This window comes from Rhodococcus sp. BP-160 (genome assembly GCF_019836205.1).
Lineage (GTDB): Bacteria > Actinomycetota > Actinomycetes > Mycobacteriales > Mycobacteriaceae > Rhodococcoides.
The window spans coordinates 789,621-847,291 of record NZ_JABUEK010000003.1 but is presented as its reverse complement, the minus strand read 5'-3'; the positions used below and the strand labels follow the sequence as shown (position 1 = coordinate 847,291).

Genomic DNA, 57,671 nt, shown 5'->3' with positions numbered 1-57,671 from the left:
CGATGGAGGTCATCGCCGACGTCTGCGCCGCCCTCGACTTCAGCCACCGCAACGGCATCGTGCACCGCGACGTCAAACCGGCCAATGTGATGATCAACCGCGCCGGTGCGGTCAAGGTCATGGACTTCGGCATCGCGCGGGCCATCGCCGACAGTTCGTCTCCGATGACGCAGACCGCTGCCGTCATCGGTACCGCCCAGTACCTGTCGCCCGAGCAGGCTCGCGGCGAACAGGTCGATGCGCGATCCGACGTCTACTCGCTGGGCTGCGTGCTGTTCGAGATCCTGACGGGCGAGCCGCCGTTCACGGGTGACTCCCCGGTCGCGGTCGCGTACCAGCACGTCCGGGAGGATCCGCGACTGCCGTCGTCGGTGAATCCGGACATCCCGCGGGAGCTGGACTCGATCATTCTCAAGGCGATGAGCAAGAACCCGGCCAATCGGTACCAGAGCGCCGCGGACATGCGCACCGATCTCATCCGCGTCCTCGGTGGCCAGCGACCCAGTGCGCCGATGGTCATGAACGACGAGGATCGCACCACCATCCTCGGCTCGATGGACGCGCCGCGGCCCGGCGCTCGGCCGGCGTCCGACAACTCCGGCGAGCCTCGCCGGATCGCCCGCCACGCGCATCCCGACGCGGACGACGACGGAGACCGACCGCGCCGCAAGGGCGTGCGCGTCGCCGTCATGGCGCTCGCCGCCCTCGTGGTCGTCGGCATCGTCGGCGTCTTCCTGTGGAATCTCGGCCCCGGTGCGGAGGCCCGTTCGGTGACCGTCCCGGACGTGTCCGCGCAGACCGCCGACGCCGCCCGCACCACCCTCGAGAACGCGGGCTTCCGCGTCGACGTCCAGCAACGCTCCGACGCGACCGTGCCCGAGGGGTCCGTCATCGGCACGCGACCCGTGTCCGGCACGACGGTCGACGAGAACAGCACCCTCGTTCTCGAGGTGTCCACCGGTCCGGAGCAGATCCAGGTCCCTCAGTTGGCAGGACTGACGCAGAGCGCTGCGGAACAGGCACTGGTGCAGGCCGGTCTCGCTCTCGACCCGTCGATCGGCCGGGCCGCGTCGTCTCGCGCGGACGTCGACAAGGTCATCGGTCAGGAGCCGGCTCGCGGATCGTCGATGGCTCAGGGCTCGTCGGTACGCATCACGCTCGGATCGGGACCGCGTCAGGTGCGGGTACCCGACGTAGTCGGTCAGAACATCGAGGTCGCTCAGCCCAACATCGCGGGTGCCGGTTTCCTCGTCGACCGCCAGAACGTCGACTCGACGCTCCCGGCCGGTCAGGTGGTCGCCACGACGCCCGCGGGCGGCAGCAACGCCACCGACGGCGACACCGTGGTGGTGCGGGTGTCCAACGGATCGCAGTTCGAGATCCCGGACCTGGCAGGCCAGACCCCGGTCCAGGCCGTCGACCTCCTCCGCGCCGCCGGCTGGGAGGGCACCATCGCCGAGATCGACCAGGTCGACGTCCAGACGTCGGACCTCACGCAGGTCAACCGCGTTCAGCAGCAGGCGGTCGCGCCGGGGACGGCCATCGCCAAGACGGCGCGCGTCAACGTGACCGTCGGCAAGTTCGGGCTCTGACCCGACGCGGCGCCGTGCTCAGACGCGGGCGGCGCTCTCGAGCTCGGCCACCAGGCCCGGTTCGGGAGCCTCGCCGCACACGGCGAGCCAGTTCGCCAGCATGCGGTGACCACCCTGCGTCATGACCGACTCGGGGTGGAACTGCACGCCGTGGATCGGCAGCTCCCGGTGGCGCATCGCCATGACGATGCCGCTCTCGGTGCGCGCGGTCACCTCGAGGTCGTCCGGGATCGTGTCCTCCCGCACCGTCAACGAGTGGTAGCGCGTCGCGGTGAACGGATCCGGCAACCCTGCCAGCACGCCGTCTCCGGAGTGGTGGACGACGCTGGTCTTGCCGTGCAGAAGTTCCGGCGCGCGTTCGACCACGCCGCCGAAGGAGGCACCGATGGCCTGGTGTCCGAGGCACACGCCCAGCAGGGGCGTTCCCGACGAGGCGCAGGCCTGCACCATGTCCATGGTGACGCCGGCACGCTGCGGCGTGCCGGGTCCGGGACTGAGCAGCACTCCGTCCACCTCCGCCACTGCGGCCTCGACATCGAGCACCCCGGGGTCGTCGTTCCGCAGCACTCGGGCCCGTGTCCCCAGCTGGCCGAGGTACTGGACCAGGTTGAACACGAAGCTGTCGTAGTTGTCGACGACGAGGATGCGCATGTCACAAGACTAATGCCGCACGGGTGGGAGCTCGGCTGCAGGTTATCGTGGACGTGAGCAGTGAGCGTCCCCACCGTGGCTCACACCCGCCCGCCTGCAGTCCGGTACGAGAGTTCGAGGTCATCCATGCCCAAGTCGAAGGTCCGCAAGAAGCCCGACTACACGATCGATCCGGCGTCGCGGACGCCCGTCAAGGTCAAGGCCGCGCCGTCGAGCACGCTGTATCTGTCGGTCATGTTCGGTTTCATGGTGCTCGGTCTGGTGTATCTCATCGTGTACTACCTCGCCCAGGACAGCATCGGCTGGATGTCGGATCTGGGGGCCTACAACCTGCTGATCGGCTTCGGTTTCTGGATTGTCGGTCTCGTCATGACGATGAAATGGCGCTGACCGGGGCTTCCTCCGCCATGCGCGCCGAAATTACACGCGTGTTGTTCATCCACACTGTGGATAACTTCTGTGGATAACTTGTCCACAGGTGGCCGCGAGGCGCCGCAGTCCTGGTCCACACCCCTCGCCGCCGTGGCCGCGCTGGCGGTGGGAGCCGCTGCACTCGCCGCCGCTGCCGTCGCCACGACGGGTGATCCGGCCGGCCGCGCGCTCATCGGACTCGCCGCACTGGCAGCCCTGGCGCTGGCTGTGCTGGCCGCGGTCCAACGTCCGAAGTTGAGTGTCGACGGCGACGTCCTGCGCATCAGAACTCTGCGCGGAACCCGCGACTACGGGCGCGACGACGTGCTCTCACTGCGTCTGGTCCCGTACCCGCGGCTCGGTCGACGGGTTCCGATGCTGGAGATGGACGTGACCGACGGCGACGACGAGCGACTCGTCATCTTCGGTCGCTGGGACCTCGGGGCCGATCCGCGCGCCGTGTTCGACACCCTCGAGCTGCACGGGTGGGTCGACGCGGGCTGGTCGCAGCGGGACTAGCCCGCCACGAGAGTCGGAGCGAGCGTCGCGGCACGCAGACCGATCAGCGCCAGTGCGAGCAGCCCGACGCCGGCGATGCCGAACCATCCCAGTCGGCGTGACCGACGAGCGTCCGAACCGGTGACGAACAGCACCGCGGCCGTGGCGGCGGCACCGGCGGCGAGCCCGCCGAGGTGTCCCCACAGGGAGATACCGGGGATCGCGATGCTCAGCACCACGTTGAGCCCGATCACGACGAGCACCGGGGTGGGGCTGCGGCGCAGTCGGACGAGGATCACGGCCTGTGCACCGAGGAGGCCGAACACGGCGCCGGATGCTCCGACCGTCGCCACCAGGGGGCTGGACAGCCACATCACCGCCGCGGCGCCGCCCAGCAGCGCGACGACGTACACGGCGAGGTATCGCGAGCGTCCGAGCACCAGTTCGCAATCGCGCCCGATGACGTACAGGGCGAACATGTTCACGGCGAGGTGCACGATGCCGGAGTGCAGGAAACCACTGCCCAGGATGCGGACGACATCGCCGTCGGCCACCAGGAGCGGGACGAGCTGCCAGCTGCGGAACAGCGAGCTCGACTGGTTCGCCAGGCCGCCGGACTGAGCGGCCGTGAGGGCGAACACGAGGATGTTCAGTGCCATCAGCGCGTAGGTGACGACGGGGGTGGAGGCGGTCCTGCTGACACCGCCGGCCATCGTGCGGGCACGCGGGATCGACCCCGCAGCCTGTGCCACGCACTCGACACAGTGCTGACCCACCGCGGCCGGCCGCAGGCATTCCGGGCAGGCCGGTCGGTCGCACCGGGTGCAGGACAGGCCGGTGGGCCGATCGGGGTGGCGCACACAGGTAGGGAGGGGCGGCACCGGAGCGCCGCCCCATCCTGGTCCTGTCATGTCACACCGATCTCGCGACGGGGGACCGTGTCGGTCGAATCAGGCAATGGTGACGGATTCGATGACGACGTCGTTCACGGGGCGATCGCCGCGGCCGGTCGCGGTCGAGCCGATCTCGTCGACGACCTTCTGCGACGCGGGATCGATGACCTCGCCGAAGATGGTGTGACGACGGTTGAGATGCGGCGTCGGGCCGACGGTGATGAAGAACTGCGAACCGTTGGTGCCGGGGCCCGCGTTCGCCATGGCGAGCAGGTACGGACGGTCGAACGACAGCTCGGGGTGGAACTCGTCACCGAACTTGTATCCGGGACCACCCGTGCCGGTGCCGGTGGGGTCACCACCCTGGAGCATGAAGCCCGCGATGACGCGGTGGAAGATCGCGCCGTCGTAGAAAGGTCCCTCGGAGGAGCCCGACGCGTTCTTCGTGCTGTAGTCCTTGGTGCCCTGCGCGAGACCGACGAAGTTCTCGACCGTCTTCGGCGCGTGGTTGCCGAAGAGGGCGATCACGATGTCGCCGTGATTCGTGTGCAGGGTCGCGGTCTGAGTCTGTAGAGGTGAGGTCACAACACCATCGTGCCACCCGGGGAATGTGCAAGGGTGAACGGATGACGTCAACACCCGACAGTGCCACCGCCAAGAAGGCGCTCGGCATCGCCCGTGACACCGCCCTCACGCTCGCGAAGGGCCCCGCAGCAACAGGTTTCGTCGTCACTCGCAAGGGGGTGTCGGTCCTCCGGTCACGACGCGCCCAGCAGCGTGCCGCTCGTCCCGCACCCGTGCGTGCGGCGGCGCCCGTTCGACGCGGTCGGTTCGTGCCCGGCCGCCGCGCCGGCGTGATCGGACTGCTCGGCCTCCTCGGCGCCGGCGCTGTCGCGTTCTCCCGCTCGCGCCGCACCGAGCTGCCCCCTCCCGCCGCCGAGCCGCCGAGCCTGGGCACGCCGACGACCAACGGTCACCAGGCGCCCTGACACTGCTCCGCCGGTCAGAGCACCCCGAGCACGAACCGCGCCACGTCGGCCAGGTCCATGGTTCGTGGGCCGGGTGGGCTCGGCACTCCGGCCACCACCTCGGCCACGGCCCGTGCCGACACGCTGCCCGGTTCCAGGTAGTCGGCATGGCCCACGGTGCCCGCCGTGTCCAGCGCCTCGGTGTCGGGTCGCTCGCTGGGATCGGGCCCGAACCGTCCCAGGTCGGCGACGGGGTCCCACGCCGCCTCGGCGACGTGCACCGGGCCCGGCGCGGCGGCGGCGGCGCGGTCGCTCCATCCGGGCGAGCCCATCACCACCACGGCGTCGACGGGGCCACCGGCCTCGATGGCCTGCGCCGCGACGACGGTGCCGTAGGAGTGCGCCACCAGCGTCACCTCCGGAACATCACCACCGTGTCGACGATCGCCGAGCGCCTCGAGAACGCCGACGAGTGCCGGCGCGCCGGCCGCGGCCGGTGCGGTCGAGGCCACGCTGCGCCCGGGCTCGACGAGCTCCGTGTTCCATTGCGGCGCTTCGTATCCGAGCCACGACACACCTGCGGTGACGGAGCCGGGTGACAGCGCACCCGCCTCGGTGACGAGTGCCGCCGTCTCGCCGTCGTGTCGCGCGATCGACCCCGCCACCGTCGTCCCGGCGCCCGGAACCACCACCGCCACACGATCCGCACCGTCGAGGTCGCCGACGGACACCGCCGCCAGGGTGCGGCGCGCACCCGCCTCGTAGTGCACCAGACGGCGCTCGGGTCGCGCGAGCACCTCGATCAGCGCGTCGATGGCCGCCAGGCGCTGCCGCGTCTCGGCGAGTCCCGCGTCCACGTTCGAGAACGCGCCCCCGAACGCGGCGTCGTCGAGTCGCGCGGACAAGTCCCGTTCGGCGACGACGAGGCGCTCACGGTCCTCGGCCATCCGCGCCCGGTTGGCGGTGTCGAGCACCGCCACGGCCCTCGTGGGCGCCGACTCCGGCGGCGCGTCTCCGCCTGCCCTGGTCAGGTCCTCGGCGACCGTGCGATCCAGTTCGGCGAGGGCGCCCGTCCGATCCGCGGGATCCCATCGCGACAGGGCTGCACGGTCGTCACCCGCGCGGGCGAGGACGTCCGCGATCCGACCCAACACGTCCGCTCGCGTCGACAGCTCCGCCGCCGTACCCACGACGGCCGACCGAGCGGCGTCGGCCGCCGCTCCCTCCCACCCGGGCAGCCGCCCGATCGCGGTCGTGCGATCGACCAGCACGCGCAGGCGAGTCCCCGCGGACACCACCCTCGTGTGCATGCTCCACATGTCCGGTGCTGTCCAGACCACCGACTCGCTCACGCCGACCCCCGTCGTTCCCGGACGGCACGTGACGGCCGCCTCGAGCGGACAGTGGACCAGATGGAGACGGCGGGCCTGGCTGCGTCGTCCACAGCCCGGGGAACGAGCCGTCAGCGCCGCTCGGCAGGCACTCCGGTGTCCTCGATGACGGCCCTGGGCACCGGCGTGGACATCTGCTGGGCACCTCGGCTGCGCTTGGCCTTGTAGAGCTCGGCGTCGGCGGCCCGGTAGATCTCCGACCACTTGCGCACGGTGGGCATGCAGACCAGTCCGACGCTCCACTCGGCCGAGTGCGCTGCCCGCAGCCGCTCCAGAAGGGTCGCCGCCTCGCCCTCACCGGTTCCCGGCATGAACAGCACGAACTCGTCGCCGCCGAGACGGCCCAGGACGTCGCCCTTGCGCAGCTGACCGCGCCACGCTGCCGAGACCCGCTCGAGCAGTACGTCGCCGGCGATGTGCCCGTAGATGTCGTTCACGGTCTTGAAGTTGTCGAGATCGAGAACCGCCATGCTCACCGGCAGACCACGGGAGGCGAAGACCGGGAGCAGTTTCTCGACGCGGTCCTCGAGGCCCTGGCGGTTGAGGAGTCCGGTCAGGGCGTCCCGCGACGCCGAGTGCCGCATGCGCCGCGAGTGCGAGCCGAAGAACTCGGCGGCGGCCACGATGCCCAGCGCGGTGAGGACATAACCCACCATCGGCATGGTCGACGGCGACAGCGCGGCCGCCACGACCGATCCCACCGTCAGCACGCTCACCCACACCCAGCCGCCGCGCTCGCTCCAGTACCCCGCGAGCTGCATGCCCAGGAACATCGCCGCCTGGCTCAGCAGCAGGTACGCCACCGGTCCGTCCGACGTGAGGAACATCGCGCACAGCGACGCGACGGCGCCGCCCGTCACGATGCCCAGCGTGCGAGGCGAGGTCGGACGCGGGCCGAAGTGCAGGACGGCCGCACCGAGGAGTTGGAGACCTGCCGCGAGGACCATGACCACGGTTCCGGTGGTCGTGCCCGAGAACGCGACGGCACCGGCGATGAAGAGAACGGCGGTGGGACACAGATAGACCACCATCGCGGTGCTCGCTTCTGTTCCTCGTCCGGGGTTCACGCGTCAAGTATCGACGATGAGGCGCGCAGTGGTGGACGAAGCATCGCCGGTGGGCATGGTGACATGTCCAGAGACGAGAACACCCTGCTCCGACATGCGGAACAGGGTGTGGTCGTGACTGTGGAGCCTAGGAGATTCGAACTCCTGACATCTGCCTTGCAAAGGCAGCGCTCTACCAACTGAGCTAAGGCCCCGGATCGACATCCGGCAGACGATGCCACCGCGTACTCTCCACGCGGATCGCGCGAACAGTGACGGCAACGACGACCGACGTCACGAGGGCGGGGAGAAGAATCCTCACGGACATCCTTTCTCGCTCTCGTTCGTGGGCCTAGGAGGACTTGAACCTCCGACCTCTTCCTTATCAGGGAAGCGCTCTAACCGCCTGAGCTATAGGCCCGCACTCGGCCCGCAGAGCACGGTGGAACGTGCTGTGCTGACCGAGGAACGAGATTACCGCACACACGGCGCGAGACCAAAACGCCGGTGTGCGGTGGGTCAGTCCCGGTCCGCCAGCGTCACTTCGAGGCCGCCGACGAGGTCGGAGCACAGGTTGTAGATGAACGTGCCGATGGTCGTCAGTGCTGTGAACAGCACCACGTTGATGAGACCGATGACGGCGGCGTAGCCGAAGATCTGGCCGGCCGACACCAACCCGGACTCGCCGGACGTGGCGACGATGTCGGAGAACGCGTTGTTCAGTCGATCCCACACGCCCATGCCGTCGAGCACCATGTACAGCAGCCCGACGGCCACCATCCAGACGAAGAACAGCGACACGGAGATCACGAGCGACAGCTTCAACATCGACCACGGATCGATCTTGCGCACCTGGACGGTCGCGCGCAGCGGCTCACCGGACTCCGACGGTCGCGCCGTCATCATCGGGGTGGCGCGCTCGGTGCGCTGCTCCTCCTGCTGCGGGTGACGGACCGTCGAGAGGTCCGGCATGTCGGTGGGCAGGTCGTTCCGCGCGATGTTGCGCGTCGGCCCGTCGATCACCGCAGCCTTGGCCGTCGCCTCGGCGGGACGCCCCTGGCGGGGACGGTCCTGACCGTCCGTCGGACGTGCAGCGGGCTGCACGGTCGTCCGGGCCTGACCCTGGTCCGGACGAGCCTGCTCGGGAGCGCGGCCCGTCGGAGAGGGACGGCTCTGCAGGTTCGTCTGCGGCTGCCGCTGAGGTGGCTGCTGCTCCCGCACTGGAGCCTGCTGGGAGTCCGGTGTCCGAGCCGGACGGGGACCCTGATGGCCGGGGTCCTGCCGAGCAGGGTCCTGTCGAGCGGAGTCCTGCTGCACCCCGTCCTGGCGTGCGCCGTCCTGCTGGGCAGGCGGCCACGCCGCGGGCGGGCGAGGTGCCGGGGGTCCGCCGGCAGGCCGTGGGGCCTGACGGTCGGACGTGGTGCTCGGCGCGGGGCGTCCGTTTCCGGTGGACCCGGGCTGTTCGGGAGTACTCACTGCGCTCATGACTCCTTGGATCCGTCGGCCTCGGCGATCGCGAGGTCCTCCGGCTCGTCCGCGTTGCGTGCGATGGCCAGCAGGTTGTCGCCGTCGCCGAGGTTCATCAGCCGAACGCCCTTGGTCTGGCGTCCTGCCTTGCGAACCTGACGAGCCGCGGTGCGGATGACACCGCCGCTCGAGGTGATGGCGTAGAGCTCGTCGTCGTCCTCGACGATGAGCGCTCCCACCAGGGTGCCACGACGCGGGTCGTACTGAATGGTCAGCACGCCCTTGCCACCGCGGCCCTGCGGGGGGTAGTCCTCCATCGCGGTGCGCTTCGCGTAGCCACCGGACGTGGCGACCAGCAGGTACGTACCGTCCTTCACCACGTTCAGGGAGAGCAGTGCGTCCTCGCCGTTGAAGCGCATTCCCTGGACACCCGAAGTGGCGCGGCCCATCGGGCGCAGCACCTCGTCGGTGGCCGAGAAGCGGATCGACTGGCCCTGAGCGGACACGAGCAGCAGGTCGTCCGAATTGGTGCACAGCACGGCTCCGACCAACTCGTCGTCGCCGCGCAGGTTGACGGCCACGATGCCACCGGAACGGTTGGAGTCGAAGTCGGCCAACTTGGACTTCTTCACCAGACCGGCCTTCGTCGCGAGCACCAGGTACGGCGCGTCGTCGTAGGTCTTGATCTGAATGATCTGCGCGATCCGCTCGTCCGGCTGGAACGCCAACAGGTTGGCGACGTGCTGTCCGCGGGCCGTGCGGTTGGCCTCGGGGAGCTCGTACGCCTTGGCCCGGTAGACCCGGCCCTTCGTGGTGAAGAACAGGATCCAGTCGTGCGTCGAGCAGACGAAGAACTTGCTGACGATGTCGTCCTGCTTGAGACCCGCGCCCTGCACACCCTTGCCGCCGCGCTTCTGCGATCGGTAGAGGTCGGTCCGCGTGCGCTTGGCATACCCCGTCTCCGTGATGGTGACCACGACGTTCTCACGCGCGATCAGGTCCTCGTCGCTGACGTCGCCGTCGGCCGCGATGATCCGGGTACGACGATCGTCGCCGAACTTGTCGACGATCTCCTTCAGCTCCGAGCGCACGATCTCCCGCTGACGCTCCGGACGGTCCAGGATGTCCTGCAGGTCCGCGATCTCGATCTCGATCGCGGCGAGCTCGTCGACGATGCGCTGCCGTTCGAGGGCAGCGAGGCGACGCAGCTGCATCGCGAGGATGGCGTCCGCCTGGATCTGGTCGACGTCGAGCAGGTCCATCAGGCCCTGGCGTGCGACATCGGCGTCGGCGGACCGGCGGATCAACGCGATGACCTCGTCGAGGGCGTCGAGCGCCTTCACCAGTCCGCGCAGGATGTGGGCCCGCTCCTCGGCCTTCCGCAACCGGTACCGCGTACGACGGACGATCACGTCGAGCTGGTGGGTCACGTACAGCTTGATCATCTGGTCGATCCGCAGGGTGCGCGGAACGCCGTCGACGATCGAGAGCATGTTGGCTCCGAAGCTCGTCTGCAACTGGCTGTGCTTGTAGAGGTTGTTCAGCACCACCTTCGCGACCGCGTCGCGACGCAGCTTGATGACGATGCGCATACCGACGCGGTCGGAGGACTGGTCCTCGATGTCGGAGATGCCGGCGATCCGGCCGTCCTTGAGCTGCTCGGCGATCGAGGCGATCATGTTGTCCGGGTTCACCTGGAACGGCAGCTCGGTGACGACGATCTGCGTGCCGCCGCGCTCCCCCTCCTCGATGTCGACCACGCCGCGCATGCGGATCGATCCGCGACCGGTGCGGTACGCGTCCTCGATGCCCTGCGATCCGACGATGAGACCGTGAGTGGGGAAGTCGGGTCCCTTGATCCGCTCGATCATCGCCTCGAGGGCGACCTCTTCACTGGCCTCGTAGTTGTCCAACATCCAGTACACACCCTCGGCGAGTTCCCGAAGGTTGTGCGGCGGAACGTTGGTCGCCATGCCGACCGCGATTCCGCCACTGCCGTTGGCGAGCAGATTGGGGAAGCGGGCGGGCAGCACGGTCGGCTCGAGGGTGCGGCCGTCGTAGTTCGCGATGAAGTCGACGGTCTCCTCCTCGATGTCCGCGAGCATCTGCATCGCGAGAGGAGTGAGCCGACACTCGGTGTACCGCATGGCCGCCGGGCCGTCGTTGCCGCGGGAACCGAAGTTGCCCTGACCGTCGACGAGCGGGTACCGCATGGACCACGGCTGCGCCATGCGCACGAGGGTGTCGTAGATCGAGCTGTCGCCGTGGGGGTGGTAGTTACCCATGGTCTCGGCCACCGGTCGAGCCGACTTCACGTATCCGCGATCGGGTCGATATCCGTTGTCGAACATGGCGTACAGCACGCGGCGGTGCACGGGCTTGAGACCGTCGCGCACCTCCGGGAGTGCTCGACCGACGATGACGCTCATCGCGTAGTCGATGTAGCTGTTCTGCATCTCCTGCTGGATGTCGACCAGCTCGATGCGGTCGGACGTGGGTCCGTCGCCGCCGGTGGGGGGCAGGGTGGTGTCTGTCATTGCATTCTCCTAGCGCGGCGCTCGGGGCGCGGAGCGCCTATACGTCGAGGAAACGAACGTCCTTGGCATTACGGGTGATGAAGCTGCGGCGGGCCTCGACGTCCTCACCCATGAGGATGGAGAAGAGTTCGTCGGCGGCGGCAGCGTCGTCCAGAGTCACCTGACGCAGCACGCGCACGCTCGGATCCATCGTGGTCTCCCACAGTTCCTTCGCGTTCATCTCGCCCAGGCCTTTGTAGCGCTGGATGCCGTCGTCCTTGTTGATCTTCTTGCCCGACGCCAGGCCGGCCTCGATCAGTCCGTCGCGCTCCCGATCGGAGTAGGCGAACTCGGGATCCGCACCTCGCTGCCACTTGAGCTTGTACAGCGGCGGCATGGCCAGGTAGACGTAGCCGTGCTCCACGAGAGGCCGCATGAAGCGGAACAGCAAGGTGAGCAACAGAGTCGAGATGTGCTGGCCGTCGACGTCGGCGTCGGCCATCAGCACGATCTTGTGATAGCGCAGCTTCGCGATGTCGAACTCGTCGTGGATGCCGGTGCCGAACGCCGTGATGATCGACTGGACCTCGGTGTTCTTGAGGACACGGTCGATGCGGGCCTTCTCGACGTTGATGATCTTGCCGCGCAACGGAAGAATGGCCTGATACATCGAGTCGCGACCGGACTTGGCGGAGCCGCCGGCCGAGTCGCCCTCCACGATGTAGATCTCGCACTTCGACGGATCGTTGGAACGGCAGTCCGCGAGCTTGCCCGGCAGTCCACCGATGTCGGTGGCGCTCTTGCGCCGCACCAGATCTCGCGCACGACGAGCAGCCGTGCGCGCCTGCATCGAGGCGACGGCCTTGGAGATGATGAGCTTGGCCTCGGCGGGATTCGCCTCGAACCAATGCGTGAGGTGTTCGCCGGCGGCCTTCTGCACGAAGGACTTCACCTCGGTGTTGCCGAGCTTGGTCTTCGTCTGGCCCTCGAACTGCGGCTCACCGACCTTGACGGAGATGATGGCGGCGAGACCCTCGCGGATGTCGTCTCCGGTGAGGATGCCGTCCTTCTCCTTGACGAGCTTCTTCTCGTTGGCGTACTTCTTCACGACGTTGGTCAGCGCGGAGCGGAACCCCTCTTCGTGCGTACCGCCCTCGTGCGTGTTGATCGTGTTGGCGAACGTGTGCACGGACTCCGCGTACGTCGAGTTCCACTGCATCGCGATCTCGAGTTCGTGGCCCGGGCCCTTGGCCGAGAAACCGATGACCGACGGATGCTGCGGCGTCTTCGCACGGTTGATGTAGCGGACGTAGTCCTCGAGACCACCGGGGTAGTGGTAGGTCCGGGTCTTGATCTTGGCCGGTGCTCCCGACGGCTCCTCGGCGTCCGCCTTGGGCGTCTCCGCCAGCTCGCTCTCGGAGGCCTCGTCGGCAATGCGCTCGATGTCCGAGGCGCGCTCGTCGGTGAGGACGATGGTGAGTCCCTTGTTCAGGAACGCCATCTCCTGCAGGCGACGCGCGACCGTGTCGAACTTGAAGACGGTCTCCTCGAAGATGTCCGCGTCCGGCCAGAACGAGATCGCCGTACCCGTGCGCTTCGTCGGCTCGCCCTTGATCAGCTCGCCGGGGACGGATCGCGTGTAGGTCTGCTCCCAGTGGAAGCCGTCGTTGTCGACCTGCGCGAGCAGGGTCGTCGACAGAGCGTTGACCACGGAGATACCCACGCCGTGCAGGCCGCCGGACACCGCGTAGGAGTCGGAGTCGAACTTGCCGCCGGCGTGCAGCTGAGTCATGACGACCTCGATGGTCGGGATGCCCGAGGAGTGCATGCCGACGGGGATACCGCGACCGTCGTCGACGACCCGCACGCCGCCGTCGGCGAGAAGGGTGACCTCCACCGTGGTGGCATGACCTGCCATCGCCTCGTCGACGGAGTTGTCGACGACCTCCCAGATCAGGTGGTGCAGGCCGCGCTCTCCGGTGGAACCGATGTACATACCGGGTCGCTTGCGTACCGCCTCGAGTCCTTCGAGGACGGTGATCGACGACGCGTCGTATTCCTTCGGCTTGTCGCTCTTGCCTGCCTTGGGGTCAGCCACGGTCAGCTGTTCTCCTTCTCGACTACGCTCCCCCGACACTCACCTCGCTCGGTGAGGACGGCAGAGGACCTCGACCCGAAAAAATGCGCTCGGGGACGCATGCCCCTCGCGCTCGGTGGTCTTTACCGGTCCATCGTACCGGTAAAGCGTGGGTCGCGGCTCACGTCGACACCCGAAACGGCCCCTCATTGCGTCGGAGACGGACTTTTCTCGTGTTCCGTGGCTCATTTCGTGGGTACGAGGGCTCCGCGCGTCAGAGATCGAGCGTCAGCCGCTCGCCCGCGGAGCGCGACACACAGATCAGCATGTGATCCTCGCGCTCGTCGTCGGCGAGGCGCCGGTCCCGGTGCTCGGGAGCGCCTGCCAGAACCTTCACCTTGCACGTTCCGCAGAAGCCCTGGCGGCACGAGTACGGCACGCCCGGGACGACCTCGCGGATCACGTCGAGTGCCGTCCGGTCCGCCGCGACGTCGAGCACCGTCCCGGACGACGCGAGTTCGACACTGAACGGGGATCCGGCGACGACGGGCGGCGGCGAGAACCGCTCGTAGTGCAGACGCGTCGCCCCCGTCGCCGGGACACCCTCACGCACCAGAGCCAGCATCGGCGGCGGACCGCAGCAGTAGACGGATCCGCCGTCCGGCGCGTGGCGGAGAAGATCCGCTGCGGTGGGCAACCCGTCGACGTCGTCGGTCCGGACGGTCACACGCTCCTGGTCCCACGTCGACACCTCGTCGAGGAACGGCATCGACTGCCGTGAGCGTCCGCTGTAGACCAGATGCCAGTCCATGCCGAGGGCACGGGCCCGCCGCACCATCGGGATGATCGCGGTGATGCCGATACCGCCGGCCACGAACAACGCGGATCCGGACGCGTAGAACGGAAAAGCGTTGCGCGGGCCGGTGACCGAGAGTCTGTCTCCCACCTCGAGGGTGTGCATCTCGGCCGAACCGCCGCCGCCGTCCGGTACCAGTCGCACCGCGATCGAGTACGCGTCCTTCTCGAGCGGGTCACCGCACAGCGAGTACTGCCGGCGACGCCCCGAAGGGAGCACGAGGTCGAGGTGGCTGCCCGGATGCCACGGCGGGACGTCCCCGCCGTCGACTCGGCGAAGCGTCAGCCCGACCACGTTCTCGTCCCGGCACAGCGTGAAACGCTCGGAGACCGCCATCGTGTGCGTCCGCGTCTGGACCGGCGCCGCACGCGCCTTGTACTTCGAGTGATCCAGGATGGCGAACAGTTTGTCCAGCCCGTCCGTGATCTGCGCCAGCGACTCGTCCATGCCGCCCTTGCCGAGCAGATCCTCGGGAATCGTCCGGGACGCGCGGTACTCGCGCACGGCCGCCATGGCTCGTGCGAACGTGCGATCGCCCATCAGACCGTGGCGGCCCTCGCCGCCGGGGAGGTGGCGAGGTACGCGACTGCCAACGAGGTGGATCCCTCCTTGGACGGGTGGTAGTCCTTCCGCAGGTACCGCACGGACGCCTTGCCGACGGCCTTGGCGGTGGGGAACAACCCGCGCTGCGTGACGGCCCTGATCTGCTTCAGCGTGTAGCTGCGCTGATCGTCCGTCAGCGTCGGATCGTTCTTCATGAGGAAGCGGAGACCGCGGCCCCACATGACCACGACGGTCGGTGCGACGAGAAGGTAGGTACGCGTGCGGCGGAACCGTCGCGTGTCGAAGTACTGCAACACGTCGTAGGCCACGGCGCGGTGCTCCACCTCCTCGGCCCCGTGCCAGCGCACGAGGTCCAGCATGCGGGGATCCACGTCCGCCTCGTCCAGGCCTTTCTCCGTCAGCACCCACATGCCGAGGAACGACGTGAGGTGCTCGATGGCGGCGATCAGGGCCAGGCGCTCGACGAGGCTGTTCTTGGTGTTCGTCGACCTCTTGTCGAGAGCGACCCGGAAGACGTACTCCATCTGCTTCACGTACGGCGCCGGGTCCAGGCCCTGGTCGGCCAGGAACGTGTGGATGCCGGAGTGCGCCTGCGCGTGCATGGCCTCCTGGCCGATGAAGCCGATCACGTCGGCGCGCAGCTTCTCGTCGTGGATCAACGGCAGCGCCTCCTTGAACACGCGCACGAACCACTCCTCGCCCTCGGGGAGGAACAGGTGCATCACATTCATGAGGTGCGTGGCCAGGGGGTCACCGTCCATGTAGTGCATGCGCATGGACTCCCAGTCGAACGAGACGTTGCGCGCCTGCAGGACGACGGGTCCAGGATCGTCGTTCATCATCGGGTCCTTTCGTGGCTGATCATTCGATCATTCGCCGCAGAGCGCGAGTTCGGATCGGATCCACCGTGACGCTGTCCCCGATCACCACGTCCGGTCGTTTCCCCGTGAAACGCTACGCACCCTCGTGACATCGATCAATGGGTCCGGGGGTTCACCCGTAGGTGTCACGAGGTCCGCGACCCGACACGTGACGGTCGCCCTTCTTCCAACTGGGCGCAGCGGGACCGGTGATACGCAGCGACGTGACCACACCGTGGCCCACGGACGCGGCGATCTTCGCGAGGATCTGCGACTGCATCAACCGCAACTGGGTCGCCCACGCCGTGGACTCCGCCGACACCGCCAGCACGCCGTCCCGGACGGACACGGGCTCCGCGTGCGCCGCGATGTCCTCACCCACCACCTGGGGCCACCGGCCGAGCACCGTGCCCTCATCTACCTTCGCCGACCAGCCACGCGACGCGGCGAGTGTCTTCGCGAGCGACCCGAGTGCCTGCGGATCACGGTCGTCGGGTCTCGAGCCGGACCAGGTACGTGACCGTCGCGGCCGGCGTTGCGTCGACGCGCGACCCTGCCCCACGGCCTTGCCGTTGGCCTTGGCGGCTGCACGCGCGTTCTCCAGCGCGCGCCGCGCGATGTCCGCTCCGCGCAGCGGGGGCTCGGCTGAATCGCTGCCGGACGGCGTCTCGTCCGTCATGACTCCTCCTCCACGTGGCTCGTGTCGACATCAGTATCGGACGTGCCTCCGACAGAATCCGACCCGGACACCTCGGTCAGTTCCGATCTGCGTGCACCCTCGGTCTCGTGGGCACGGACGTCCATGCGGCGCGCTCGCAACTCGGGCGGAACGTCCTCGGGCACTGCCGCGGTCACCAACACCTGCTCCGCCGTCACTGCAACCCCCGCCAGGGCGGTCCGCCGCGCACGATCGAGTTCGGCGAAGACGTCGTCGAGGAGGAGCACGGGATCCGAACCCTCGGAACGCAGCAACTCGAAAGCGCCGAGCCGCAGGGACAGTGCGAAGGACCACGACTCGCCGTGACTCGCGAACCCCTTGGCAGGATCGGTTCCGAGTACGAGGTCCAGATCGTCACGATGCGGGCCGACGAGGGTGACCCCGCGTTCGATCTCCCGTGTCCGCATCACCGAGAGCTGTTGCAGGAAAGCTGCTTCGAGTACCTCGACGTCGTCCGGTTCCTCGGTTCGATCCAGCGCGAGCATCTCGGGGGGCATGGCGTCGGCGAGACTGCTCCGGTACGCGATGGCCGCAGGCCGCGACGACGGTGCGATCCGTCGGTAGGCGTCGACGACGAAGGGACCGACGTCGCGTACCGCGCGCAGCCGGTGCTCCACGATCTCGGCACCGAAGCCGGCGAGCTGCCCGTCCCACACGTCGAGCGTGGCCAACGCGTTCGCGCCGTCGCTCGACGACGATCCGCGTCGCAGAACCCCGCTCGCGCTCTTGAGGAGCGCGGACCTCTGCCGGAGAACGCGGTCGTAATCCGCACGGACAGCAGCCATTCGAGGAGACCGCGCGACGATCAGCTCATCGAGGTAGCGGCGCCGCTCGCTCGGATCGCCGCGCACCATCGCCAGATCCTCGGGTGCGAACAGCACCGTGTTCAGGATGCCCAGCACCTCCCGTGTCCGCCGCACCGGAGAAGTGTTGATGCGAGCGCGATTCGCCCGCCCGTCGTTGATCTCCACGTCGACGGTGAGCTCGCGACCGAGGTTGACGACGGACGCCCGCACGAGAGCGCGTTCCGCACCCGTCCGGATGAGCGGAGCATCGGCCGACACCCGGTGCGACGACAGCGTCGCGACGTACCCCAGTGCCTCGAGAATGTTGGTCTTCCCGTGGCCGTTGGGACCGACGAACACCGTCACCCCCGGCGCGAGATCCACCGAGAGTTGTTGCCAGGAACGAAAATCGACCAGGGTCGCCGAGCGGACGAACACTTACGCGCCGGTGCTCTCCGTGTTGGGGGCACGCTGCACCGCGTGTCCACCGAACTGGTTGCGCAGCGCGGACACCGCCTTCATGGCGGGCGAATCCACCTGTCGCGACGCGAATCTCGCGAACAGTGCCGCGGAGATGACGGGAGCCGGCACCGAGTGTCGGATCGCCTCCTCGACGGTCCAGCGTCCTTCACCGGAATCCTGTGTGTAGCCGGAGATGTCGGTGAATCCCGGATCTTCCTGCAGAGCCTTCACCAGGAGATCGAGCAACCACGACCGTACGACGGTGCCCTTGGTCCACGCACGCACCACACCGGTGACGTCCTCGATGAGATCCTCCGCGGCGAGGAGCTCGTACCCCTCGGCGTAGGCGTGCATGAGGCCGTACTCGATACCGTTGTGCACCATCTTCGCGTAGTGACCCGCGCCCACCGGGCCGGCGTGGACGAAGCCGTCCGCCCGCTCGCCCTCGGGACGCAACGCATCGAACACGGGCATGGCGCGCTCGACGTCCGCAGCAGCACCGCCGACCATGAGGCCGTACCCGTTCTCCAGGCCCCAGACGCCGCCCGAGACGCCGGCGTCGACATAGCCGATGCCCTTCGCGGACAACAGTTCCGCGTGCACCGCGTCATCGGTGAAGCGCGAGTTGCCGCCGTCGATCACGAGGTCGCCCTCGGACAGCACGCCGGCCAGAGTGGTGACGGTGTCGCGTGTGACGGGGCCGGACGGCACCATCACCCAGACGATGCGGGGAGCGGGGAGCGCGGCGGCGAGAGCCTCGAGCGACTCGACGTCGGTGACCTCCGGCCGCGGATCGTAACCGGTGACCTCGATGTCGTGGCGCCGCAGGCGCTCACGCATGTTGAAGCCCATCTTGCCGAGACCGACCAACCCGATGTTCATGCGTGGCTTCCTTTCGATGGACCTGCGCCGGTGCCTCGCGAGCGACTCAGCCCGGAAGGCGTACCGGCATGAGCAGGTACGTGTACGCACTCTTCGGTGCGCTGAACGTTCCGGTCTCGTCCGGCTCGAGCTCGTCCTCACCCGCCGGGCGCAGCACTGCGGGCCGGCTCGGTGTGGTGAACCCGAAGGACACCCGCTCGGAGTGCAGCGAGTTGAGACCGTCGATGAGATACCCGGGATTGAACGCGATCACCAGGGGCTCGCCCTGGAAGTTCGCCTCGATCGACTCCTCGGCCCGGCCTGCATCGTCGCCGCCGGCGGACAGAGTGACCGTGTCGGCCGAGAACTCGAGGCGGACCTGCGCCCCACGCTCGGCGAGCAGAGCGACACGCTTGATGGCCTCGAGGAGGGGAGCGATGGGCACGCTGGCGACCGCGGTGTGCTCGGACGGCAGCAACTGTCGGAACTTCGGGAACTCTGCGTCGAGCAGGCGGGTGGTGGTGCGGCGGCCGTCGCTGACGATGCCCAGGAGGCCGTCGTTGCCGATGTGCGATGCGGAGCCCAGAGCGAGCTCGACGCCCGACTCCGCGCCTCCGCCAATGCTTTTCGCGGACTCGGACAGGGTCTTGGCGGGGATGAGGACCGCGGCGGCCGTACCGGGTGCGGCCGGAGTCCAGTCGAGTTCGCGCACGGCGAGACGGAACCGGTCGGTAGCGGCGAGCACCACGGAGTCGCCGTCGATCTCCATGCGGATACCGGTGAGCATCGGGAGCGTGTCGTCACGGCCCGCGGCGATGGCCACCTGGCTGATGGCCTCGGCGAACACGTCGACCGGGACGGTGCCCGTCTGCGACGGCAGTTCGGGGAGTTGCGGGTAGTCCTCCACCGGCATCGTGGGAAGCGAGAACTTGGCACTGCCGCACGTGATGAGCACCTTGGTCCCGTCGACCGAGACGTCGACCGGCTTGTTCGGCAGCGAGCGCGTGATGTCGGCGAGCAGCTTGCCCGACACGAGCACCTGGCCTCCGCCGGCGACCTCCACGGGAACGCGTACCTGGGCCGACACCTCGTAGTCGAAGCCGGAGACCGTCAGTCCGGAGTCGTCGACCGACAGCAGCACACCGCCGAGGACGGGAACCGCGGGACGGGACGGGAGTGATCGCGCCACCCAGGCCACCGAATCGGAGAAATCTTCTCGAGCAACTCGAAACTTCACACTGCCAAGCTCCATCGCCCGGTTGATCCTCTCGCTGACCTGCTCCACACGAGTCGGTGGGCAAACCACACCGTATGCCCTCGAGCGCGTGCTGAAAAGTCGGGGTTCGTCTCGATCCGAGGCCTCGGAGGCGGTTGTGAATGGATCCGTCCCCACCCTGTTTTCAAAGAGATGTTCCTAGGAAGAAATACAAGCAGTAGTCATAGGTCCTGTGGAATCTGTGGACCGACCCTGTCCGGTGCTGGTGGCACGGCGTGGCGGCTCGAGGATGAACCCGGGCATCACGACGGGCTCGGTGCGGGTCACATGTGGACGGACGGTGGACTCGGTGCGAACTACAGATTTCATCCCCGGGGTATCCACGTTATTCACACAGTTGTCCACAGGTGTGTATCGAGCAGAATCGGCCCGGATCCCGGCCGAACTCGTCTCCGTTCGGGGCTCCGTAGCGACGAGAACGGCCGCCCGCATCGCCGCGGGGGCGAGTCGAACGGCCGTGGACACTCGGAGGGGTCAGCGCTTGGAGCGCTGCTTCACGCGAGCGGTGAGCTCCTGCACCTGGTTGTACGTACGGTGCCGCTCGGCCATCTCCTTGCGGATCTTCTTGTCGGCGTACATGACGGTGGTGTGGTCACGGCCGAACGTCTGACCGATCTTGGGCAGCGACAGATCGGTCAGCTCGCGGCACAGATACATCGCGATCTGTCGCGCTTGCGCCAGCGCGCGGGCCTTGCCGGGGCCGCACAGTTCCTCGATCGAGGTGTCGAAGTACTCCGCGGTGACGGCCATGATCGTCGCCGCCGTGATCTCCAGTCCCGTCGAGTCCGGCATCAGATCTCGGAGAACGGCCTCGGCGAGCGCGGTGTCCAGGTTGTGCCCGTTGAGCGACGCGAAGGCCGTGACTCGGATGAGCGCGCCCTCGAGCTCACGGATGTTCCGCTCGATCCGGCTCGCGATGAGTTCGAGCACCTCGTGGGGCACGTCGAGGCGGTCCATCTGCGCCTTCTTGCTCAGGATCGCGATACGCGTCTCGAGCTCGGGCGGTTGCACGTCGGTGATGAGGCCCCACTCGAAGCGGGTGCGCAGTCGTTCCTCGAGGGTCGCGAGCTGCTTGGGCGGCCGATCGGAGGAGACCACGATCTGCTTGTTCGCGTTGTGCAGCGTGTTGAAGGTGTGGAAGAACTCCTCCTGGATACCTTCCTTGCCCTCGATGAACTGGATGTCGTCGACCAGCAGGACGTCCGTCTCGCGGTAGCGGCGCTTGAACGCCACCTTGCGGTCGTCTCGAAGGCTGTTGATGAAGTCGTTCGTGAACTCCTCGGTGGACACGTACTTCACACGCATGCCGGGAAACAGACGTTGGGCGTAGTGGCCGGCGGCGTGCAGCAGGTGCGTCTTCCCCAGTCCGGACGCACCCCAGACGAACAGCGGGTTGTACGCCCGCGCCGGAGCCTCCGCGATGGCGACGGCGGCCGCGTGGGCGAACCGGTTGGAGGCGCCGATGACGAAGGTGTCGAACGTGTACTTCGCATTGAGGCTGGTGCTGCCCGTCGGAGTGGACGTCGAGCGCGGCGGCACCGTGTACGAGGTGGGCCACGAGTTCTGGACGCTGGTCAGAGCGTCCCGATCGTCGTCGACCTCCTCGTGATCGCCGTAGTCACTGCTCTCGGAGTCGGACGGCTCGCCCGCGGTGGACTCGGTGAGCAGGCGCCGGCGATACACGGGTGCACTGTGTGCGGTGTCGGGGCGACGTTCGGTGTCGACGGGCGTGGGAACGTCCGAGAGGTCGGCGTCGGCTCCGGGCGCCAGCCGGACACCGAGTCCCTCGACCGGGCGGTCGAGGTGGCGACCGAGGGCCGCGAGGATGGGTTCACGCAGACCGCGCTCGACCGCCTCCTGCGCGATCGGCGACGGAACCGAGAGCAGAGCGAAACCTTGCGCCAGAGTGATGGGGCGGACGAGAGCGAGCCACGCCTTCTGGGCGCGAGACAGGGAGGACCCCGAATTCGACTCCGCCGTGAGCTCGGCGACGACGCTCGGCCATACAGCGGCCAAGACGTCCGGATCGTCCTCCACGGTGCCTCCCCAGGGCCGTGGCGTGACCGCGGCCGTCGATGATGCTGCGGTGCCTCGAGGGCCCCGCCGACGACACGAATATGCCACCCGACCTGTGTTTCCACATAATTATCCACAGCTGTGGACAAACGACACCGGTGTAGCTCGACGGCATCTCGCACGGAGACGGGCCGGAGCAGCGGCGTTCTGACCTGCGGCGATGCAGGGCCTTGGTGAGAGATCCCCACCGACGGGGCGAGACGTCGTCACCCGCACAGCGAAGTTAGCAGGCTCGTCGGTGCACAACAAGACGAACGGTCCTCTCCTGTCTCCGCGAGGTCGTCGTCGTGCTCGAGGCGTGTCATCGTGACAGGACCACCGTCCCCGGGGTAGCGCGGTTTGACCTCGTTCGACGCCGTCAGTACCCTCGAACGGTCACCCGCGACATGCGTGGATCGGTCCTGCCGTTCTCCTGCGCGAGTGGCCACCGAACTCGAGTTCGCCGAACTCGCGACCATCAGCACACCACCGGCAGTCCTCGGGACTGCCGATATCTCGAGGAGTACCACCGTGGCCAAGGGCAAGCGGACGTTCCAGCCGAACAACCGTCGTCGTGCACGCGTGCACGGTTTCCGTCTGCGCATGCGCACGCGTGCCGGTCGCGCGATCGTGTCGGCTCGTCGCGGCAAGGGCCGCGCGTCGCTGACCGCCTGATTTCCCGGTAACCGGAACGCTCGGGTGTTACCTGAGCAGCATCGGCTGCACCAGTCGTCGGATTTCCAGGCGACGGTGCGCCGCGGCCGCCGTACAGGACGCCACGACATCGTCGTGCATCTGAGGTTCCGGGGGGACGAGAACGCTCTCGTCTCTTCCGGACACCCGCGTTTCGGGCTCGTGGTCAGTAAAGCAGTGGGGCCGGCGGTGACTCGACACAGAGTCGCACGCCGGCTTCGTCATATCTGCAGCTCGATGCTTCCTCTCGTCGAGTCGGATGTCGACGTGGTCGTGCGGGCACTGCCCGGCGCAGCGACCGCGGCGTCCTCCGAACTCGAACGCCAGCTGGCGTCGGGTCTGCGACGACTCGGAGCGATGCGCGCGATGAACTCCTCTCACCCAGTTCCCGCCGAGCGCCCCCGCGCCCTCGGCCGGTCCGAGACGTGATGACGGAGTCCGCGAATCCGGTCCCGGTCGAGCCTGCGTCCGACCGGAGCCTCCTGCGTCGGCTGATGTCTCTCCCGGCCCGATCGGTCATCCTTCTCATCGAGGGGTATCGGTCCTACATCTCCCCTCTTCGCCTTCCGACGTGTCGATTCACGCCGACGTGCAGTGAGTACGCCGTGGAGGCGCTCCGCACCCGTGGGTTCGTCGTCGGTGCCGTTCTGGCGGTCGTCCGCCTCCTGAAGTGCGCGCCCTGGCACCCTGGTGGGTGGGATCCCGTTCCACCCCCGCGTCGTCTCCGGGGTGGTGCCGACGCGGTGCCCACCGACACCGACCACGCTTGCCCGCAGTCTCGTGACCCCGTGAGGGTGAACCAACAGAGGAGTACATAGAGCCGTGCTCGACTTCATCTACTACCCGGTATCCGGAATTCTCTGGGTCTGGCACAAAGTGTTCGGCGCCGTGCTCGGCGCGGACAGCGGTTTCGCCTGGGCGCTGTCCGTGGTGTTCCTCGTGTTCACACTGCGTCTGATCCTCTACAAGCCCTTCGTCAAGCAGGTGCGGACGACGCGCCAGATGCAGGAACTTCAGCCGCAGATCAAGGCTCTGCAGAAGAAGTACGGCAAGGACCGTCAGAAGCTGGCCGTGGAGATGCAGAAGCTCCAGAAGGAGCACGGCTTCAACCCGATCATGGGTTGCCTCCCCGTGCTCGCACAGGCGCCGGTGTTCATCGGCCTGTTCCACGTGCTCCGGTCGTTCAACCGCACCGGCACCGGAATCGGGCAGCTGGGTCTGAGCCCGGAGGTCAACGCCGAGACTCCGAACTACTTCTTCAGCGTCGAGGACGTCCAGTCCTTCCTGTCGGCACGTCTGTTCGGTGCGCCCATCTCGGCGGCCATCACGTCACCCGAGTCGCAGCTGCGCGCGTTCGAGCCGTTCGGCGGCATCCCGTCGATCGGTCCGATCCTCGCCGTCTCGATCCCGCTGATGATCATCGCCAGCATCGCGACCCACCTGAACTCGCGCGCGTCGGTGGCGCGTCAGAGCGAGGCAGCTGCGGCCAACCCGCAGTCCGCGATCATGAACAAGCTCGCTCTGTACGTGTTCCCGCTCGGCGTGCTCGTCGGTGGCCCGTTCCTCCCCGTGGCCATCCTCCTGTACTGGGTGAGCAACAACGTGTGGACCTACGCGCAGCAGCACCTCGTCTTCGGTCGCATCGACAAGGAAGAGGCGGCGAAGAAGGAAGCCGCTCTGGAGCGCCGGAACGAGAACGCTCCGAAGCCCGGTGCGCGCCCTGACGCTCTGAAGAAGAAGCCGGCACCGGGAGCCAAGCCCACCCGCGCCGTCGCGGCAGAATCGACCACGGACACCGGTAGTGACACGGCATCATCGGAGTCGAACCCGACACCGGGCACCGCGGCCACCAACGGCGCCACCACTCCTCGGAAGAAGAAGACTCCTCCCGGCAAGGTGCGACCCAAGCAGCAGAAGCGCCGCTGATCCGGCCGTCGTGACCCTGCCGGTCCGCCCGCGGACCAGAACCACGTGAAGTGATACGAGTGCGAACGGAAATGGACGACAACGTGACCATCGATTCGAAGACGGACGAGCAGAGCACACCCGAGGTCGAGGCCTCGGCAGACGACACCGTGGTGGCCGCTGCTCCCGTGACCCCGGAATCAGACACAGAGGCGGACGAGCCCGAGGGTGACGCCGAGGACTACCTCGTCGAGGAGGGCGAGATCGCGGGCGACTACCTGGAGCAGTTGCTCGACGTCCTCGACTTCGACGGCGACATCGACCTCGACGTGGAGGGTGACCGTGCAGTCGTCAGCATCGACGGCGGCAAGGATCTCAACAAGCTGGTCGGTCGCAAGGGTGAGGTACTCGACGCACTGCAGGAACTGACGCGTCTCGCTGTGCAGCAGTCGACGGGCGACCGCAGCAAGCTGATGCTCGATGTGGCCGGATGGCGTGCGGGCCGCCGCGAGGAGTTGACGCGACTGGGAACCGAGGCCGCCGAGCGCGTCGCGGCGTCCGGTGACAGCGAACCTCTGGAGCCGATGACCCCGTTCGAGCGCAAGATCGTGCACGACGCTGTGGCGACGATCGCCGGTGTGACGAGTGAGAGTGACGGCGTCGAGCCGAATCGACACGTGGTCGTCGTCAAGGAGTGATCTGACGACGGAGTCGACAAGGGGCGCGGTCCACGGACCGCGCCCCTTTCTCGTGCCCGGGGTCGGACGACGTCTCGGCGGGTGAGGAATGTCTGCGGTCGTCACTAGACTGCCTCCAGCGCGTGGCGCCCGGCGTCAGCAGAATTACACGAGTGTGGTTCACGACCACTCAGGACGACGCGAGAGGATGTTTCACGTGGAACATGAGGAAGAGTCCGCGACTCCAGCGTGGGTCGACGATGCCATCGTTCGAGTGTTCGGTGACCGTGCCGACACGGCTCGGGCGTACTACGACTCCCTGAAGGGTGACGGTGTCGTCAGAGGATTGATCGGTCCGCGCGAGGTCCCTCGGCTGTGGGAGCGTCATCTCCTGAATTGCGCCGTGGTCGGAGAACTCATCCCCGAGGGCGCCAGCGTGGTCGACGTCGGCAGTGGTGCCGGGCTGCCAGGGATCCCTCTCGCGATCGCTCGACCGGATCTGTCCGTGTTCCTCGTCGAGCCGCTCCTACGGCGCACGGTGTATCTCGCAGAGATCGTGGAGCAACTCGGTCTCGACGTGACGGTGGTGCGCGGACGAGCCGAGCAGCCGGGCGTCATCAAAGAAGCCGGCGGTTGTGACATCGTCACGTCGCGTGCGGTTGCCCCGTTGGAGAAGTTGGCGCGCTGGTCCCTGCCCCTCGTGCACGAGGGCGGCGTGATGCTCGCCTTGAAGGGCAGCACGGCGCAGGAGGAGATCGATCGCGACTCCGGGACGCTCACGCGGATAGGCGCAAAGAACTTCCAGGTGTTGCAGTGTGGTGAGGGGGTCGTTCCCACACCGACTATCGTTGTACGCGCGGAGCGCGCTGTGCGTGGTAACCGCGTCCCCAAGTTCTCCGCCGGCTCACGCTGACGTCTGCGTGGATCGATCGTTGTCGAAGGAGCAAGTCATGTCGGGTGAATCCGAAGCCGCTGTTTCACGTGAAACACCCGCCGTCGACGTTTCACGTGAAACACGATCGGCATCGGAGTCTTACGGCTACTCCCCCATCACGTCGGACGACACGCCCATAGGCGCGGCGGCGCAGCGCGCGAGCCAGGTTCTGCACAAGAGCGGCGTCGCTCTGCCGCGTCCGCCGGTCCGGAGAGTGCTGACGATCGCCAACCAGAAGGGCGGCGTCGGCAAGACGACGACGGCGGTGAACATCGCCGCGGCACTCGCTGTGCAGGGACTGTCTGTTCTGGTCGTCGATCTGGATCCCCAGGGCAATGCGTCCACAGCTCTCGGCGCCGTCCACACGTCGGGCACCCCGTCCAGCTACGAGCTGCTCCTCGGTGAGATCACCGCCGTGGAGGCCATTCAACGCAGCCCGAAGAACGATCGCCTGATGTGCATCCCGGCGACGATCGATCTGGCAGGCGCCGAGATCGAGCTGGTCTCCATGGTGGCTCGCGAAGGTCGACTCAAGACTGCGTTGTCCAGCGCGGCGCTCGACGATCTGCAGATCGACTTCGTCCTCATCGACTGCCCGCCGTCGCTCGGACTCCTGACCGTCAACGCGATGGTCGCGGCAACGGAGGTGCTCATCCCCATCCAGTGCGAGTACTACGCACTGGAAGGCGTCGGTCAGCTGCTGCGCAACATCGAGTTGGTCCAGGCACACCTCAATCCGCGTCTGCACGTGTCCACCGTGATCCTCACGATGTACGACGGCCGAACCAAGCTCGCCGACCAGGTGGCCGACGAGGTGCGCAAGCACTTCGGTGATGCCGTACTCAAGTCGGTGATTCCTCGCAGCGTGAAGGTCTCCGAAGCTCCCGGTTACGGAATGACCGTGTTGGACTACGACCCGGGTTCACGTGGCGCCATGTCCTATCTCGACGCGGGGCGTGAGATGGCAGCGCGGAGCGCGAGCATGAACGCAGCAACGGAGGGAACGGCATGAGTTCGACCAAGAAGGGCGGTCTCGGCCGGGGTCTGGCGGCTCTCATTCCGACATCCCCCGGTCAGAGTTCCGGCCTGGGATCGGCGGCCGCCGACGTCGTCATCGGTGGCGAGTCCCGCACGGCGACGGCTCCGTCCCCCACCCCACCGTCCATCGTGGAGGACGACCTCTCGCCCGCCGGCGCGGTCTATCGGGAGATCGCACCCAGCAAGATCGAACCGAATCCGAAGCAGCCGCGCTCGGTGTTCGAGCAGGAAGCGCTCGACGAACTGGTGCACTCGATCCGCGAGTTCGGCCTCATGCAGCCGATCGTGGTCCGCCAGATCGGCGACGATCGCTACCAGTTGGTCATGGGTGAGCGCCGATGGCGGGCGAGCCAGGAAGCCGGACTCGACGCGATTCCGGCGATCGTGCGCGAGACAGCCGACGACACGCTCCTCCGCGACGCGCTCCTCGAGAACATTCATCGGGTCCAGCTGAACCCCCTCGAAGAGGCGGCTGCGTACCAGCAACTCCTCGAGGAGTTCGACGTGACGCACGATCAGCTCGCTGCGCGGCTCGGTCGATCACGCCCCGTCATCACGAACATGATCAGGCTTCTACGGCTCCCCATTCCCGTACAGAGGCGCGTGGCGGCGGGCGTTCTGTCCGCTGGTCACGCTCGAGCACTGTTGTCGCTCGAGGCGGGCGCCGCGGCACAGGAGGAGTTGGCGGCACGCATCGTGGCCGAGGGCATGTCGGTGCGAGCCACCGAAGAGGCGGTGACTCTCGCGAATCGGGAGGACCCGGCTGCGCCGGCCCCGGCTCCGAAACGCAAGCCGATCCAGATGCCGGGACTGCAGGACGTCGCGGAGCGGCTCTCCGAATCGTTCGACACCCGTGTCACCGTGAGCCTCGGCAAGCGTAAAGGCAAGATCGTGGTCGAGTTCGGCTCGGTGGACGACCTTCAGCGCATCGTGGAGATGATGGAACGCCAGAAGTCGTCGTGACCGCGTCGATCGCGGGTACGGCCACTCACGCTCCTTTCGTCACTGTGACGTAACTGCGTCATCGAAACCGAAAGTCAGTGCACTGCTTCGACTTTCGTCTGACGGGCGACGTGGTGTCCTCGGGAGAGGCCTATCGCTTATCCTGAAGGGGCACACACAGTCGCGGAGGCTCGTCGCCGCCGCGAGTCGGGGTACGGAGGCTGAGTCAACGCGTGTCGATCGTCGTCTCCACACTCACCCTCGGCGGATTCGATGCGCTGCCGGCACACGACCGCCAGTGCGTCTTCTGGACCATGGATCCCGCGGCCCCCTCCACGGCAACTCTCGTCGACACCGAATTCGAGAAGGAAGCGTGGCTGTCGATGGTCATGCTCGAGTGGGGTCCGTGCGGACAGGTCGCCACCGATGTCGCGGGCGCCGATGTACCGGCATCCTCCGACTCGGTGGGGTGCGCTCTGTACGCACCTCCCGGCGCCGTGCCCCGAGTCGCGCACTTCCCCACCGCACCGGTCAGTCCGGATGCAGTCCTGTTGACGTCGCTCTACTCACCGCTGTCCGCGGAGGACGGTGACGGAATTCGGGACACGCTCCTGCACGCAGTGGTGCGCGATCTCGTCAACCGTGGTGTGCGAGCTCTCGAGGCGTTCGGAGTCCGGCTCGAGGATTCCGAGGTCGACGAACGCCGGTCCCTCATCGACACCCCGCCGTGCGGGGAGGCGACCTGCATGATCGACGCCGACTTCCTCGAGAAGTACGGCTTCGAGGTCGTGGCTCCGCATCACCGGTTCCCGCGGCTCCGGTTGGAGCTCGATCGGGACCACGGGTGGAAGGAAGACGTGGAGGCTGCGCTCGAGCGGTTGCTGGAGGCTGCAGCACTCACCGTGGTGGAAGCCGATGCTCGCGTGCCCGTCGGGGCTCGCTGAGCGACGTCCGGCCGGCCGGACGGAGGAGTGTCAGGCGCCCTCGGCGACAGACAGCTCGTAGGCGAGCAGCTCGGCGAAGGTGAACGTTCCCGTCGGCTGATCGTCCTGGCCGAGGAGATACAGGCGCTTCACCGCGACGAGCACGGCCTCCGCGATGATGTCGCGCATCCGCGGATCGGCGAGTACTTCGACGTCCTCGTGGCTGGTGAGGTAACCCAGCTCGAGCTGCACGGTCGGCATGTTGGTCAGACGCAGCAGGTCCCACGTGCGACCGTGACTCCGGCAGTCCTGCAACGAGGTCCGTGCCACGATCTCACGCTGGATGTAGCTGGTGAGCACCTGACCGATGAGCGACGCGGAGCCGTGTGAATTGCCGAAGTGGAAGCTGGCCACACCGTGCGCCACCGGCGACGGGTAGCTGCTGCAGCGCAGCGAGATCATGAGGTCGGCGCCGATACCGTTGGCGGTCTCGGCACGCTCAGCCGTGCTGGGATCCGCGGACCGGGCACGCGACAGGTACGTCTCCATACCGGTCGCTGCCATGCGCCCCTCGAGCCGTCCGGCGAGATCCCACAGGATCGCCTCCTCGGTCAGCGGACCGTCGGGGGTCTGGACGACCATGCCGGAGTTCACGCCACCCAGTCCCGGGTCGATCACGATGCGTTTGCCCGTCAGCTGCGGTCCCGACCGACGGACGAGCTCCTCCTCGGAGATCGCGTGCGGCGATCCGCCGGTGACCCTGGTGCCGAGCAGGTCTAGGGCACGCAGGGTGGCGGGTCCACAGATGCCGTCGGGCGACAGTCCGATCTCGCTCTGGAAGGACGACAGACCCTCGTGCGTCTCGCCACCGAAGTAGCCGTCGACCCGTCCGTTGTAGAACCCGAGGTCCTGCAGGCGACGCTGCAGGGTGGCGACGTCGTCGCCGTACAGCGGAGCGGAGAGCTGGTAGATCAGGGTGCGGGCGCCGAGTCGGAAGGATGCCTCCTTCACCGAGCGGTACGTGGCGGTGTCGACCTCGCCGGTGACCAGGAGGCCGCGCTGCTGTTGGAACGCGCGGACGGCCTCGTCGAGAGCGGCGTCGAACAGGACGTCCGGCTCCGCCCAGGCAGTGTCGCCGTCCACCGCGGCCGAGGGAGGCAGGAAGCCGAGACCCGAGAGGATGTCCCGGACCTCCGCGACGGCTGGACCTCGATCGCCGTGGCGGAGTGGCTTCATACTGTCGTCGACCCTTCTTCGTGACCGGTCGCAACGGCGACCGGCGGTACACGTCCCCGGTGGGTGTTCCTGATGGACGATTGTCTCAGAAGATCATGCTCCTCCCACAATCGTCCCGGCCGCAGAACGCACACACGCCCGGCGTGTCATGGACAGGCCGGGCGTGTTTTGGTGCGGGAATGTCAGGTCAGGCGAGGACGCCGTCCAGGTCGCGCAGCAGCGCGGCCTTACCCTTGGCTCCGACGATGGTCTTCACGGGCTCACCGTTCTGGAACAGGATCATGGTGGGGATGGACATCACCTTGAAGTCACGCGCTGCCTGCGGATTCGCATCGATGTCGAGCTTGGCGACGGTGATCTTGTCCGCGTGCTCTCCGGCGATCTCCTCGAGCACCGGTGCGACCATCTTGCACGGTCCGCACCACGTCGCCCAGAAGTCGACCAGGACGGGCTTCTCGCTCTGCAGGACCTCGGTGGCGAAGGTGTCGTCACTGATGGTGACGGTGTTCTTGTCGGTCATGTTCTCGTGCCTCTCGTGTGCCGGACGTAGCGGGATGGACGGTGCTCAGACACTCACGACGTCGACGTCGCGGTCGGCGTTCTCGATCGTGTTCTCGGTGATGTCGCCCTGGTCGGCGAGCCAGCGCTCGGCGTCGATGGACGCGGCGCAGCCGGTACCGGCCGCGGTGATGGCCTGCTGGTAGACGTGATCCACCAGGTCGCCGGCCGCGAAGACACCGTCGATGGAGGTGGACGTGGTGGGCGCCTGAACCACCACGTAGCCCGCGTCGTCGAGCTCGACCTGTCCGCGGACGAGCTCGGAGCGGGGGTCGTGGCCGATGGCGACGAACACGCCGGTGACATCGAGGACGCGCTCCTCACCGGAGCGGGTGTCGCGGATCTTCAGACCCGTCACGCCGGACTCACCCTGTACCTCGACCACATCGGCGTTGGTGACGAACGTGATCTTCTCGTTCTCCTTGGCGCGCTCGAGCATGATGCGCGACGCACGGAACTCCTCGCGGCGGTGCACGATGGTGACCGAGCGCGCGAAACGGGTGAGGAAGGTGGCCTCCTCCATGGCGGAGTCGCCACCACCGATGACGGCGATGTCCTGGTCGCGGAAGAAGAAGCCGTCGCATGTCGCACACGCGGAGACGCCGCGGCCGAGCAGCGTCTGCTCTCCGGGAACACCGAGGTAGCGTGCGGCGGCACCCATGGCCAGGATGATCGCGCGGGCACGGTACTCGGTGCCGTCGACGGTCACGGTCTTGACGTCACCGGTCAGTGACAGCTCCTCGACGTCCTCGGTGCGGATGTCGGCGCCGAATCGCATGGCCTGCTCGCGCATCTGCTCCATGAGGTCGGGGCCCATGATGCCGTCACGGAAGCCGGGGAAGTTCTCCACCTCGGTCGTGGTCATCAGCGCGCCGCCGAACTGGGTGCCCTCGAACACCAGGGGCTTCAGCTCCGCGCGAGCGGCGTACACCGCAGCGGTGTAGCCGGCGGGACCGGACCCGACGATGATCAGGTCGTGGATGTCCGAAGTAGTCATCTTCGCCTTCCGAGATCGTGTGTGGAACCAGGGTCGGCGCTCCAGCGCTCGCCCTCTGATGCCCTCAACACTAGGTCAGGAGACGTTGTTCCCTCACTCGAGGCAGGCGGCCCGAGGCGACGGCACCGGGCGTGTCAGCCGATCTCCGCGCGCGAGACCGTGTCCGGATCGTCCGGACCGCAGGAGTCGCCCACAGCGACCGCGACGAGCGAACCGGGCGTGGTCCCGGCCGTGACGAGAAGGGTCGCCTCGATGCCGTCCAGGGTGACCGGGCCGGATCCGACCACCGTGGCCGACGCCGGGATGCCGTTGGCCTCGAGGCAACCGGCCAGCACGGCGGCATCGACGAAGCGGCCTCGATCGACCGACCCGACGACGGACAACACCGTGCGGTCGTCGAGTGGCCGGGCCGAGGCGATCACCTGATCACCGCCCCCGACCGTCTCGATGGACGCGAGTGCCAGGCCGGCACCGGCCCCCACCAGCGCGACGATCGCCGCGGCCGCCGCGATGATCGGGATCCGGGTGCGTCGGCCCGAGCGTCGTGCCGCCAACTCGTCCCGCGGTACTCCGGTGAGTGCGCCGTGCAGTCGCGCGGCGACGTCGGGCGGCATCGTGACACCGGCGGTGAGATCGGCGCCCCGTGCGCGCACCATGTCGACGACGGCGTCCAGGTCGGCCAGACGGGCCGCTGCCTCGGGATCGGTCTCGACGCGCTCGCGGATGCGGGCGGCCTCGTCCTCCGGGAGCAGGCCCGCGTGCAGGTCGGCGAGGAGGTCGGGAGTGAGGGGAGCGCGGTCGGTCACGGACACGTCACCGCCTCGTCTGTCGCCATGACAGATTGGACGCCCGCGGCGGGTCCCCGGTTCCCCTCACTCGTCCGAGTTCTGCACACGGACGGAGGCGAGGACGACGGCGAGCTTCTGACGGCCCCGGGCGCAACGGCTCTTGATCGTGCCGACGGGAACCCCGAGCGCCGCGGCGGCATCGGCGACGGAGTACCCCTCCATGTCGACGGCGACGATCGCGGCGCGCTGGTCGGGAGGGAGTGAGAACAGTGCCTTCTCGACGACGAGGGAGAGATCGACGTCGGCGTAGCGGTCGAAGGGATCACGTGGCTCGCGGGTCTCCTCCCCGAGCGGCACGGTGGGTCGGACGCGGTTGCGGCGGATGCGGTCGAGGCACGCGTTGACGACGATCCGGTGCAGCCAACTGCGGACGGCGGCGTCCGCACGGAACGAGGCGGCGGTGCGGTGCGCGGACAGCAGCGCCTCCTGGAGGGAGTCCGCCGCGTCCTCCGCGGAGTAGCTGGCCCTCCGTGCCGTGAGCCAGAGATGGTCCTGGTGGCGTCGTACGAGCACGGCGAAAGCCGTCGCGTCCCCCGCGATGTGCGCCGCGAGCAGCTCGCCGTCCGTGGCCTCACCACCCGCGACTCCCCCGATTTGTCGCACCCGCGGAGGCTAGCCCAGAAACGAACCGTCCGAGCTGGTCACGAAATCTGTTGTGACAGCGCACGACACGCGGCGATCAGGATGCTGCGGAGACCCCGATGTCCGCGATGGTGCTCTGGTTGCCGCCACCGGCTGTGCTGAGATCCGTGATCCAGAACAGCACGTACCGGACGGGGCCGTCGGGTGTGACGGCGATGTCGGTGAGGCCGTTGCCGAGCGTCGCGGACCCGATCACCTGGGTCTCGTCCAGGCTGGGTGTCGCGCTGGCGGCCGACCGGATCTCGACGACCGTGCCGGGCGACGGCGAGTTCACGTAGACGCTGGCTGGAGTGGTCTCCTGGTCGAGCGTAGCCATGATGCCGACGCCGGACTTGAGGGACGGGAACGGGTTGAAGTACGAGTCCGTCTCCCACACCGTCCCCGCGTCGTTGTCGGCCACGTTGTCGACGGTGCCCGGGTTGTCCGGGGTGCCCTGCGGTGAGAATACGTCGACGGACGACAGAGCGACGGGCACGGTGGTCGGCGCGGGTGCCGCCTCTCCGGGCGCGGCCGGAGCCGACGCGGACGTCGTGAGCCCGAAGTTCTGCTCGGTGAGAGGTTCGTCGGAACCGCCGCCGGCGAACAGGTTGGCGAGCCACCAGCCGACGAGGCCGAGCACCACGACAGTGAGGACTCCGAGGCCCACCAACGCGGCGACCATGACGTTGGAGCGGTCCGCGGGCGGCTCGTCGTCGGGGTCGGCGAGTGCGTGACCGGTCGATCCGGGCGGCCGCTGACCCAGCCGCAGTGCGGGGATCATCTCGGTCTTCTCGTTGACCACCGCGGCCTGGCCGAGGATGTGCTGCACGGTGGCGGCGGTCCGGATGCCGCTGTTCTGCTCTAGGGCACGCACGGCGACGGCGGAGATCTCGAACGGTACGTCGGGGCGGATCTCGCGGGGCTCGACGGCCGCACCGGACGCCGTGCGATCGGCGATGCGCATCCCGCCGACGGTCGCGGGGCCCGACGGGTCGCCCAGGGGCCACCGCGCGGTGATCAGGGCGTAGAGCATCGCGCCCAGTCCGCGTACGTCGGAGCCGGGATCGGCATCGCCGAAGGTGGCCGGGAACGCGAGAACGGCGTCACCCTTGATGCTGATGCGCACACGGTCCGGGTGGTCGATGGACAGTGCGCCGCCGCCGCGATGGGCGGCCTCGGCCGCAGCGGCCAGCGATTTGATGGCGTTGGCGGCGCCCAGGGGCGACGGTTCCGTGTCGGCCATCTCGCGCAGGGATCGTCCGCGAGTCCACTCCGCGACGACGATGCCGCCCGAGCTGCCGCGGACGACGTCGAGGACGCGGGCGAGGCCGGGCGAGTTGATCCGGCCCAGGCGCAGAGTCCGGGACAGCACGGCCTGCGGGCCGTCGGCGCGCTCGGGGGCGTCGCCGGTCGATCGTTGGTCGGCGTCGACGAACGTCAGGGCCACCTCGCGGTCGAGCTTGACGTCGTGGGCCTGCCAGAACTTGAGGCCGCGTGCGCCGCCGTGCGGTGCGAGAAGACGGTAGCGCCCGCCGGCGACCGACGCGCCGGGGATGAGCTTCGGTCCGCGCAACGGTGTGCGGGGCGACTCGGCGACGGGGACGGCCGGGGGCAGCGTGGGCGATCCGACCGGCATGACACCGGTGTCGACGAGTCCGGACTCCGTCTCGTCGGCCGTGCGCTCGGTCTCGGTGACGTCGCCCTGGTCGGACACGTCAGGGCCTGACTCGATCGGATCCGTGGTGGACGCGTCGGGCTGCCGGTCGGTGTTCTCGGACGACCCGGTGGCGGCATCGGAGTCGGCGACGCGACGGTCGTCGGTGGACACGCCACCGGGCTGAGCGGCGTCCTCGGCCTCGGACGGCGTACGCCCCCGTGCACCCTCGTCGTCGGTCACTGACACTCCTTCGTCACTACTGGTCGTGAACGCGCCGGTGTACGCGGGGATGATCGTCGTCTCCGACTCGTCTCCGGTGTACATCGGCGTGCGGGAACCGCCGTGTGCTCGCGGGTCCACTCGCCTGTCAGGGTACGGGAGCCGACCCGCGCCGGTGGCCCGACCGAACCCCTCGGTCGGCCGACCCACCGGGGGCATGTCGGGGCCGCCGATCGCGGGGATCAACTCGGTCTCCGCGTACATCGGATCGGTCCCGACATGCGCTGTCGTCACAGGTCCGGACGTCACGGCCGGGGCGCGGCCGAGGCGACGCGCCACCGCGACGGTGATGGATTCGATTTCCGGGATGCGTGCCCGGTACAGGCACAGACCGGTGATCAGCAGCATGACTGCGCCGTCGAAAGCGACGCGGAGCAGCGCGCCCGGTCCGGTCAGACGGTCGAGCCCGAGGGCCGTGTCGGCCGCGAACACCGCGAGCATGCCGATCGCGGTGGAGATCAGCGTCGCCGCGACCGTCCGCCGGACTCCCGCGAGTCGTAGTTCGCCGAGGCTGCGACGCAGCAGCATCCATCCGATGATCGCCCCGGTGATGTAGCCGAGACCGTTGGCCGCGCCGAGCAACAGGACCACGGATCGATCCGACGTCGCCAGGAACGGCGTCAGGGCGGACAGCGCGATCTTGACGCCGGTGATGCCGAGAACGATCCACGTGGGCGTCCACGCCTGCTCGCGGGCGTAGAAGACCCGCAGGTGGATCAGGACGAGCGAGTAGGGAACGAGGGTGAAGGCCGACCAGCTGACGGCTTCACCGAGTCGCTCGGCGTCGGCTGCGCCGAAGTTGCCGTAGCCGTACAGAGCCTCGCCGACCTGCGGGCCGGCCACGGTGAGGAAGCCGATGACCGGGATGAGCGCGAGCATGGTCATCCGGGTGGCCACCGACAGGTCGTCGACGACGGCCGGGGTGTCCTTGGCGGCGGCGTTGCGGCTGAGCCGGGGCATGATCGCCGTCAGCACCGTCACGCCGAGCACGCCGTACGGCAGCTGCAGCAGGATCCAGGCCTGGTTGTAGATGAGCGGGCCGGCGGGGTCGACGTGCGAGGAGATGCGCGTCGCGAACACCATGCCGGCCTGACTGATGACGACGTAGAGCACGATCGCGACGGCCATGCCGCCGAACTGACGCAGCCTGTCGTCGAGCCCCCACAGCGGGCGCAGATCGATCTTGTTTCGCCGCAGCGCGGGCACCAGACTCAGGGCCTGGACCACGACGCCGAGCGTGATGCCGACGCCCAGCACCAGCAGCTTCGGGTCGCTGATGCGCACCGGATCGAGGGAGATCTCGCCCGGTACGAGTAGGTAGATCACCAGGACGGCGAGCACCACCAGGTTGTTGAGCACGGGTGCCCAGGCACCGGGCTTGAAGTTCTGCCGAGTGTTCAGGATCGCCGTGAACAGTGCGGAGAGGCCGTAGAACAGGATCGCGGGCAACAGCAGGAGAAGGAGTGCGGTGGTGAGGCCCGTGTTCACCTGGCCGTCCTCCGACAGGAAGACGTAGCGCGTGAGCAGTGGCGCCGCGGCCGTCGCCAGCACCGCCGCGAGGATCAGCATGGTCAGCGCAGCCGTGAAGAGCCTGCGCACGAAAGCACGGCCGTTGTCGGCGTCCTCGCTCTCCGCCCGCACCAGCACCGGCACGACGATGGCCGTCAGCACGGCACCGAGGACGAGCTCGGCGATCATGTTGGGGATGACACTCGCGACGGTGTACGACGTGGCGACGGTGGTGCCCAGCACCGTCACCAGCAGCAGTTGCTTGGCGAATCCGGTGATGCGGCTGATCAACGTCGCGAACGCGATCGCACCCGTCGCGGAGAGCAGGCGGGAGGAGCTGGAGCCGGACGCCGGCTGCGGTGACGCCGCGGCCGGGGGGATGCGGGTCGGGGCGGCAGGACGGACCGGGGGCGCGACGCTCGTGGGCACCATCATCGGATCCTGAGCCGCGTCGGAGCTGCGCTGCTGCGCCCCATCGGAGCTGCGCTCCCAGGGCGCGCGAGGCGCCCGCGGTACGGCGTCCCGTCGCCCGTGAGGAATGCTCCCCGTCATCGAGAATCCTTACTGTTCGTCGGCGGGATCCGGTTGGCCCCGGAACCGGTGCCACAACCGTCGGCCCGCGAGCAGCAGCAGGAGCGCACCGGCGCCTGCTGTGATGATCGCCAAAGCACGACCGTACGCATTGGACCGCACATTGACGGTCGCAGCCTGCCCGAGTCGCGTCCCGTCGGTGGTGCTCAGGGAGAACTCCACCACCATCTTGCGCGAATCGCTCACTCGAGCGGGAATCTGCAGAGAACGACTTCCCCGTGGGGGCAGCTGCTGCGGGCCGATGTTCTCGATCTGCATCGCGTCGGGCGCGTCGACCGCCAGGTCGACGGTGATGCCGATGGGCAGATCGTTCCGCGCGACCAACAGCAGCGGGCTGGCCTCCGAGGCGAGGGTGAAGACACCGCCGGGCGCGAGGATCGTCACGGATCCGTACAGCCGGTCCAGGCCGGCGGCAACGTCGGCGGCACGGCGGCGCGCGGCCTGTTCCGACTCCCCGCGCTGCCCGCCCCGACGATCCGACGTGGTCATCGCCCGCAGGAGATCCTCCCGCAGCGGAGCGACGTACAGCGCGGGCGAGATCGCGGCACGCGAATCGTCGATCAGCGCGGCCGCCAGCGCACCGATGCGGGCGTTCTGGGCAGCCACGACATCGCGGACATCGGCCGGTGCGCCGTCCTCCACGGCCGCGTCCGGGTAGTCCGACTCGGCCGCCTCCAGCGGAGGCGGGACCGCCAGCAGGTCGGACAGGGAGCGCGGCGTCGCGAGTCCGCTACGGAACAGGCCCGCGATGGTGCCGAGCACCGCGGAGGCCTCGTCGCGGTCGGGAGTCCAGGTCTGTGGCGGCGCGACGGTGAGTGATCGTGGGCCGTCCGTGGCAGCGACCGTGTCCGGGGCTCCGGCGTTCAGCGCGTCGAAGTGCAACGCGCCGAGCGCGTCCTGCAATCGGGCCGTGCGCGAGTCCTCGGCGACGTCGTACACCTGCTCACGCGGTGTCACGGACGGGGTCGTCGGGTACTCGCCCACCGCGGACAGCGCGGTGGAGACCTCGGTGTCGTAGAGCGCGGCACGCAGCGGAGGGGTGCCCGCATCGGTCGCGAGGGTCACCGTGTCGGGCGTACTGACGGTCTGCACGGCGTCCTGTGCGAGCAGTGCGACCGTCCGGCCCGACGCCGCGACCATGCCCGCCCCCGCATCGTCGAGAGCACCCGCGTCCGGCCACAGGACGTCGCGGCGGGACGTGACTCCGAGGATCGAGTCGGCGACGTCCGCCGGAGTCGTGATCGCGGCAGAGGTCAGAACCGGGTCGGCCACGGCGGCGACGGCCGCGAGGTCGGTCTGGGCGAACGGCACCGCGGTGACACACATCGAGGACGCGAGGGTGCGGACGCGATCGAGCCACGACGCGGCGGCGACGGCGCCGCTGCCCTCGGAGGCAGGGCCGGTGGGATCGGCCGGGTCGTCGACCACGAGGTAACCCCGCGTCATGCTCGAGACGGTGACCAGCAGGTCGGGATCGACGGCGAGACACGTCGAGGACGCGAGTGCGCCCTCGGTGTCGACGGTCGGTCCGGTCGCGAACTCCAGTGCCGACACCAGTCCTTCGAGTCGACCGCCGGCGGAGAGCGAGGCGGCGAGGTCGTCGTCGTTCAGTCGCACCTCCTCGTCGACGGTGCCGGGCAGGCCCGCCGCCAGGTGTGGGCGGTCGGCCAGCGGCCAGAGCAGCGTCGTGGCGACGGGGCGTCCCGTGTCCGGTGGAAGCGGAACGGCATCGGGAGCGGCCGGATCGAGCACCGTGGTGTCGCGCGGCAGACCCGCGACGGGAAGCAGGAACGCGGCGTCGTCGAGCCGTGCCTCCTGCCCGTACTCGGGGTTGCCGTTGACGTTCACCATCATCGGATAGACACCCGGCCGATCCAGACCCAGTGACGGTCCGGTGGTCGAGCGCAGCGGCAGGGTCAGCTCGAACGGCAGCGTGTCGCCGCGTTGCAGCGCGGTGTCCGATCCGTCGCCGGTGAGCGACTCGAAGGGCCCGACCGTGTCGAAGCGGTCCTGATCCTCGGTGAGCGAGGTCCGGAGTTCGTCGGCCGTGCGTACCGCGGGTGCTCGCTGCAGCCGGACCGAGATGTCGCTGACCGCGCGGTCCCCGACGTTGGTCACCGTTCCCGTGACGGTGACGACCGGCGCACTGCTGGTGGAGACGGTGGTCGGCGTGACCTCGTCGACGGAGATCGACAGGAACGTGCCGTCGATCGAGGTGTCCGGTGGCGCCAGCGTGGCCGAGGGCGACGGTGTGCTCCGCGTCGTGGTGGGGTCGCTGGGCGGGGTGGAGGGTTGCGCTCCCGCGGGGACGGTCAGCCAGGCGAGCACGGCGAGGATCGCCATGACCACGGCGAGGCGCCGGGCCGTCGGTGCGGACCGGGTCATTCGGCGGCGGGAAGGTCGGAGACCGGTCGGGGGGAGGCGGGAAGGTCGGAGACCGGTCGGGGATTCTGCGTGTCGGCGGACTTCTCGCGCGCCATCGAGTCGATCATCTCGCCGGCTCGCTCGGCGAGCTTGCGCTCGTCGGCGTACGCGAGCCGGGAGTGCAGTTCGCTGAGCGGCACCCAGGCCACCTCGGTGACCTCGACGTCCTCGTCCGACAGTTCGCCGCCGAGGGATCGCAGCAGGTAGTGGTGGACGGTCTTGTGGACGCGTCGTCCCTCGGTCACGAACCAGTAGTCGATGCTTCCCAGGGGCGCGAGGACGGACCCGGTGATGCCGGTCTCCTCCTCCACCTCTCGCTCGGCCGTCTGCTCAGGCGTCTCGCCCTGCTCGATGTGACCCTTGGGCAGCGACCACAGCAGGCGGCCGCGTCGGTCGGTGCGACCGATGAGGGCGGCGCACAGTCCGTCGCGGGGTCCGTCGAGTCCGTCGACGACCAGGCCGCCGGCCGAGGTCTCTCGAACGGTGCGCAGTGTGGGTTTGTCGGCCCCTCGTGTTCCGGGGTCGGCGGCGGCACGAGGACGCCGTCGCACACCGCGACGTGTTCTCTTGGCTCGCTCGGCACCGGACACCCGATCGATACTAGTTCCGTCCGCCCTGCTCCCGGTGGGACGCACCGCGAAGTGCGCGCCTCGGTAGGGTGTGACGTCGTGCCTCCCCCGCCTGCCACCGATCCGGACCGCCGCGCACGGCTCCTCGCGTCGGGTGCCGTGGCCCTGCGCGCGCACGACGACATCCTCGGTCCACTGGGGTCGCTGTTCGCTGCGGCGGGCCACGAGTTGTACCTCGTCGGCGGGAGCGTCCGGGACGCTCTCCTGGGCCGCTTGAGCAGTGACCTCGACTTCACGACGAACGCTCTGCCCGAGCACGTGCAGGCGCTGCTGGCGGGCTGGGCCGACCATCAGTGGGACACCGGCATCGACTTCGGCACCGTCAGTGCGGTCAAGCACGGTCGGCAGATCGAGATCACGACGTTCCGGAGCGACAAGTACGACCGGGTGTCCCGGAATCCGATCGTGCAGTACGGCTCGACGCTCGAGGACGACCTGGTCCGGCGCGATTTCACGCTCAACGCCATGGCCGTGCGGATCGGGCCGGACGGGGCCGGTGAGTTCGTCGATCCCCTGGGTGGCCTGGACGCGCTGCTCGAGGGAGTCCTGGACACGCCGACCACCCCGGAGGCGTCCTTCGACGACGATCCGCTCCGGATGCTGCGCGCTGCGCGGTTCGTCGCCCAGCTCGGCTTCACGATGCTGCCGCGGGTCCGCGCGGCGATCGAGAACATGGCGGAGCAGATCGACCGGATCACGGTCGAACGCGTCACCGCCGAGCTGGACAAGCTGATTCTCGGCGAGTTCGCCGTCGACGGCATCGACGCCCTGTGCGAGACGGGGATCGCGGCACGCATCCTCCCGGAGGTGCCGGCGATGACGCTCGAGATCGACGAGCATCACCAGCACAAGGACGTCTATCAGCATTCCCTCACGGTTCTGCAGCAGGCGATCGACCTCGAGGACGGCGATCCGGACCTGGTGCTCCGATGGGCGGCGCTCCTCCACGACATCGGCAAGCCCGACACCAAACGCAACGAGCCCGGCGGCGGGGTGAGCTTCCACCACCACGAGGTGGTGGGCGCCAAGATGGTGCGTCGCCGCCTGCGCGCACTGAAGTTCCCGAAGAAGCTGACCGACGACATCGCGCAGCTGGTCTTTCTGCATCTGCGCTTCCACGGCTACGGCAAGGGTCAGTGGACCGACTCGGCCGTGCGTCGTTACGTCACCGACGCCGGCGATCTGCTGCCCCGGCTGCACAAGCTGGTCCGCGCCGACTGCACCACCCGTAACAAGCGCCGTGCAGCGTCCCTGCAGGCGACGTACGACGATCTCGAGCGGCGTATCGCGGCACTCGCCGAGCAGGAGGACCTGGCCAGGGTGCGTCCGGATCTGGACGGCAACGCCATCATGCAACTGCTCGGCATTCCGGCCGGCCCGCAGGTGGGAGAGGCGTGGAAGTTCCTGAAGGAGCTCCGCCTCGATCGCGGGCCGCTCAGTCGTGAGGATGCGGAGAAGGAGCTCCTGGCGTGGTGGGCCGCGAGGTCCTGACGCCGATCCGGAGCGCGATAGCCGCTGCCGCCGCGTAGGCGACGACGCCGGCGACCACGCAGACGATGGCTGCGGACGTGTCGACCGCGGTCGACCCCGGACCGATCACGAGGGCCGCGCCCGCCACGGCGCCGACGAACGCCACGTTGAACACGGTGTCCTGCACTCCGAAGACGCGTCCGCGAGTGTCGTCGTCGATGTCCGTCTGCATGGCCGCGTCGGCGGTCAGCTTGACCGTCTGACCTGCGAACCCCAGGAGGAAGGCCGCGAGGATCAGCAGGTCTGGCACCAGTGCGACGACGAGGGTGGCCTGGGTGAGCGTGGCCAGGACCAGCGCACCGACCACTGTGCGCGTGCGGCCGAGGCGCGGCAGGAGAACGGGCGTGCCGAGTGCGGCGAGGAACATGCCCGCCGCGGCGGCACCCACCGTCAACCCGAAGCCCGCCACACCGCCGGGCAGGACGGACGAGCGCGCGCCCTCGCGCAGCACCAGCGCCATGACGAGGGTGTCGATGCCGAAGGCAACCCGGTGGGCACCCACTCCCACCAGCGCGGCGGCGACGGACGGGGTACGGCGCACCGCGACGAAGCCGGACACCCAGTCGGCGAGAACGCGGCGGGTCGGGGCGGACACCGAGGCGGCGCCGGGACCCAGCCGTCCGGAAGCGAAGCCGCGCGCGAGGAGAGTCGCCGCGACGGCACCCACGGCGGACACGGCCGTCGCGAGGGCCGTGGCCCGATCCGACGGCCCGACGAGTCCGAGCACCAGGACCGCCACCGACGCGCCGACGGCGGAGACGACTGCGCCCACGGTGACCAGGGCGGCGTTGGTCGCGACGAGCGATCGCACCGGAACGACGTGCGGTAGCGACGCGGACAGGCCCGCCAGGACGAACCGGCTCACTCCGACGACGGCGAGGGCCGTGATCAGGACGGCCGTCGTCGAGGCGCCCGCGACGAGTTGCCCGGTGGCGCAAAGGATGAGGAGCGACTTCACGATGCCTGCGCGGGCGAGCACGGTCGCTCGATCGACGCGGTCGAGGATCCGCGCGGCGAACGGGCCGATCAGCGAGTACGGCAATAAGAGCACCGCGAAGCCGGCGGCGATCGCAGCGGGATCACCACCGCGCTGTGGGTCGAAGAGAATCGCGCCTCCGAGGGCGGCCTGGAACATGCCGTCGCCGAACTGAGAGGCGACACGCAGCGCGACCAGACGAGGCGCTCCGGGCTCGTGTCGGACGGATCGCAGCGCGTCGACGGCGCCGGTCCGCTCCGTTCGGGTCACGCGGGTGACACTAACCGCCGCCTCGGCGCGTCATCTCTCGCACTGTCGAGGCTGCCGGTGCCATGATGAGGAGGTGGCACACGCAGAAGAACCGGAGGACCGGACCGCATCGGCCGATCAGGTGGTGCGGCCGGGATCGCTGCTGGTCTCGTCCACGGAACTCGTCGAACCGACGTTCCGTCGCACCGTGGTCTACATCATCGAGCACAACGACGCCGGCAGCCTGGGCGTCGTCATCAATCGGCCGAGCGAGACCGCTGTGCACAACGTGCTCCCGCAGTGGTCGGATCTCGCTGCGTCCCCGAAAGCGCTCTACGTGGGCGGACCCGTCAAACGCGACTCCGCACTGTGTCTGGCCACGCTGCGGTCCGGCGTGGACGTCGACGACGTGCGGGGCATCCGTCGAGTGGACGGCCGTGTCGTGATGGTCGACCTGGACTCCGACCCGGCTGCGATCGCCCCGCTGGTGGAGGGCATGCGCATCTTCGCCGGCTACTCGGGATGGACGCTCGGACAGCTCGAGGGAGAACTCGAGCGGGACGACTGGATGGTGGTGTCCGCGCTGCCGTCCGACGTCGTGGGCCCGCCGCGCGTCGATCTGTGGGCGCAGGTGTTGCGCCGTCAGCCGCTGCCGCTGGCGATGCTGGCGACCCACCCGATCGACGTCGACCGGAACTGAGACCGGAGTTCTCGTCAGTGGGCGAAGTGCCGAGCGTGCGAGTGCCCGTCGCCGTCGGTGGAGAGCGACGCCAGGACGGCGTCGATCGCTTCGCACAGCATCCTACCCAGGTCTGCCGAGAAGCCCTCTCGCACAACAATTCTCAGGACCGAGACCGACTCGGCACGGGCCGGCATGGTGTACGCGGGAACCTGCCACCCGCGGGCGCGGAGTTCGTGAGAGACGTCGAAGACGGTGAAGCCGCAGTTCTCCCGCAGCGCGAATGCCACCACCGGGATGTCGGACCCGTCGGAGATGACGTCGACGTCGCCGTGCTCGCGCAGGTGGTCGGCGACACGGGTCGCGGTCGAGCGCAGCGAGGTCATGACATCCGTGTAGCCGGCGCGGCCGAGGCGGAGGAAGTTGTAGTACTGACCGATCACCTGATTGCCCGGGCGTGAGAAGTTCAGGGTGAACGTCGGCATGTCACCGCCGAGGTAGTTGACGCGGAACACGAGGTCCTCGGGGAGGTCCTCCTTCTCGCGCCACACGACGAATCCCAGGCCGGGGTAGGTCAGTCCGTACTTGTGACCACTGGCGTTGACGGACTTCACGCGCGGCAACCGGAAGTCCCACACCAGATCCGGGTTCAGGAACGGGACCACGAAACCGCCGCTGGCACCGTCCACGTGGATGGGAACGTCCGGCCCGCCGGCCGCGGCGATCTCGTCGAGCACGGCCGAGATCTCCTCGACCGGTTCGAGTTCGCCGGTGAACGTGGTCCCGAGAATCGCGAGCACGCCGATGGTGTTCTCGTCGACGGCGTCGCGCACCTGGTCGGCCGTGACGACGTAGCGGCCCGGCTCCATGTCGAGGTACTTCGGCTCCACGTCGAAGTAGCGACAGAACTTCTCCCAGACCACCTGGACGTTCGTCCCCAACACGAGGTTGGGCCGACCGGTGTCCGCACCGGCCGCGGTCCGACGTGCGCGCCACCGCCATTTCAGTGCCAGACCGGCGAGCATGACGGCCTCGGACGAACCGATGGTCGAGACGCCCGTCGCGCTGGACGGATCGGTCGGGTCGAGCCCGGGCGCGTTCCAGAGATCCGCCACCATGTTGACGCACCGCTCCTCGATCGCCGCGGTGGCCGGGTACTCGTCCTTGTCGATCATGTTCTTGTCGAACGTCTCGGCCATCAGCTTCTCGGCCTCGGGCTCCATCCACGTGGTGACGAACGTGGCGAGGTTGAGGCGGGAACTGCCGTCGAGCATCAGCTCGTCGTGGATGAAGCGGTAGGTGACGTCGGGATCCATGCGGTCGTCCGGCAGTCGCAGCGCCGGAACGGGATCGTTGGCCAAGCGCCCGGTGTAGGCAGGAGAGATCGTTCCGTCGCGCGGGATTCTCGTCACGACGCCACGCTACTGCGGTGACCGGGGCGGTGCCTGTGAACTTCCGGTGTCATTCCAGAAGTGATGCGGCCACTCGCAGATCGGCGACGAGTGCGTCGAACGCGGCATCGCGTTCGTCGTCCGGCGCTCGGAGGACGGCCGACGGGTGCGCGGTGGCAACAGCTCTCGCCTCGCCCACCTCGAGGACGCGCCCCCGGTCGACACCGATCCGGAACGAGGTCCCCAGCATCGCCTGCGCCGCCGTCGCGCCGAGGAGGACCACGACGGACGGGTCGACGGCGCGGATCTCCGCCTCGAGCCACGGGTGACACGCGACGACCTCCGAGCGCAGCGGCTTCTTGTGGATGCGCCGCGGGCCGCGGTCGGCACGCGTGAATTTGAAGTGCTTGACCGCGTTGGTGACGTAGGTCAGCTCCCGGTCGATGTCCGCCTGCGCCAGAGCACGATTCAGGAGCGCACCCGCCGGGCCGACGAAGGGCTGTGCCCGTCGATCCTCCTGATCCCCCGGTTGCTCGCCGATGAGCATCATGCGAGCGGACGGGGTGCCGGCTCCGAACACCGTGTTCTCCGCGGGCTCCCACAGGTCGCATCCCCGGCAACTGCGGGCGGCGTCGGCGAGAACGCGGAGATCGTCGGACTCGGGCACGAAGGTGCCTGCGCCGGGAAACTTCGGGGCCATGTCTTCGGTGGTACCCGCCACGGACCCGGTGACACCTGTTTGGCACCCCCCACGGCCGGGGCATGCCACGGCGATGACCGACCAGTACACGTTCACCGATCCCGTCACCCAGTACCGACAGGACGGGTACCCCGAGCAGCACCAGGATCCGCCGGGCCTCGCCGCGGAACTCGAGCCCAAGGCCGACCACGGTGAGGGCAGCTACCGCGGCACCGGCCGGCTGACCGGGCGCAAGGCACTGGTCACCGGTGCGGACAGCGGCATCGGCCGCGCCGTCGCCATCGCGCTGGCCCGCGAGGGCGCCGACGTCGTTCTCAACTACCTGCCGTCGGAGGAGAAGGACGCGCAGGAGGTGGCCGACCTGGTGCGCACCGCCGGGAGGACCGCGGTACTCGCTCCCGCCGACCTCACGGACGAGTCCGCGGCTCGCGGCATCGTGCGCACCACCGTCGAGAAGTTCGGTGGCATAGACCTTCTCGTGAACGTCGCCGGCAAGCAGCAGTACGTCGAGAAGCTCGAGGATCTGAGCCCGGAGCAGTTCGACGCCACGTTCAAGACCAACGTGTACGCGCTGTTCTGGATCATCCAGGAAGCGGTTCCGCACATGCCGGCAGGATCGACCATCGTCAACACCAGTTCGATCCAGGCGTACACGCCGTCACCGGGACTCGTGGACTACGCGACGACCAAGATGGCGATCAACACGATGAGCAAGGCGCTGGCGCAGCAACTCGCTCCTCGTGGGATCCGCGTCAACGTCGTTGCTCCCGGTCCGTTCTGGACGCCCCTGCAGGCGTCCGGCGGACAGCCCACGTCGGCGCTGCCCGAGTTCGGCCAGGAGACGCCGCTCGGTCGTGCGGGTCAGCCCGCCGAGTTGGCCGGTGCCTACGTGTACCTCTCGTCGGCCGAGTCCGGGTACGTCACCGGCGACACGCTGAACGTCAACGGCGGCATGCCGACGCCGTAGTCGCCCGATCGTGGACTTCCGGCCCCGCATTCCGGGGTCGGGAGTCCACGATCACCGGAGCCCTCAGGCCTACCCTGGTGACATGACCGACTTCTCGTCCGACCAGGCCGCGTCGTTGCCCGATGCGGAGGTACTCGATCTCGTCGTCGCGCTCACGAGTGCTCGCCCGGCGCTGCGGGCGGTGTACGACGCCGCGCTGGGCCTCACCCCCGAGGCGTCGGTCGACCCCGACATCGTGCCGCGCACGCCGTCGGTGACGGACATCCCCCAGGTTCCGACGGACCCGGGGTTCACCGATGCCGGAGTGCCCACCTTCGACGCGGTGCGCGAACGCATCGACGGGCGTTCGGGGCGCGCGGTGGGTTCCACCGAGCTGAACGCCGAGAGCGCGGTCGGACGCACCGAGGCGGAGAAGTTCGCCGAGCGGGAGCGGGCCGGCAAGGCGCGCCTCGACGAGATCAGGAAGTCGATGCAGCGTCCCTGATCGCCTCGCGCTCGTAGCGGCCCGCCAGGACGGCGCACACCACGAGTTGGATCTGGTGGAAGATCAGCAGGGGAAGCACGATCACTCCCACGGGTTGCCCGACGAAGAGCACGGAGGCGATCGCGATGCCGCTGGCCAGGCTCTTCTTCGACCCGCAGAACACCACGACGATGCGGTCGGCGCGAGACATGCGCAATGTTCGCGCGATCCCGGCAGTGGCGGCGAGGACGACAGCGAGCAGTGCACTGCACAAGACCACCACTGCGACGATCTGCCACGGCGTCGTGGCAGCCCAGACTCCCTCGACCCGTGACGCACTGAATGCGGCGTAGACGATCAGGAGGATCGATCCGCGGTCGACGAGCAGCGTGGTGGACCGATGCCGCTCCACCCGTCCTGCGAGCCATCGCCTCGTGAACTGTCCGGCCACGAACGGCAGCAGGAGTTGGAGCATGATGTCGACGATCGATCCGGCATCGATGCTCGCACCGCCCGTCGTGCTCATCAGCAGGACCACCAGCAGCGGCGTCGCGAACACTCCGATGATGTTGGACAGCGACGCGCTGACGACGGCGCCGGCGACGTTGCCGCGGGCGATCGAGGTGAAGGCGATCGACGACTGGATCGTGGACGGAACGAGGCAGAGGTAGAGCATCCCGGTGTACAGATCGTCGGTCAGCAGTCCCGGCGCGAGCACCCGTACGCCGAGCCCGAGGAGCGGGAACAGCAGGTACGTGCAGGCGAGAACCACTCCGTGCAGCCGCCAGTGCCGGACGCCGTCCATGGCGTCACGCGGAGACAGTCTGATTCCGTACAGGAAGAACAGCAGGGCGATGCCGATCGTGGTGACCCACGACAGGACGTCCGCTGCGGTGCCGGAGACCGGGAACACGGTGGCCGCGATGGCAGCAGCGAAGATCGCGAGGACGAAGCCGTCGAGCGCTCTGATGGTGCCTGTCAGGGAGAACGCCACGTCAGGACGGCTGGCACGCGTCCTTGAGGCTGCACGAGATACAGCTGTGGCCGCATCCACCGGTCTCCTCGACCGGCACTGCGGCCGCGGCGCGGGTGCCCATGGCACCGCCGTACGCAGCGGTGACGAGCGCGGCGACGGTGGTCAGCACGGCGGCGACCACGCCGAAGATGCCGCCCGGCGCGAGGGTCGCCACTGCGCCGACCAGCAGGAAGACCGCGGCGGCGGCCGTCGTCGGGCCGGCGACTCGGTTGGCGACGGTGAACGTCTCGTCCGAGCGCATGCTCGCTTCCGTTCGGACTCCGGCGACGGAGTTGCGCTTCAAGCGGCCGGTCAGACCGAGGAACGCCACCGCGCCCAGCGCCACGGCGCCGACGAGGAGTACGAGCAGAAGGATCACGGACACGACAATCACGAGCACCACTTTACGGCGTCGTGGCCGGGCGTCCGCGTGCGGATCGTCACGCTTTACGCTGGTCGGGTGAGTGAACACGGCGACATCTCCCCCGACACGACCCCCGGCCACCGCTACACGGCGGATCTGGCGGGTTCCCTCGAGTCGCGCTGGCAGGAGCGGTGGGCCGCCGAGGGGACGTTCGACGCACCCAATCCGGTGGGCGAGCTCAGCACCGGCGATCCGGTTCCGAGCGACAAGTTGTTCGTGCAGGACATGTTCCCGTACCCGTCCGGCAGCGGTCTGCACGTCGGTCACCCGCTCGGTTACATCGCGACGGACGTGTTCGCCCGCTACCACCGCATGCAGGGCCGCAACGTGCTGCACACGCTGGGTTACGACGCCTTCGGCCTGCCCGCCGAGCAGTACGCGGTGCAGACGGGAACGCACCCGCGCACCACCACCGAGGCGAACATCGCCAACATGCGCCGGCAGCTGGGGCGGCTGGGACTCGGTCACGACACCCGTCGCTCGCTCGCCACGACGGACGTCGACTTCTATCACTGGACGCAGTGGATCTTCCTCCAGATCTTCGATTCCTGGTACGACACCGAGGCCGGTAAGGCACGACGGATTGCCGAGCTCGAGGAGGAGTTCACCTCCGGTGCTCGGACTCTGGACGACGGGCGTGCGTGGGCCGATCTCTCGGTCTCCGAGCGTCGCGACGTCATCGACGGTCATCGTCTGGTCTACCAGTCCAACTCGCTGGTCAACTGGTGCCCCGGTCTGGGCACCGTGCTGGCCAACGAGGAGGTCACCGCCGACGGTCGCAGCGACCGCGGCAATTTCCCGGTGTTCCGGAAGAACCTGCGCCAGTGGATGATGCGGATCACCGCGTACTCCGACCGGTTGATCGACGACCTGGATCTGCTGGATTGGCCGGACAAGGTCAAGACGATGCAGCGCAACTGGATCGGGCGCTCCCGCGGCGCCGAGGTGACGTTCGTCGCCGGTCTGCCGCACGGGTCCGGCACCGCCGACATCGACGTGTTCACCACCCGCCCCGACACGCTCTTCGGCGCCACCTACGTGGTGCTGGCACCCGAACACCAGCTGGTGGACGACATCACGGCGGCGGCATGGCCGACGGACACCGACGAGCGCTGGACGCACGGTGAGGGAACTCCCGTGCTCGCGGTCGGTGCCTACCGTCGTGCGATCGCAGCCAAGTCGGACCTCGAGCGCCAGGAGAACAAGGAGAAGACCGGTGTGTTCACCGGCGCCTTCGCCGTCAACCCCGTCAACGGCGCGTCGGTGCCGGTCTTCATCGCCGACTACGTCCTGACCGGCTACGGCACCGGTGCCATCATGGCCGTCCCGGGTCACGACCAGCGTGACTGGGAGTTCGCCACGAAGTTCGGACTGCCTGTGGTGCAGGTCATCTCGGGCGACGCTGTCGACGAGTCCGCGTGGACCGGCGACGGCGAGCTGATCAACTCCGATTTCCTGGACGGCCTCACCGTCGACGCGGCCAAGGCGCGTGTCATCGAGCACCTCGAGTCCGAGGGCCGCGGCAGGGGCACCATCCAGTACAAGCTGCGCGACTGGCTGTTCGCCCGTCAGCGGTACTGGGGCGAGCCCTTCCCGGTGGTGTACGACGCGGAGGGCAAGGCGCACCCGTTGCCGGATTCTGCTCTGCCGGTGGAACTTCCGGAGGTGGAGGACTACGCACCCGTGTCGTTCGACCCGGACGACGCGAACAGTGAGCCGTCTCCCCCGTTGGCGAAGGCGACCGACTGGGTGAACGTCGAGCTCGACCTGGGCGACGGGTTGCAGACGTACACGCGCGACACCAATGTCATGCCGCAGTGGGCCGGTAGCTCGTGGTACCAGCTGCGCTACATCGATCCGACCAACTCCGAGCAGATGTGCGCTCCGGAGAACGAGGCGTACTGGATGGGACCGCGCCCCGACGTTCACGGCGAGAACGACCCCGGCGGCCTCGACCTGTACGTCGGCGGCGTGGAACACGCTGTGCTGCACCTGCTGTACGCGCGGTTCTGGCACAAGGTGCTGTTCGACCTGGGGCACGTCAGCTCGAAGGAGCCGTACCGCCGCCTGTACAACCAGGGCTACATCCAGGCGTACGCGTTCACCGACGCGCGCGGCGTCTACGTCGCGGCCGACGAGGTGGAGGAGCGCGACGGCGGGTACTTCCACGACGGGCAGCCCGTCACTCGTGAGTACGGGAAGATGGGCAAGTCCCTGAAGAACTCCGTCTCCCCCGACGAGATTTTCACCGAGTACGGCGCAGACACCCTGCGCATGTACGAGATGTCGATGGGTCCGTTGGACACGTCCCGGCCGTGGGCGACCAAGGACGTCGTCGGCGCGCACCGCTTCCTGCAGCGCGTCTGGCGTCTGGTGGTCGACGAGGAGACCGGCGCCGTCCGGACCACCGACGCGACGCCGAGCGACGCCACGCTGAAGGCTCTCAACCGGACCGTCGAGGGTGTCGACGCGGACTACGCTGCGCTGCGCGACAACACGGCCGGCGCGAAGCTCATCGAGTACACCAACCACCTCACGAAGGAGTACCCGCAGGGCGCACCTCGGGACGCCGTCGAGCCGTTGGTGCTGATGCTGGCTCCTCTCGCGCCACACATCGCCGAGGAACTGTGGAACACGTTGGGACACAGCGAGTCACTGGCTCACGGTCCCTTTCCCACGGTCGACGAGAAGTGGCTCGTGGACGACACGGTGGACTACCCGATCCAGGTCAACGGCAAGGTGCGCAGTCGCATCACGGTGGCGGCCGACGCGTCCCGCGAGGACGTGCAGGCGGTGGCCCTGGCCGACGAGAAGATCGTCGCGCTTCTCGACGGCAAGGACCCGAAGAAGGTCATCGTCGTGCCGGGCAGAATGGTGAACATCGTTCTCTAGCTCGGGAAGTCCCCACCTACTCCCCGGCGTACTCGCGGGGAGGAGGCGGGACCGACCTCACCACACCAGGTCGTCGGCTCCCTCGATCTCGCGCCAGTCGACGGGCCGGACGCCGGGAACCAGGGCGAGGCGATCCGCCGCCGTGAGCTCCGCCATCGCCAGACCGGTCGCGGCGGCGATGTCGGTGATCGGCACCTGATACGTGCGGTACGCCCCGAGCGGAGGGATGTCGCTCGCCAGGACGCCGCGTTCGAGAATGGGTGCCAGCGACTCCGACTGGTCGAGCACGTAGCCGGTCGCGGCGAGCACGTCGTTCTGCCACCAGGCCGCGATCTTGAAGAAGCGCCGCGGGATCGCGACACCGCGGTAGACGGGATCGTCCTCGGCGAACACGCAACCGCTGAAGACGGAGATCGTCTGCCCGTACGTCCGCGCGTGCTCGAGTACGTAGTCCTCGAGGCCCAACCACAGTTCCTTGGACTGGTTGAGTGTCGCCGTCTGCGGTCCGCACACGGTGTAGTGGAAGGTGTCCTCGTTGGCCTGCTCCGCGACGTCGAGCGTGCCCCACACGGGATCGCGTCGTCGTACGAGGTGCCCACGGTCGATGTCGTTGTTCGCGTACAGCTCCGGGCCCGCCTGCGCGGTCGCCGGCAGGCGCGGATCGAGGCGCCAGTCGTCTCCGCGGTCCACCTCCTGCAACGCGCCGCCGTCGATGTTCACCGCGGTCACGGCGGCGAGGCGCCGTTCGGTGTCCATCGACACGGAGAAGTGCGTGTAGGTCAGGACGGTCAGGTCCGGCCGGGCGGGGACCGGCAGCGGGGTGGTGGACAGGAAGGTCTCGTCGTATCCCATGCCGTCATTCAGCCACGCTGGGGTGACACGGGGGTGAACACCCACGAACCCCCCGCGAGTACGTCCTGACTGTCGTGATCAGCAGCTGGATCACGACACTGTCGACGTACTCGCGAGGGGCGAGGGGCGAGGGGTGAGGGGTGAAGCGGGGTGCTCTAGAAGTCCACCTTCGCCCGCGACCGCACCTTCGTCACGATGGAGAAGACCACCGCGATGACCATCAGCGTGTACAGCACGACGGTGATGCCACTGCCGACGAGGACGGAGACGTCCCCTTCACTGACGGCCAGGGCTCGTCGCAGCGAATCCTCGGCGAGCGGTCCCAGGATGACGGCGATGAGCACCGGCGCCAACGGGATCCCGAAGCGGCGCAGCATGAATCCGATGATGCCGAGTCCGAGCATGGCGATGAGGTCCACGATCGAGGCGCTCACCGCGTAGACGCCGAGCGAGGCGAACACGGTGATGCCGGCGTACAGGTAGTTCTTGGGGATCTTGAGCAGCTGCGCCCACAGGGGGGCGAACGGCAGATTCAGGATCAACAGGACCACCATGCCGACGAAGAGGCTGGCGAGCAGTGCCCAGACGACCTCACCGTTGCGCTCGAACAGCAACGGTCCCGGTTGGATCCCGTACTGCTGGAACGCTGCGAGCAGGATCGCTGCCGTCGCCGACGTGGGGAGCCCGAGAGCGAGAAGTGCACCCATCGCGGTACCGGCGGTGGAGTTGCCGGCGGCTTCCGGTCCGGCGACGCCGCGGATCGCGCCCTTCCCGAACATCGGATTCTTGCTGCGTCGGTCCAACCGGCGCTCGGTGCCGTAGGCCAGGAAGCTCGGCACCTCGGCGCCGCCGGCGGGAATGACGCCGAAGGGGACTCCGAATGCGGTGCCGCGCAACCATGCAGGCATCGCTTCGCGGAACTCTGCCTTGCTCAGGAAGGGTCGACCCTTCGACGGGATCAGCGTGTTGTCGTCGGGCTTGCCGATCTTCGAGGCGATGAAGATGACCTCGCCGAGGGCGAGCATCGCGACGGTGATGACCACCACGGAGATGCCGTCGAACAGTGCCGGTACCTCGAACGTGAACCGTGATGCGCCGGAGGGTCCGTCGATACCGATGACGGCGAGTGTCAGGCCGATCAGCAGTGCGCTCAGACCCTTGAGGACGGAGTCGGACACCACTGCGGACGTCGCGATGAAGGCGAACACCGCCAGGGCGAAGTACTCCGCGGGTCCGAAGTTCGTGGCCAGGTCGGCGAGCGTCGGGGCGAAGAACACCACGAGGGTGGTGGCGATGATGCCGCCGATGAAGGCGCCGATGGCGGAGGTGGCCAACGCTTGTGGGGCGCGGCCGTTCTTCGCCATGCGGTGCCCCTCGAACGTTCCCGCGATCGCCGTGCTGTTTCCGGGGGTGTTCATGAGGATGCCGGAGATCGAGTCACCGAACAGGCCGCCGAAGTAGACGCCGGCGAACATGATGAGCGCCGAGGTCGGCTCGAGGGTGAACGTCACGGGCAGGAGCAGGGCGACAGCCATGGCCGATCCGAGTCCGGGGAGGACACCCACCGCGGTGCCGAGCAGGGCGCCGACGACGACCCACACGATGTTCATGGGCGTCAGCGCGGTGCCGAAGCCGTCGATGAGATTGGAGAGTGCGTCCATCAGAACACCGCCGCGAGGATGCCGCCGGGCAGCGTGAGCCCGAGTCCACCGGAGAAGACCAGCTGGACGACGGACGACATGACCAGCGCCACACCGGCGTCGAAGACGAACCGGGTGCCGCCGAGTCCGATCGAGACGCCCCAGAACAGCAGCGCACCGGCGAGAACCCATCCCAGCGGATTCAGCAGGGCGATGAACAGGGCGATCGAGCCGACGGTGATGCCGACGGAGCGCCAGTTGGACACGGTTCCGGTGTTGGCCTCGCCGGCCTCGTCGACGCCGAGGTCGACCTCGTCCGGAGTGCGCAGCAGTTGGACCGCGACGAGCACGGCGATCACGAAGCACAGTCCCGCGATGATGGCCGGGAAGACCTGCGGGCCGGGCGATGTCGCGGTGTCGGGCACGTCCATGGTGACGGTGCCGTAGATCAGGAACAGGCCGAGGGCGACGAGAAGCGCCGACACCACCAGTCCGCTCCGGCCGTGGAGGAAACCACGATCGGTATCGGGCGGCGTTTCCGCCCGCGTGGTCGAAACACTCTCACTCATACCAGGCCCAACTCTCGGAGGATGTCGGTGATGCGGGTCTGTTCGACCTCGAGGAAGTCACCGAAGTCGTCCCCGGTGACGAAGGACGGCTTCCATCGGTTGCGCTCGATGGCGGTGTCCCACTGTTCGGTCTCCTGCATCTCGGTGACGATCTCGATCAACGTCTGCCTGTCGGTGTCCGAGATGCCGGGAGGTGCGACGAATCCGCGCCAGTTGACCAGGTCGACGTCGTACCCGAGTTCCTTGAACGTCGGGGTGTCGATCCCCTCGACGGGCTCGGGTGCCGCCACCGCGAGGGCGCGGACGTTCCCGGACTCGATCTGGTCGCGGAAGTCGTTGTATCCGCTGACGGCGATGCCGACGGTGTTGGACAACAGTGAGGTCAGCACCTCACCACCGCCGGAGAACGCGATGTAGTTGATCGCTGCCGGATCGATGTCGACCTGCTGTGCCAGCTGGCCGGAGACGATGTGGTCGATTCCGCCGAGCGAGCCGCCGCCGATGGGGAGACCGCCGGGGTTGGCCCGCCATGCGGCGACGAAGTCCTCGAGGTTCTCGTACGGCGAGTCTCGCGGTACGACGAAGACCTCGAAGTCCTCGGCCATCTTGGCGATGGGCACGGTGTCCTGCAGGGTGATGTCCGAATCGTTGATCGCGATACCACCGAGCATGACCGTGCCGGTCACCATGACCGTGGTCGACTGGCCCGTGAGATTCTCGAGCTGACTGAGCCCGATGGTCCCGCCGGCTCCGGGGACGTTCACCACCTGGGCGTTGTTCACGATGCCGTCGGAACGGAGTGCTTGCTGCGACTCACGCGCCACCAGGTCCCATCCACCTCCCGCGGCGGCGGGAGCGATCAGGGTCAACTTGGCGCGGGCGTCGGATCCGCTGGCGCTGCCGGCCGCGTCGATGCCGGCGACGGCGACGACGGCGACGACAGCGAGCGTGCCGAGCGCGCGCTTCACTGTGATCTGCATGGGCACGACAACTCAGGAGTGGTTTCGGTCACATCAGGAGGCTAGGTTCTGGATGTCCGAATAGTCCAGGGAATCCGAGTTGTGGCCATAGTGTGCACGGACGAATACCGCGAAACGTACGTCGCCGCGACGGAATCTCGGTGAACCTGGAGTCTCCCCGATGTGAAAGGCACCGTCATGACCGTTGCAGTAGCGATGAATTCGACACCCGAAGGCCGTGAGGCGCTCGTGCAGGGACAGGCGGAGGCGACGCTGAGGGGAACCGATCTCGTCGTCCTGTCGGTGATCGACGCAGATTCGGTCACCACCGCCCACCGCGACGCAGCCGAGGCGCAGGCACGTCAGGTGCTGGGAGAGAACTCCTTCACGGTGCGCGTCGAACCCGACGGCGGCGATCCGGCGGGGGCTCTCGTCGATCTGGTCTCGGATGTCGGTGCCACGCTGGTGATCATCGGATCACGTCGCCGAAGCGCGGTCGGGAAGTTCCTGACCGGCAGCACGGTTCAGCGCGTGTTGCTCGACAGTCCGGTCCCCGTGCTGGTTGTCAAGGCGAACGAGCACTGAGTCACGCTCGCCCCTGATTCCCGATCACCGTGTGCGCAGGACGATTTCGGTGGGATGCGCATCGGCAGGGGTGTCCACGGCCTGGCGGACGGCGCGGGCGACGGTCTCGACGGTGAGGTACTTCGAGGCGTCGTACTCGTCGCCCTCGCCCGCGACGATCGCGCGCTGCATGTCGGTGTCGATGCGCCCCGGGTGGACGGACGTCACGCGCAGGGTCGGCTCCTCGAGGCGCAGTGCGTCGCCGAAGGCCCGCAGCGCGAACTTGCTCGCGGCGTAGGCACTCCACCCCGGGTTGGCCCTGATGCCGGCGCCCGAGTTGATCAACACGACGTGGCCGCCGGCTGCTCGGAGCGCGGGCAGCAGGAGGCGGGTGAGCTCGGCCACCGCGAAGACGTTGGCCTCGAACGTGTGTCGCCAGTCCGCGAGCGTCAGCGTCTCCACCGTGCCGAGGTCGGCGACGCCCGCGTTGTGCACCAGGACGTCGAGGCTCGTGATGTCCGCGGTGGCCGCGGCGAGAGCGTCCGCATCGGTGAGGTCGACGGGCCACGGCCGCGCGCTGATCAGTTCGTCGGAGATGCCCGCGACGGAGTCGGCCGTCGATCCCCCGACCCAGACGTCGTGATCGGCGGACAACAGGCGAGCGATTCCCGCTCCCAGTCCGCGGGCGGCTCCGGTGACGAGTGCTGTGCGTGGCATACAGCGAGGCTATCCGGCGCCCTTCTGGATGTGCGTCCGCATGTCGGAGTACGCCCTCGTGAAGGTCGCGACGTCGTCGTCGGTGAGGACGTCGAACATCGACGCCCGGACGGCGCCGACATGGCCGGGGCTCGACGCCGCGAGCTTGTCCATACCCGCGTCGGTGAGTTCCGCGAGCATCCCCCGACGGTCGTCCTCGCACTCGACGCGGACGACCCAGCCGGCGTCGACGAGTCGGGTGATCGCCCGGGTGACGCCACTGCGGGTGGTGGTCACCGCATCGGCCAGGTCGCGCATCCGCATCTGTCGGCCGGGTGCCTCCGAGAGCACGACGAGCAGCTCGAAGTCGGTGAAGGAGATCCCGGAATCGCGCGTGAGCTGCCGATCGAGCGTCTGCATCAGCAGACGCGTCGCGTCGAGGTACGAGCGCCAGGCGCGCTGCTCGTCCTCGGTCAGCCACTGAGTCATGACACGAGTCTACCCAAGTAGTTGACAGCGCAACCATGTGCGGTACTGTTCTCGGTAGTTGACAACGCAACGATTCGATCGAAGGCGGAGACGATGAGCATGACAGCCGACGAGCAGCAGCGCTCGGACGAGTTCGAGGCCCGGCGCGACCGACTGCGGGGCCTGCACCTGCAGCCTGCGGAGTCCCGCCCGACGTCCTCGGCGCGCG

The 57,671-nt window shown here is 68.2% G+C and carries 54 protein-coding genes and 2 tRNA genes (2 of these 56 cut by a window edge); 20 read left to right on the top strand and 36 right to left on the bottom strand.

From position 1 onward, the window contains the following. Window positions 1-1,592, top strand: partial view of a Stk1 family PASTA domain-containing Ser/Thr kinase gene (gene pknB / locus HQ306_RS15895; RefSeq protein WP_222632481.1) — the 3' portion only. The gene continues 343 nt to the left of window position 1, outside the view; 1,592 of the gene's 1,935 nt are visible here — the last part of the coding sequence; the start codon falls outside the window, past its left edge; the stop codon is at window positions 1,590-1,592. Window positions 1,593-1,610: 18 nt separating this feature from the next. On the opposite strand, the gene HQ306_RS15890 is transcribed toward pknB, so the two are convergent. Then, window positions 1,611-2,243, bottom strand: coding sequence for an aminodeoxychorismate/anthranilate synthase component II (locus HQ306_RS15890; RefSeq protein WP_222632479.1), 633 nt, complete (start codon window positions 2,241-2,243; stop codon window positions 1,611-1,613). Between the two features lie 126 nt (window positions 2,244-2,369). Between HQ306_RS15890 and crgA the strand changes: the two genes are divergently transcribed. Further along, the gene (gene crgA, locus HQ306_RS15885; protein WP_027505930.1) at window positions 2,370-2,633 is read left to right on the top strand and encodes a cell division protein CrgA; all 264 of its coding nucleotides are present in this window, start codon (window positions 2,370-2,372) and stop codon (window positions 2,631-2,633) included. Between the two features lie 78 nt (window positions 2,634-2,711). After that, complete coding sequence (locus HQ306_RS15880) at window positions 2,712-3,173, top strand: PH domain-containing protein (protein ID WP_222632477.1); 462 nt, start codon at window positions 2,712-2,714, stop codon at window positions 3,171-3,173. Here HQ306_RS15880 and HQ306_RS15875 read toward each other — a convergent pair. Further along, a complete protein-coding gene (locus HQ306_RS15875) occupies window positions 3,170-4,063 on the bottom strand; it encodes a rhomboid family intramembrane serine protease (protein ID WP_222632475.1) in 894 nt (297 codons plus the stop codon). The two genes, HQ306_RS15880 and HQ306_RS15875, sit on opposite strands and share 4 nt — an antisense overlap. A gap of 39 nt (window positions 4,064-4,102) precedes the next feature. Continuing rightward, on the bottom strand, window positions 4,103-4,630 hold the full coding sequence (locus tag HQ306_RS15870; protein WP_027505933.1) for a peptidylprolyl isomerase: 528 nt from the start codon (window positions 4,628-4,630) through the stop codon (window positions 4,103-4,105). 41 nt (window positions 4,631-4,671) lie between these two features. Between HQ306_RS15870 and HQ306_RS15865 the strand changes: the two genes are divergently transcribed. Continuing rightward, window positions 4,672-5,034 carry a hypothetical protein gene (locus HQ306_RS15865; protein WP_222632707.1) on the top strand — a complete coding sequence of 121 codons (363 nt, stop codon included), beginning with the start codon at window positions 4,672-4,674 and terminating at the stop codon, window positions 5,032-5,034. 14 nt (window positions 5,035-5,048) lie between these two features. Here the strand turns inward: HQ306_RS15865 and HQ306_RS15860 are convergent, their stop codons facing one another. The 14 genes from HQ306_RS15860 to dnaA form a co-directional block, all read right to left on the bottom strand. Continuing rightward, window positions 5,049-6,365 (bottom strand): alpha/beta hydrolase, encoded by a 1,317-nt coding sequence (locus HQ306_RS15860; protein ID WP_222632473.1) that lies wholly within the window; start codon window positions 6,363-6,365, stop codon window positions 5,049-5,051. A gap of 110 nt (window positions 6,366-6,475) precedes the next feature. Beyond that, entirely contained in the window at window positions 6,476-7,471 is a 996-nt protein-coding gene (locus tag HQ306_RS15855) for a GGDEF domain-containing protein (protein ID WP_231476347.1), read from the bottom strand. Window positions 7,472-7,592: 121 nt separating this feature from the next. After that, window positions 7,593-7,665: transfer RNA gene (locus HQ306_RS15850), tRNA-Ala, on the bottom strand. 132 nt (window positions 7,666-7,797) lie between these two features. After that, window positions 7,798-7,871 (bottom strand) — tRNA-Ile (locus HQ306_RS15845). A 98-nt stretch (window positions 7,872-7,969) separates the two neighbouring features. Continuing rightward, window positions 7,970-8,935 (bottom strand): DUF3566 domain-containing protein, encoded by a 966-nt coding sequence (locus HQ306_RS15840; protein ID WP_222632471.1) that lies wholly within the window; start codon window positions 8,933-8,935, stop codon window positions 7,970-7,972. Continuing rightward, window positions 8,932-11,454 (bottom strand): DNA gyrase subunit A, encoded by a 2,523-nt coding sequence (gyrA, locus tag HQ306_RS15835; RefSeq protein WP_027505935.1) that lies wholly within the window; start codon window positions 11,452-11,454, stop codon window positions 8,932-8,934. The genes HQ306_RS15840 and gyrA overlap by 4 nt, the downstream gene beginning before the upstream one ends. Before the next feature lie 37 nt (window positions 11,455-11,491). Further along, window positions 11,492-13,531, bottom strand: a complete 2,040-nt coding sequence (gyrB, locus tag HQ306_RS15830) for a DNA topoisomerase (ATP-hydrolyzing) subunit B (RefSeq protein ID WP_027505936.1) — start codon at window positions 13,529-13,531, stop codon at window positions 11,492-11,494. A gap of 253 nt (window positions 13,532-13,784) precedes the next feature. Then, complete coding sequence (locus HQ306_RS15825; RefSeq protein WP_222632697.1) at window positions 13,785-14,879, bottom strand: PDR/VanB family oxidoreductase; 1,095 nt, start codon at window positions 14,877-14,879, stop codon at window positions 13,785-13,787. A 26-nt stretch (window positions 14,880-14,905) separates the two neighbouring features. Continuing rightward, window positions 14,906-15,769, bottom strand: coding sequence for a metal-dependent hydrolase (locus HQ306_RS15820; RefSeq protein ID WP_231476351.1), 864 nt, complete (start codon window positions 15,767-15,769; stop codon window positions 14,906-14,908). Window positions 15,770-15,923: 154 nt separating this feature from the next. Next, window positions 15,924-16,469, bottom strand: coding sequence for a DUF721 family protein (locus HQ306_RS15815; protein WP_222632470.1), 546 nt, complete (start codon window positions 16,467-16,469; stop codon window positions 15,924-15,926). Next, window positions 16,466-17,731, bottom strand: a complete 1,266-nt coding sequence (gene recF, locus HQ306_RS15810; protein ID WP_222632468.1) for a DNA replication/repair protein RecF — start codon at window positions 17,729-17,731, stop codon at window positions 16,466-16,468. Before recF ends, HQ306_RS15815 begins: the two co-directional genes overlap by 4 nt. Beyond that, window positions 17,732-18,637 (bottom strand): phosphogluconate dehydrogenase (NAD(+)-dependent, decarboxylating), encoded by a 906-nt coding sequence (gene gnd, locus HQ306_RS15805; protein ID WP_027505941.1) that lies wholly within the window; start codon window positions 18,635-18,637, stop codon window positions 17,732-17,734. Window positions 18,638-18,683: 46 nt separating this feature from the next. Next, on the bottom strand, window positions 18,684-19,868 hold the full coding sequence (gene dnaN, locus HQ306_RS15800) for a DNA polymerase III subunit beta (RefSeq protein WP_027505942.1): 1,185 nt from the start codon (window positions 19,866-19,868) through the stop codon (window positions 18,684-18,686). A gap of 498 nt (window positions 19,869-20,366) precedes the next feature. After that, window positions 20,367-21,929 carry a chromosomal replication initiator protein DnaA gene (gene dnaA, locus HQ306_RS15795; RefSeq protein ID WP_027505943.1) on the bottom strand — a complete coding sequence of 521 codons (1,563 nt, stop codon included), beginning with the start codon at window positions 21,927-21,929 and terminating at the stop codon, window positions 20,367-20,369. 549 nt (window positions 21,930-22,478) lie between these two features. Here dnaA and rpmH point away from each other — a divergent pair. The 9 genes from rpmH (at window position 22,479) to HQ306_RS15750 (ending at window position 29,080) form a co-directional block, all read left to right on the top strand. Continuing rightward, complete coding sequence (gene rpmH / locus HQ306_RS15790) at window positions 22,479-22,622, top strand: 50S ribosomal protein L34 (protein WP_027505944.1); 144 nt, start codon at window positions 22,479-22,481, stop codon at window positions 22,620-22,622. A 24-nt stretch (window positions 22,623-22,646) separates the two neighbouring features. Next, window positions 22,647-23,069 carry a ribonuclease P protein component gene (rnpA, locus tag HQ306_RS15785; protein ID WP_051613399.1) on the top strand — a complete coding sequence of 141 codons (423 nt, stop codon included), beginning with the start codon at window positions 22,647-22,649 and terminating at the stop codon, window positions 23,067-23,069. Between the two features lie 65 nt (window positions 23,070-23,134). Then, window positions 23,135-23,458, top strand: coding sequence for a membrane protein insertion efficiency factor YidD (gene yidD / locus HQ306_RS15780; RefSeq protein ID WP_374197732.1), 324 nt, complete (start codon window positions 23,135-23,137; stop codon window positions 23,456-23,458). 4 nt (window positions 23,459-23,462) lie between these two features. Then, window positions 23,463-24,566 (top strand): membrane protein insertase YidC, encoded by a 1,104-nt coding sequence (gene yidC / locus HQ306_RS15775; RefSeq protein ID WP_027505946.1) that lies wholly within the window; start codon window positions 23,463-23,465, stop codon window positions 24,564-24,566. 71 nt (window positions 24,567-24,637) lie between these two features. Further along, window positions 24,638-25,243 (top strand): protein jag, encoded by a 606-nt coding sequence (locus tag HQ306_RS15770; protein ID WP_081821301.1) that lies wholly within the window; start codon window positions 24,638-24,640, stop codon window positions 25,241-25,243. A 187-nt stretch (window positions 25,244-25,430) separates the two neighbouring features. Beyond that, complete coding sequence (gene rsmG / locus HQ306_RS15765; protein WP_222629407.1) at window positions 25,431-26,135, top strand: 16S rRNA (guanine(527)-N(7))-methyltransferase RsmG; 705 nt, start codon at window positions 25,431-25,433, stop codon at window positions 26,133-26,135. Window positions 26,136-26,172: 37 nt separating this feature from the next. Next, window positions 26,173-27,168 carry a ParA family protein gene (locus HQ306_RS15760; RefSeq protein WP_027505949.1) on the top strand — a complete coding sequence of 332 codons (996 nt, stop codon included), beginning with the start codon at window positions 26,173-26,175 and terminating at the stop codon, window positions 27,166-27,168. Next, entirely contained in the window at window positions 27,165-28,157 is a 993-nt protein-coding gene (locus tag HQ306_RS15755; protein WP_222632466.1) for a ParB/RepB/Spo0J family partition protein, read from the top strand. Before HQ306_RS15760 ends, HQ306_RS15755 begins: the two co-directional genes overlap by 4 nt. 212 nt (window positions 28,158-28,369) lie before the next feature. Then, on the top strand, window positions 28,370-29,080 hold the full coding sequence (locus tag HQ306_RS15750) for a hypothetical protein (RefSeq protein WP_056440849.1): 711 nt from the start codon (window positions 28,370-28,372) through the stop codon (window positions 29,078-29,080). Window positions 29,081-29,110: 30 nt separating this feature from the next. On the opposite strand, the gene HQ306_RS15745 is transcribed toward HQ306_RS15750, so the two are convergent. The 8 genes from HQ306_RS15745 to HQ306_RS15710 form a co-directional block, all read right to left on the bottom strand. Then, window positions 29,111-30,295, bottom strand: a complete 1,185-nt coding sequence (locus tag HQ306_RS15745; protein WP_027505952.1) for an N-acetylmuramoyl-L-alanine amidase — start codon at window positions 30,293-30,295, stop codon at window positions 29,111-29,113. 187 nt (window positions 30,296-30,482) lie between these two features. Beyond that, entirely contained in the window at window positions 30,483-30,815 is a 333-nt protein-coding gene (gene trxA / locus HQ306_RS15740; RefSeq protein WP_027505953.1) for a thioredoxin, read from the bottom strand. 45 nt (window positions 30,816-30,860) lie between these two features. Further along, the gene (gene trxB, locus HQ306_RS15735; protein ID WP_027505954.1) at window positions 30,861-31,850 is read right to left on the bottom strand and encodes a thioredoxin-disulfide reductase; all 990 of its coding nucleotides are present in this window, start codon (window positions 31,848-31,850) and stop codon (window positions 30,861-30,863) included. 134 nt (window positions 31,851-31,984) lie between these two features. Beyond that, window positions 31,985-32,662: a hypothetical protein gene (locus HQ306_RS15730; RefSeq protein WP_056440855.1), complete on the bottom strand. Its 678-nt coding sequence runs from the start codon at window positions 32,660-32,662 to the stop codon at window positions 31,985-31,987. A gap of 60 nt (window positions 32,663-32,722) precedes the next feature. Beyond that, complete coding sequence (gene sigM / locus HQ306_RS15725) at window positions 32,723-33,301, bottom strand: RNA polymerase sigma factor SigM (protein WP_056440861.1); 579 nt, start codon at window positions 33,299-33,301, stop codon at window positions 32,723-32,725. 76 nt (window positions 33,302-33,377) lie between these two features. Continuing rightward, window positions 33,378-37,199, bottom strand: a complete 3,822-nt coding sequence (gene murJ, locus HQ306_RS15720) for a murein biosynthesis integral membrane protein MurJ (protein WP_374197746.1) — start codon at window positions 37,197-37,199, stop codon at window positions 33,378-33,380. A gap of 126 nt (window positions 37,200-37,325) precedes the next feature. Then, window positions 37,326-39,740, bottom strand: a complete 2,415-nt coding sequence (locus HQ306_RS15715; RefSeq protein ID WP_261769911.1) for a DUF6049 family protein — start codon at window positions 39,738-39,740, stop codon at window positions 37,326-37,328. Then, entirely contained in the window at window positions 39,737-40,369 is a 633-nt protein-coding gene (locus tag HQ306_RS15710; protein ID WP_222632462.1) for an NUDIX hydrolase, read from the bottom strand. The genes HQ306_RS15715 and HQ306_RS15710 overlap by 4 nt, the downstream gene beginning before the upstream one ends. 78 nt (window positions 40,370-40,447) lie before the next feature. Between HQ306_RS15710 and HQ306_RS15705 the strand changes: the two genes are divergently transcribed. Next, window positions 40,448-41,899, top strand: coding sequence for a CCA tRNA nucleotidyltransferase (locus HQ306_RS15705; RefSeq protein WP_027505972.1), 1,452 nt, complete (start codon window positions 40,448-40,450; stop codon window positions 41,897-41,899). Here the strand turns inward: HQ306_RS15705 and HQ306_RS15700 are convergent. Further along, window positions 41,844-43,184 carry an MFS transporter gene (locus HQ306_RS15700; RefSeq protein ID WP_308115575.1) on the bottom strand — a complete coding sequence of 447 codons (1,341 nt, stop codon included), beginning with the start codon at window positions 43,182-43,184 and terminating at the stop codon, window positions 41,844-41,846. The two genes, HQ306_RS15705 and HQ306_RS15700, sit on opposite strands and share 56 nt — an antisense overlap. Before the next feature lie 73 nt (window positions 43,185-43,257). On the opposite strand from HQ306_RS15700, the gene HQ306_RS15695 reads away from it, so the two are divergent. Then, window positions 43,258-43,863: a YqgE/AlgH family protein gene (locus HQ306_RS15695; RefSeq protein ID WP_027505973.1), complete on the top strand. Its 606-nt coding sequence runs from the start codon at window positions 43,258-43,260 to the stop codon at window positions 43,861-43,863. Between the two features lie 14 nt (window positions 43,864-43,877). On the opposite strand, the gene HQ306_RS15690 is transcribed toward HQ306_RS15695, so the two are convergent. Continuing rightward, window positions 43,878-45,254, bottom strand: a complete 1,377-nt coding sequence (locus HQ306_RS15690; protein WP_222632460.1) for a glutamate decarboxylase — start codon at window positions 45,252-45,254, stop codon at window positions 43,878-43,880. A 49-nt stretch (window positions 45,255-45,303) separates the two neighbouring features. Continuing rightward, complete coding sequence (locus HQ306_RS15685; RefSeq protein ID WP_027505975.1) at window positions 45,304-45,933, bottom strand: UdgX family uracil-DNA binding protein; 630 nt, start codon at window positions 45,931-45,933, stop codon at window positions 45,304-45,306. A gap of 73 nt (window positions 45,934-46,006) precedes the next feature. Here HQ306_RS15685 and HQ306_RS15680 point away from each other — a divergent pair, with 73 nt between their 5' ends. Both HQ306_RS15680 and HQ306_RS15675 read left to right on the top strand, forming a co-directional pair. Next, complete coding sequence (locus HQ306_RS15680; RefSeq protein ID WP_204869424.1) at window positions 46,007-46,900, top strand: glucose 1-dehydrogenase; 894 nt, start codon at window positions 46,007-46,009, stop codon at window positions 46,898-46,900. A gap of 82 nt (window positions 46,901-46,982) precedes the next feature. Then, window positions 46,983-47,384, top strand: coding sequence for a hypothetical protein (locus HQ306_RS15675; RefSeq protein WP_222632458.1), 402 nt, complete (start codon window positions 46,983-46,985; stop codon window positions 47,382-47,384). Here HQ306_RS15675 and HQ306_RS15670 read toward each other — a convergent pair. Then, window positions 47,359-48,357 carry a bile acid:sodium symporter family protein gene (locus HQ306_RS15670; RefSeq protein ID WP_308115576.1) on the bottom strand — a complete coding sequence of 333 codons (999 nt, stop codon included), beginning with the start codon at window positions 48,355-48,357 and terminating at the stop codon, window positions 47,359-47,361. The genes HQ306_RS15675 and HQ306_RS15670 overlap by 26 nt on opposite strands. 1 nt (window position 48,358) lies before the next feature. Next, complete coding sequence (locus HQ306_RS15665; protein ID WP_027505979.1) at window positions 48,359-48,772, bottom strand: SdpI family protein; 414 nt, start codon at window positions 48,770-48,772, stop codon at window positions 48,359-48,361. Between the two features lie 66 nt (window positions 48,773-48,838). Here HQ306_RS15665 and leuS point away from each other — a divergent pair, with 66 nt between their 5' ends. Continuing rightward, window positions 48,839-51,694, top strand: coding sequence for a leucine--tRNA ligase (gene leuS, locus HQ306_RS15660; RefSeq protein ID WP_222632456.1), 2,856 nt, complete (start codon window positions 48,839-48,841; stop codon window positions 51,692-51,694). Window positions 51,695-51,751: 57 nt separating this feature from the next. Here leuS and HQ306_RS15655 read toward each other — a convergent pair whose 3' ends face one another. The 4 genes from HQ306_RS15655 to HQ306_RS15640 all read right to left on the bottom strand — a co-directional run bounded on the left by HQ306_RS15655 (window position 51,752) and on the right by HQ306_RS15640 (window position 55,735). After that, window positions 51,752-52,546: a DNA/RNA non-specific endonuclease gene (locus tag HQ306_RS15655; RefSeq protein ID WP_222632455.1), complete on the bottom strand. Its 795-nt coding sequence runs from the start codon at window positions 52,544-52,546 to the stop codon at window positions 51,752-51,754. A gap of 155 nt (window positions 52,547-52,701) precedes the next feature. Beyond that, window positions 52,702-54,207, bottom strand: coding sequence for a tripartite tricarboxylate transporter permease (locus HQ306_RS15650; protein ID WP_027505981.1), 1,506 nt, complete (start codon window positions 54,205-54,207; stop codon window positions 52,702-52,704). Further along, window positions 54,207-54,755: a tripartite tricarboxylate transporter TctB family protein gene (locus HQ306_RS15645; protein WP_222632453.1), complete on the bottom strand. Its 549-nt coding sequence runs from the start codon at window positions 54,753-54,755 to the stop codon at window positions 54,207-54,209. Before HQ306_RS15645 ends, HQ306_RS15650 begins: the two co-directional genes overlap by 1 nt. Next, entirely contained in the window at window positions 54,752-55,735 is a 984-nt protein-coding gene (locus HQ306_RS15640) for a tripartite tricarboxylate transporter substrate binding protein (protein WP_261769910.1), read from the bottom strand. Before HQ306_RS15640 ends, HQ306_RS15645 begins: the two co-directional genes overlap by 4 nt. A gap of 177 nt (window positions 55,736-55,912) precedes the next feature. Between HQ306_RS15640 and HQ306_RS15635 the strand changes: the two genes are divergently transcribed. Continuing rightward, complete coding sequence (locus HQ306_RS15635; protein WP_027505984.1) at window positions 55,913-56,299, top strand: universal stress protein; 387 nt, start codon at window positions 55,913-55,915, stop codon at window positions 56,297-56,299. Window positions 56,300-56,323: 24 nt separating this feature from the next. Here HQ306_RS15635 and HQ306_RS15630 read toward each other — a convergent pair whose 3' ends face one another. Both HQ306_RS15630 and HQ306_RS15625 read right to left on the bottom strand, forming a co-directional pair. Beyond that, window positions 56,324-56,995, bottom strand: coding sequence for an SDR family oxidoreductase (locus tag HQ306_RS15630; protein ID WP_027505985.1), 672 nt, complete (start codon window positions 56,993-56,995; stop codon window positions 56,324-56,326). A 9-nt stretch (window positions 56,996-57,004) separates the two neighbouring features. Further along, window positions 57,005-57,463 (bottom strand): MarR family winged helix-turn-helix transcriptional regulator, encoded by a 459-nt coding sequence (locus tag HQ306_RS15625; protein WP_222632442.1) that lies wholly within the window; start codon window positions 57,461-57,463, stop codon window positions 57,005-57,007. Between the two features lie 99 nt (window positions 57,464-57,562). Here HQ306_RS15625 and HQ306_RS15620 point away from each other — a divergent pair, with 99 nt between their 5' ends. Beyond that, a protein-coding gene (locus HQ306_RS15620) for a VOC family protein (protein WP_027505987.1) crosses the window boundary here: on the top strand, window positions 57,563-57,671 show its 5' end (the start). Its footprint extends 398 nt past the window's final position; the window shows 109 of its 507 coding nt (coding positions 1-109); the start codon lies at window positions 57,563-57,565; its stop codon lies off the right edge, out of view.

Excerpts from the sequence above, each read along its gene's own strand:
- crgA (WP_027505930.1), top strand. The coding sequence starts at position 2,370 with ATGCCCAAGTCGAAGGTCCGCAAGAAGCCCGACTACACGATCGATCCG.
- HQ306_RS15675 (WP_222632458.1), top strand. The coding sequence starts at position 46,983 with ATGACCGACTTCTCGTCCGACCAGGCCGCGTCGTTGCCCGATGCGGAG.
- HQ306_RS15760 (WP_027505949.1), top strand. The coding sequence starts at position 26,173 with ATGTCGGGTGAATCCGAAGCCGCTGTTTCACGTGAAACACCCGCCGTC.
- HQ306_RS15755 (WP_222632466.1), top strand. The coding sequence starts at position 27,165 with ATGAGTTCGACCAAGAAGGGCGGTCTCGGCCGGGGTCTGGCGGCTCTC.
- rsmG (WP_222629407.1), top strand. The coding sequence starts at position 25,431 with ATGTTTCACGTGGAACATGAGGAAGAGTCCGCGACTCCAGCGTGGGTC.
- HQ306_RS15745 (WP_027505952.1), bottom strand. The coding sequence starts at position 30,295 with ATGAAGCCACTCCGCCACGGCGATCGAGGTCCAGCCGTCGCGGAGGTC.
- HQ306_RS15640 (WP_261769910.1), bottom strand. The coding sequence starts at position 55,735 with ATGCAGATCACAGTGAAGCGCGCGCTCGGCACGCTCGCTGTCGTCGCC.
- HQ306_RS15650 (WP_027505981.1), bottom strand. The coding sequence starts at position 54,207 with ATGGACGCACTCTCCAATCTCATCGACGGCTTCGGCACCGCGCTGACG.
- murJ (WP_374197746.1), bottom strand. The coding sequence starts at position 37,199 with ATGATGGTGCCCACGAGCGTCGCGCCCCCGGTCCGTCCTGCCGCCCCG.
- yidD (WP_374197732.1), top strand. The coding sequence starts at position 23,135 with ATGTCTCTCCCGGCCCGATCGGTCATCCTTCTCATCGAGGGGTATCGG.
- HQ306_RS15630 (WP_027505985.1), bottom strand. The coding sequence starts at position 56,995 with ATGCCACGCACAGCACTCGTCACCGGAGCCGCCCGCGGACTGGGAGCG.
- HQ306_RS15715 (WP_261769911.1), bottom strand. The coding sequence starts at position 39,740 with ATGACCCGGTCCGCACCGACGGCCCGGCGCCTCGCCGTGGTCATGGCG.
- HQ306_RS15625 (WP_222632442.1), bottom strand. The coding sequence starts at position 57,463 with ATGACTCAGTGGCTGACCGAGGACGAGCAGCGCGCCTGGCGCTCGTAC.
- HQ306_RS15770 (WP_081821301.1), top strand. The coding sequence starts at position 24,638 with ATGGACGACAACGTGACCATCGATTCGAAGACGGACGAGCAGAGCACA.
- gnd (WP_027505941.1), bottom strand. The coding sequence starts at position 18,637 with ATGAACATCGGGTTGGTCGGTCTCGGCAAGATGGGCTTCAACATGCGT.
- HQ306_RS15655 (WP_222632455.1), bottom strand. The coding sequence starts at position 52,546 with ATGGGATACGACGAGACCTTCCTGTCCACCACCCCGCTGCCGGTCCCC.
- HQ306_RS15825 (WP_222632697.1), bottom strand. The coding sequence starts at position 14,879 with ATGGCGGCCGTGCGCGAGTACCGCGCGTCCCGGACGATTCCCGAGGAT.
- HQ306_RS15865 (WP_222632707.1), top strand. The coding sequence starts at position 4,672 with ATGACGTCAACACCCGACAGTGCCACCGCCAAGAAGGCGCTCGGCATC.
- gyrA (WP_027505935.1), bottom strand. The coding sequence starts at position 11,454 with ATGACAGACACCACCCTGCCCCCCACCGGCGGCGACGGACCCACGTCC.
- HQ306_RS15680 (WP_204869424.1), top strand. The coding sequence starts at position 46,007 with ATGACCGACCAGTACACGTTCACCGATCCCGTCACCCAGTACCGACAG.
- HQ306_RS15815 (WP_222632470.1), bottom strand. The coding sequence starts at position 16,469 with ATGACGGACGAGACGCCGTCCGGCAGCGATTCAGCCGAGCCCCCGCTG.
- HQ306_RS15840 (WP_222632471.1), bottom strand. The coding sequence starts at position 8,935 with ATGAGCGCAGTGAGTACTCCCGAACAGCCCGGGTCCACCGGAAACGGA.
- trxA (WP_027505953.1), bottom strand. The coding sequence starts at position 30,815 with ATGACCGACAAGAACACCGTCACCATCAGTGACGACACCTTCGCCACC.
- HQ306_RS15875 (WP_222632475.1), bottom strand. The coding sequence starts at position 4,063 with ATGACAGGACCAGGATGGGGCGGCGCTCCGGTGCCGCCCCTCCCTACC.
- dnaN (WP_027505942.1), bottom strand. The coding sequence starts at position 19,868 with ATGGAGCTTGGCAGTGTGAAGTTTCGAGTTGCTCGAGAAGATTTCTCC.
- trxB (WP_027505954.1), bottom strand. The coding sequence starts at position 31,850 with ATGACTACTTCGGACATCCACGACCTGATCATCGTCGGGTCCGGTCCC.
- HQ306_RS15635 (WP_027505984.1), top strand. The coding sequence starts at position 55,913 with ATGACCGTTGCAGTAGCGATGAATTCGACACCCGAAGGCCGTGAGGCG.
- HQ306_RS15890 (WP_222632479.1), bottom strand. The coding sequence starts at position 2,243 with ATGCGCATCCTCGTCGTCGACAACTACGACAGCTTCGTGTTCAACCTG.
- HQ306_RS15820 (WP_231476351.1), bottom strand. The coding sequence starts at position 15,769 with ATGAACGACGATCCTGGACCCGTCGTCCTGCAGGCGCGCAACGTCTCG.
- HQ306_RS15645 (WP_222632453.1), bottom strand. The coding sequence starts at position 54,755 with ATGAGTGAGAGTGTTTCGACCACGCGGGCGGAAACGCCGCCCGATACC.
- HQ306_RS15685 (WP_027505975.1), bottom strand. The coding sequence starts at position 45,933 with ATGGCCCCGAAGTTTCCCGGCGCAGGCACCTTCGTGCCCGAGTCCGAC.